General features: G+C 66.1%; 52 protein-coding genes (2 of these 52 only partly in view). 26 read left to right on the forward strand and 26 right to left on the reverse strand.

The annotated features are described in order from the left end of the window. The 3 genes from IP91_RS22890 to IP91_RS22900 all read left to right on the forward strand — a co-directional run. A protein-coding gene (locus IP91_RS22890) for an NADH:flavin oxidoreductase/NADH oxidase (RefSeq protein WP_145652337.1) crosses the window boundary here: on the forward strand, nt 1-621 show its 3' portion. It extends 492 nt beyond the left edge of the window; only the last 621 of its 1113 coding nucleotides appear in the window; its start codon lies off the left edge, out of view; the stop codon is at nt 619-621. Between the two features lie 27 nt (nt 622-648). Beyond that, complete coding sequence (locus tag IP91_RS22895) at nt 649-1290, forward strand: HAD hydrolase-like protein (protein WP_145652339.1); 642 nt, start codon at nt 649-651, stop codon at nt 1288-1290. Nucleotides 1291-1454: 164 nt separating this feature from the next. Next, on the forward strand, nt 1455-2918 hold the full coding sequence (locus IP91_RS22900) for an APC family permease (protein WP_145652341.1): 1464 nt from the start codon (nt 1455-1457) through the stop codon (nt 2916-2918). 200 nt (nt 2919-3118) lie between these two features. Here the strand turns inward: IP91_RS22900 and IP91_RS22905 are convergent, their stop codons facing one another. Both IP91_RS22905 and IP91_RS22910 read right to left on the reverse strand, forming a co-directional pair. Next, nucleotides 3119-3379 (reverse strand): hypothetical protein, encoded by a 261-nt coding sequence (locus IP91_RS22905; RefSeq protein WP_145652343.1) that lies wholly within the window; start codon nt 3377-3379, stop codon nt 3119-3121. 433 nt (nt 3380-3812) lie between these two features. Further along, a complete protein-coding gene (locus IP91_RS22910; protein WP_145652345.1) occupies nt 3813-4157 on the reverse strand; it encodes an energy transducer TonB in 345 nt (114 codons plus the stop codon). Between the two features lie 437 nt (nt 4158-4594). Here IP91_RS22910 and IP91_RS22915 point away from each other — a divergent pair, with 437 nt between their 5' ends. Further along, nucleotides 4595-5572: an IS1595 family transposase gene (locus tag IP91_RS22915; RefSeq protein WP_158643194.1), complete on the forward strand. Its 978-nt coding sequence runs from the start codon at nt 4595-4597 to the stop codon at nt 5570-5572. A gap of 39 nt (nt 5573-5611) precedes the next feature. Here IP91_RS22915 and IP91_RS22920 read toward each other — a convergent pair whose 3' ends face one another. Genes IP91_RS22920 through IP91_RS22930 form a run of 3 tightly spaced genes read right to left on the reverse strand, consistent with a single transcriptional unit; the run spans nt 5612 to nt 10465 of the window. Beyond that, nucleotides 5612-6508, reverse strand: coding sequence for an EamA family transporter (locus tag IP91_RS22920; RefSeq protein ID WP_145652349.1), 897 nt, complete (start codon nt 6506-6508; stop codon nt 5612-5614). A 21-nt stretch (nt 6509-6529) separates the two neighbouring features. Continuing rightward, a complete protein-coding gene (locus IP91_RS22925) occupies nt 6530-8749 on the reverse strand; it encodes an FUSC family protein (protein ID WP_229474863.1) in 2220 nt (739 codons plus the stop codon). A gap of 15 nt (nt 8750-8764) precedes the next feature. Continuing rightward, entirely contained in the window at nt 8765-10465 is a 1701-nt protein-coding gene (locus IP91_RS22930; RefSeq protein ID WP_145652351.1) for a M14 family zinc carboxypeptidase, read from the reverse strand. A gap of 169 nt (nt 10466-10634) precedes the next feature. Between IP91_RS22930 and IP91_RS22935 the strand changes: the two genes are divergently transcribed. Continuing rightward, nucleotides 10635-11558 carry an MBL fold metallo-hydrolase gene (locus IP91_RS22935; protein WP_145652353.1) on the forward strand — a complete coding sequence of 308 codons (924 nt, stop codon included), beginning with the start codon at nt 10635-10637 and terminating at the stop codon, nt 11556-11558. 227 nt (nt 11559-11785) lie between these two features. Beyond that, nucleotides 11786-12490 (forward strand): rhodanese-like domain-containing protein, encoded by a 705-nt coding sequence (locus tag IP91_RS22940; RefSeq protein WP_145652355.1) that lies wholly within the window; start codon nt 11786-11788, stop codon nt 12488-12490. A 163-nt stretch (nt 12491-12653) separates the two neighbouring features. On the opposite strand, the gene IP91_RS22945 is transcribed toward IP91_RS22940, so the two are convergent. From IP91_RS22945 to IP91_RS22955, 3 genes are all read right to left on the reverse strand, one after another. Next, nucleotides 12654-13214, reverse strand: a complete 561-nt coding sequence (locus IP91_RS22945) for an NADPH-dependent FMN reductase (RefSeq protein WP_145652357.1) — start codon at nt 13212-13214, stop codon at nt 12654-12656. Nucleotides 13215-13501: 287 nt separating this feature from the next. After that, nucleotides 13502-15664 carry a S46 family peptidase gene (locus tag IP91_RS22950; protein ID WP_145652359.1) on the reverse strand — a complete coding sequence of 721 codons (2163 nt, stop codon included), beginning with the start codon at nt 15662-15664 and terminating at the stop codon, nt 13502-13504. A gap of 197 nt (nt 15665-15861) precedes the next feature. Then, the gene (locus IP91_RS22955; RefSeq protein WP_145652361.1) at nt 15862-16131 is read right to left on the reverse strand and encodes a GlsB/YeaQ/YmgE family stress response membrane protein; all 270 of its coding nucleotides are present in this window, start codon (nt 16129-16131) and stop codon (nt 15862-15864) included. Nucleotides 16132-16375: 244 nt separating this feature from the next. Here IP91_RS22955 and IP91_RS22960 point away from each other — a divergent pair, with 244 nt between their 5' ends. Beyond that, nucleotides 16376-17509, forward strand: a complete 1134-nt coding sequence (locus IP91_RS22960) for a hypothetical protein (RefSeq protein WP_145652363.1) — start codon at nt 16376-16378, stop codon at nt 17507-17509. Nucleotides 17510-17522: 13 nt separating this feature from the next. On the opposite strand, the gene IP91_RS22965 is transcribed toward IP91_RS22960, so the two are convergent. The 6 genes from IP91_RS22965 to purB all read right to left on the reverse strand — a co-directional run bounded on the left by IP91_RS22965 (nt 17523) and on the right by purB (nt 23271). Continuing rightward, nucleotides 17523-18584: an acyltransferase family protein gene (locus IP91_RS22965; RefSeq protein ID WP_145652365.1), complete on the reverse strand. Its 1062-nt coding sequence runs from the start codon at nt 18582-18584 to the stop codon at nt 17523-17525. 120 nt (nt 18585-18704) lie between these two features. Further along, complete coding sequence (locus tag IP91_RS22970) at nt 18705-19760, reverse strand: acyltransferase family protein (RefSeq protein ID WP_145652367.1); 1056 nt, start codon at nt 19758-19760, stop codon at nt 18705-18707. A gap of 272 nt (nt 19761-20032) precedes the next feature. Then, nucleotides 20033-20614: a YceI family protein gene (locus IP91_RS22975; protein ID WP_145652369.1), complete on the reverse strand. Its 582-nt coding sequence runs from the start codon at nt 20612-20614 to the stop codon at nt 20033-20035. Between the two features lie 33 nt (nt 20615-20647). Further along, a complete protein-coding gene (locus IP91_RS22980; protein ID WP_145652371.1) occupies nt 20648-21190 on the reverse strand; it encodes a YceI family protein in 543 nt (180 codons plus the stop codon). Nucleotides 21191-21217: 27 nt separating this feature from the next. Then, nucleotides 21218-21742: a cytochrome b gene (locus tag IP91_RS22985; RefSeq protein WP_145652373.1), complete on the reverse strand. Its 525-nt coding sequence runs from the start codon at nt 21740-21742 to the stop codon at nt 21218-21220. 155 nt (nt 21743-21897) lie between these two features. Continuing rightward, nucleotides 21898-23271, reverse strand: a complete 1374-nt coding sequence (gene purB / locus IP91_RS22990; protein ID WP_145652375.1) for an adenylosuccinate lyase — start codon at nt 23269-23271, stop codon at nt 21898-21900. 252 nt (nt 23272-23523) lie between these two features. Here purB and IP91_RS22995 point away from each other — a divergent pair, with 252 nt between their 5' ends. Next, on the forward strand, nt 23524-24135 hold the full coding sequence (locus IP91_RS22995) for a glutathione S-transferase family protein (protein ID WP_145652377.1): 612 nt from the start codon (nt 23524-23526) through the stop codon (nt 24133-24135). A gap of 61 nt (nt 24136-24196) precedes the next feature. Beyond that, nucleotides 24197-25135 carry a PfkB family carbohydrate kinase gene (locus IP91_RS23000; protein ID WP_145652379.1) on the forward strand — a complete coding sequence of 313 codons (939 nt, stop codon included), beginning with the start codon at nt 24197-24199 and terminating at the stop codon, nt 25133-25135. 150 nt (nt 25136-25285) lie between these two features. Here the strand turns inward: IP91_RS23000 and bfr are convergent, their stop codons facing one another. Further along, a complete protein-coding gene (bfr, locus tag IP91_RS23005) occupies nt 25286-25774 on the reverse strand; it encodes a bacterioferritin (RefSeq protein ID WP_145652381.1) in 489 nt (162 codons plus the stop codon). Nucleotides 25775-25951: 177 nt separating this feature from the next. On the opposite strand from bfr, the gene IP91_RS23010 reads away from it, so the two are divergent. Then, entirely contained in the window at nt 25952-26632 is a 681-nt protein-coding gene (locus IP91_RS23010) for a Fe2+-dependent dioxygenase (RefSeq protein ID WP_145652383.1), read from the forward strand. A 60-nt stretch (nt 26633-26692) separates the two neighbouring features. On the opposite strand, the gene IP91_RS23015 is transcribed toward IP91_RS23010, so the two are convergent. Next, nucleotides 26693-27463 carry an energy transducer TonB gene (locus IP91_RS23015; protein ID WP_229474865.1) on the reverse strand — a complete coding sequence of 257 codons (771 nt, stop codon included), beginning with the start codon at nt 27461-27463 and terminating at the stop codon, nt 26693-26695. Between the two features lie 68 nt (nt 27464-27531). Further along, a complete protein-coding gene (locus tag IP91_RS23020) occupies nt 27532-27741 on the reverse strand; it encodes a (2Fe-2S)-binding protein (protein ID WP_145652385.1) in 210 nt (69 codons plus the stop codon). A gap of 236 nt (nt 27742-27977) precedes the next feature. Here IP91_RS23020 and IP91_RS23025 point away from each other — a divergent pair, with 236 nt between their 5' ends. Genes IP91_RS23025 through IP91_RS23035 form a run of 3 tightly spaced genes read left to right on the forward strand, consistent with a single transcriptional unit; the run spans nt 27978 to nt 30458 of the window. Further along, nucleotides 27978-28241 carry a FeoA family protein gene (locus IP91_RS23025; protein ID WP_145652387.1) on the forward strand — a complete coding sequence of 88 codons (264 nt, stop codon included), beginning with the start codon at nt 27978-27980 and terminating at the stop codon, nt 28239-28241. A gap of 49 nt (nt 28242-28290) precedes the next feature. Next, nucleotides 28291-30177: a ferrous iron transporter B gene (gene feoB, locus IP91_RS23030; RefSeq protein WP_199754723.1), complete on the forward strand. Its 1887-nt coding sequence runs from the start codon at nt 28291-28293 to the stop codon at nt 30175-30177. An 8-nt stretch (nt 30178-30185) separates the two neighbouring features. Then, nucleotides 30186-30458: a DUF6587 family protein gene (locus IP91_RS23035; RefSeq protein ID WP_145652389.1), complete on the forward strand. Its 273-nt coding sequence runs from the start codon at nt 30186-30188 to the stop codon at nt 30456-30458. 68 nt (nt 30459-30526) lie between these two features. Here IP91_RS23035 and IP91_RS23040 read toward each other — a convergent pair whose 3' ends face one another. Both IP91_RS23040 and IP91_RS23045 read right to left on the reverse strand, forming a co-directional pair. After that, nucleotides 30527-30862: a hypothetical protein gene (locus tag IP91_RS23040; RefSeq protein ID WP_145652390.1), complete on the reverse strand. Its 336-nt coding sequence runs from the start codon at nt 30860-30862 to the stop codon at nt 30527-30529. Nucleotides 30863-31163: 301 nt separating this feature from the next. Further along, on the reverse strand, nt 31164-33485 hold the full coding sequence (locus IP91_RS23045) for a catecholate siderophore receptor Fiu (protein ID WP_145652392.1): 2322 nt from the start codon (nt 33483-33485) through the stop codon (nt 31164-31166). 170 nt (nt 33486-33655) lie between these two features. On the opposite strand from IP91_RS23045, the gene IP91_RS23050 reads away from it, so the two are divergent. Genes IP91_RS23050 through IP91_RS23060 form a run of 3 tightly spaced genes read left to right on the forward strand, consistent with a single transcriptional unit; the run spans nt 33656 to nt 35612 of the window. After that, the gene (locus tag IP91_RS23050) at nt 33656-34333 is read left to right on the forward strand and encodes a glutathione S-transferase family protein (RefSeq protein WP_145652394.1); all 678 of its coding nucleotides are present in this window, start codon (nt 33656-33658) and stop codon (nt 34331-34333) included. A gap of 54 nt (nt 34334-34387) precedes the next feature. Then, the gene (locus tag IP91_RS23055) at nt 34388-35164 is read left to right on the forward strand and encodes a 5'-3' exonuclease (protein ID WP_145652396.1); all 777 of its coding nucleotides are present in this window, start codon (nt 34388-34390) and stop codon (nt 35162-35164) included. 40 nt (nt 35165-35204) lie between these two features. Further along, entirely contained in the window at nt 35205-35612 is a 408-nt protein-coding gene (locus tag IP91_RS23060; protein ID WP_145652398.1) for a response regulator, read from the forward strand. A gap of 85 nt (nt 35613-35697) precedes the next feature. Here the strand turns inward: IP91_RS23060 and mnmA are convergent, their stop codons facing one another. Both mnmA and IP91_RS23070 read right to left on the reverse strand, forming a co-directional pair. Continuing rightward, complete coding sequence (gene mnmA / locus IP91_RS23065) at nt 35698-36810, reverse strand: tRNA 2-thiouridine(34) synthase MnmA (RefSeq protein ID WP_229474878.1); 1113 nt, start codon at nt 36808-36810, stop codon at nt 35698-35700. Nucleotides 36811-36830: 20 nt separating this feature from the next. Continuing rightward, the gene (locus IP91_RS23070) at nt 36831-37313 is read right to left on the reverse strand and encodes an NUDIX hydrolase (RefSeq protein WP_145652402.1); all 483 of its coding nucleotides are present in this window, start codon (nt 37311-37313) and stop codon (nt 36831-36833) included. A gap of 188 nt (nt 37314-37501) precedes the next feature. Between IP91_RS23070 and IP91_RS23075 the strand changes: the two genes are divergently transcribed. The 4 genes from IP91_RS23075 to IP91_RS23090 all read left to right on the forward strand — a co-directional run bounded on the left by IP91_RS23075 (nt 37502) and on the right by IP91_RS23090 (nt 41694). After that, nucleotides 37502-38611 carry a Re/Si-specific NAD(P)(+) transhydrogenase subunit alpha gene (locus tag IP91_RS23075; RefSeq protein WP_145652404.1) on the forward strand — a complete coding sequence of 370 codons (1110 nt, stop codon included), beginning with the start codon at nt 37502-37504 and terminating at the stop codon, nt 38609-38611. 9 nt (nt 38612-38620) lie between these two features. Further along, on the forward strand, nt 38621-38926 hold the full coding sequence (locus tag IP91_RS23080) for a proton-translocating transhydrogenase family protein (RefSeq protein WP_145652406.1): 306 nt from the start codon (nt 38621-38623) through the stop codon (nt 38924-38926). Next, nucleotides 38926-40386 carry an NAD(P)(+) transhydrogenase (Re/Si-specific) subunit beta gene (locus tag IP91_RS23085; RefSeq protein ID WP_145652574.1) on the forward strand — a complete coding sequence of 487 codons (1461 nt, stop codon included), beginning with the start codon at nt 38926-38928 and terminating at the stop codon, nt 40384-40386. Before IP91_RS23080 ends, IP91_RS23085 begins: the two co-directional genes overlap by 1 nt. 285 nt (nt 40387-40671) lie before the next feature. Continuing rightward, nucleotides 40672-41694: a LacI family DNA-binding transcriptional regulator gene (locus tag IP91_RS23090; RefSeq protein WP_145652408.1), complete on the forward strand. Its 1023-nt coding sequence runs from the start codon at nt 40672-40674 to the stop codon at nt 41692-41694. On the opposite strand, the gene IP91_RS23095 is transcribed toward IP91_RS23090, so the two are convergent. Next, nucleotides 41645-42019, reverse strand: coding sequence for a hypothetical protein (locus IP91_RS23095; RefSeq protein WP_145652411.1), 375 nt, complete (start codon nt 42017-42019; stop codon nt 41645-41647). The genes IP91_RS23090 and IP91_RS23095 overlap by 50 nt on opposite strands. On the opposite strand from IP91_RS23095, the gene IP91_RS23100 reads away from it, so the two are divergent. The 3 genes from IP91_RS23100 to IP91_RS23110 are packed head-to-tail and all read left to right on the forward strand — an operon-like array spanning nt 42018 to nt 47154. Continuing rightward, entirely contained in the window at nt 42018-43289 is a 1272-nt protein-coding gene (locus tag IP91_RS23100) for a glycoside hydrolase family 5 protein (protein ID WP_229474880.1), read from the forward strand. The two genes, IP91_RS23095 and IP91_RS23100, sit on opposite strands and share 2 nt — an antisense overlap. Continuing rightward, a complete protein-coding gene (locus IP91_RS23105; RefSeq protein WP_145652415.1) occupies nt 43279-44652 on the forward strand; it encodes a GH1 family beta-glucosidase in 1374 nt (457 codons plus the stop codon). The genes IP91_RS23100 and IP91_RS23105 overlap by 11 nt, the downstream gene beginning before the upstream one ends. Before the next feature lie 21 nt (nt 44653-44673). Beyond that, nucleotides 44674-47154 carry a glycoside hydrolase family 3 protein gene (locus tag IP91_RS23110; protein ID WP_145652417.1) on the forward strand — a complete coding sequence of 827 codons (2481 nt, stop codon included), beginning with the start codon at nt 44674-44676 and terminating at the stop codon, nt 47152-47154. Between the two features lie 182 nt (nt 47155-47336). Here IP91_RS23110 and IP91_RS23115 read toward each other — a convergent pair whose 3' ends face one another. Genes IP91_RS23115 through IP91_RS23130 form a run of 4 tightly spaced genes read right to left on the reverse strand, consistent with a single transcriptional unit; the run spans nt 47337 to nt 51613 of the window. Continuing rightward, nucleotides 47337-48488, reverse strand: coding sequence for an FAD-dependent monooxygenase (locus tag IP91_RS23115; protein WP_145652419.1), 1152 nt, complete (start codon nt 48486-48488; stop codon nt 47337-47339). After that, nucleotides 48485-49831: a Xaa-Pro aminopeptidase gene (gene pepP, locus IP91_RS23120; RefSeq protein ID WP_145652422.1), complete on the reverse strand. Its 1347-nt coding sequence runs from the start codon at nt 49829-49831 to the stop codon at nt 48485-48487. The genes IP91_RS23115 and pepP overlap by 4 nt, the downstream gene beginning before the upstream one ends. After that, complete coding sequence (gene murU / locus IP91_RS23125) at nt 49828-50544, reverse strand: N-acetylmuramate alpha-1-phosphate uridylyltransferase MurU (protein ID WP_145652424.1); 717 nt, start codon at nt 50542-50544, stop codon at nt 49828-49830. The genes pepP and murU overlap by 4 nt, the downstream gene beginning before the upstream one ends. Nucleotides 50545-50551: 7 nt before the next feature. Next, the gene (locus IP91_RS23130; RefSeq protein WP_145652426.1) at nt 50552-51613 is read right to left on the reverse strand and encodes an aminoglycoside phosphotransferase family protein; all 1062 of its coding nucleotides are present in this window, start codon (nt 51611-51613) and stop codon (nt 50552-50554) included. A 116-nt stretch (nt 51614-51729) separates the two neighbouring features. Here IP91_RS23130 and IP91_RS23135 point away from each other — a divergent pair, with 116 nt between their 5' ends. The 3 genes from IP91_RS23135 to pdxA form a co-directional block, all read left to right on the forward strand. Continuing rightward, the gene (locus IP91_RS23135; RefSeq protein WP_145652428.1) at nt 51730-53949 is read left to right on the forward strand and encodes an LPS-assembly protein LptD; all 2220 of its coding nucleotides are present in this window, start codon (nt 51730-51732) and stop codon (nt 53947-53949) included. A gap of 83 nt (nt 53950-54032) precedes the next feature. Then, entirely contained in the window at nt 54033-55463 is a 1431-nt protein-coding gene (locus IP91_RS23140; protein ID WP_145652430.1) for a peptidylprolyl isomerase, read from the forward strand. A gap of 31 nt (nt 55464-55494) precedes the next feature. Further along, nucleotides 55495-56076 carry the 5' portion of a 4-hydroxythreonine-4-phosphate dehydrogenase PdxA gene (gene pdxA, locus IP91_RS23145; RefSeq protein ID WP_145652432.1) on the forward strand. It continues 528 nt past the right edge of the window, so the window shows 582 of its 1110 coding nt (coding positions 1-582); it begins with the start codon at nt 55495-55497; its stop codon lies beyond the right edge, outside the window.

Below are 56076 nucleotides of genomic sequence, written 5' to 3' on the forward strand. Positions count from 1 at the left end.
CGCGTGCATGCGCTGGGCATCGAAGGCATCGAGCTGCATGGCGCGCATGGCTACCTGCTGCACCAGTTCCTGTCGCCGCTGGCCAACCAGCGCACCGACCAGTACGGCGGCTCGCTGGAGAACCGCATGCGCTTCCCGCTCGAGGTGTTCGACGCGGTGCGCGCCGCCGTGCCGCCGGAGGTGGCGGTGGGCATGCGCATCTCGGCCAGCGACTGGGTCGAGGGCGGCTGGGATATCGAACAGAGCGTCGCGTTCTCCCACGCTCTCAAAGAACGCGGCACCAGCTTCGTGCACGTCTCCAGCGGCGGCGTGTCGCCGAAGCAGAAGATCCCCGTCGGCCCCGGCTACCAGATCCAGTTCGCCGAACGCATCCGGCGCGAGACGGGCGTGCCGACGATCGGCGTGGGCCTCATCACGGAGCCCGAGCACGCCGAGTCGATCGTGCTGCAGGGCCAGGCCGATGTGGTCGCGCTGGCACGCGGCATCCTGTACGATCCGCGCTGGCCATGGCATGCCGCCGCCAAGCTGGGCGCGGCCGTCGATGCGCCGCCGCAGTACTGGCGTTCGCAGCCGCACGACCTGAAGAAGCTGTTCGGCGACACCAGCCTGGGCCAGCGCTGACGCCGACCCACAAGGAACAGGGAAACGATGCGCCGCTATGACCTGCTGATTTTCGACTTCGACGGCACGCTGGCCGACAGCTTCCCCTTCTTCCTCGAAGCGTTCGACACGGTGGCGGACACGCATCGCCTGCGCCGTCTCGACCGCAGCCGGGTGGACGAGCTGCGCGGCTGCGAGCTGCCGCAGCTGATGCGCCATGTCGGCATGCCGCGCTGGAAGCTGCTGCCGGTGGCGATGCAGTTCCGTGCGCTGATGGCGCAGGACATCGCCCGCATCCGCCTGTTCGACGGCGTGCGCGAGCTGCTGCGCGCCGAGGCTGCCCGGGGCACGGTGCTGGCGCTCGTCACCTCCAATTCCGAGGCCAATGTGCGTGCCGTGCTGGGCGACGAGGCGCGCCTGTTCGCCCACGTGGAATGCGGCGCCGCGCTGTTCGGCAAACGCCGCCGGCTGCGCCGCGTGGTGCAGGCCAGCGGCGTGCCGTCCGACCGCGTGCTGTGCCTGGGCGACGAGACGCGCGACCTGAACGCGGCCCAGGCCGAGCAGCTCGATTTCGCCGCCGTCGGCTGGGGCTATGCGAAGCCGGAAACGCTGCGGGCACGCGGTCCGCAGCTGATGTTCAACAGCGTCTCCGAGATGGCCACCCGGCTGGCGGGGCGCAGCGCGGCGTGAACCGACACGGGAAGGCAGCGCGGAAGAATCTTTGTTTCCGTGGGTGTTTTGACCACAAAATTCCTTTAGGGAAGTCGCGAATACTGGCCCTATAATTCCCGACTTGTCTTTGCGGGGGCGCCACGAGTGCCGCCGCAACCGAATCCCCCTGAGAAGGAACACCCGTGAGCCAAACGCTGGTCCAGAAACTCACTCGCACCAAGCCCGTCGAATCCCATGCCTCTCCTGCCGCCGGCGGCCTGTCCCGCTCGATCGGCCTGTTCCCGCTGACGATGATCGGCGTCGGCGCCACGATCGGCACCGGCATCTTCTTCACGATGGTCGAAGCCGTGCCGAAGGCCGGACCGGCGGTGATCCTGTCGTTCCTGCTGGCGGCATTGACGGCGGGCCTGACCGCGCTGTGCTACGCCGAACTGTCGTTCCGCATTCCGGCGGCCGGATCCTCGTACTCGTTCGCGTATGCGACGGTGGGGGAGTTCATGGCCTTCGTGATGGCGGCCTGCCTGCTGCTCGAATACGGGCTGGCGGCCAGCGCGGTGGCGATCGGCTGGTCCGATTATTTGAACAGCTTCCTGAACAATGCGTTCGGCTGGCATATTCCCACGGCGCTGCGCACGCCGATGATCGTCTCCACGCCGAACGGCATCGCCTTCCATATGGGGCACATCAACCTGCCGCCCATCATCCTGGTGGCGCTGTGCTGCTTCCTGCTGGTGCGTGGCGCGAAGGAATCGGCCACCACCAATGCGATCATGGTGCTGATCAAGCTCGCCGTGCTGATCTTCTTCGTCGTGATCGCCTTCACGGGCTTCGACATCAACAACTTCCACCCGTTCTTCAAGGAGGCCGGCGACAAGGGCCTGCTGGGCATGCAGGGCGTGGCCGCGGCGGCCGGCACCGTGTTCTTCTCGTTCATCGGCCTGGACACCGTGGCCACGGCGGGCGAGGAAGTGCACAACCCGAAGCGCAACGTGCCGCTGGGGATCCTGGCCGCGCTGGGCGTCGTCACCGTGTTCTACCTGCTGGTGGCCGTGGCTGCCATGGGCGCGCAGCCGGCCCACCTGTTCGAAGGGCAGGAGGCCGGCCTGGCCGTGATCCTGCAGAACGTCACGGGCAAGGCCTGGCCCGCGCTGGTGCTGGCGGCCGGCGCCGTGATCTCCGTGTTCTCGGTGACGCTGGTGACGATCTATGGCCAGACGCGCATCCTGTACGCGATCTCGCGCGACGGCCTGATCTCGAAGAGCTTCCACAAGGTCAGCGAGCGCACCTCCACGCCGGTGATCAACACGCTGATCGTCAGCGTCGTGGTGGCGCTGGTGGCCGGCTTCGTCGACGCCACCTTCCTGTGGGACATGGTGAGCATGGGCACGCTGACGGCGTTCATCGTGGTGGCCGTGGCCGTGCCGGTGATGCGCCGCAAGGAGCGCGCACTGGGCAAGTACGAGAAGGGCGGCTTCCGCGTGCCGTTCGGCGCCTACCTGGTGCCGGGCCTGTCGATCTGCGCCTGCGCCTACCTGATGATCGGCCTGTCGAACACGACCCGGCTGATCTTCGCGATCTGGATGGGCGCCACCGTGCTCACGTACTTCACGTACAGCGTGCGCAATTCGCGGCTGAACAAGGCGTAAGCGGTCAGCGGCAGCCCAGCCAGTCGATGATGTCCTGGTGCCAGGCACCGGGACACGGGCTCGACTATGTCCCGGTGCCTGGCACCGTGACAAGGGCAAGACGCAAAAAAGCCGGCATTGCCGGCTAAGGTAAAGCATGAAGCACAGACGCAAAAAAGCCGGCATTGCCGGCTTTTTTCACAACGACGTTCGGTGAATGCTCAGGCGGCGCGGGCCAGCTTGCGCAGTTCGGCGGCCTGGGCCGGCGCTTCGGCTTCCACTTCGTTGGCGCGGCGCAGCAGCGCCATGCGGTAGCCCACCTTGTAGTACGAAGCGACGCTCTCGTGCGAGGCGCTGCCGTGCGAGGCGGCCAGGGCAGCTGGCGTGACGCTCAGCAGGGCGCGGATCCAGTTCATGACGCTGCGGCCGGCGTTATCCAGAAAACCTTCAGCGGTGTTGTTGGTAGCGATGGCGGTGGACATGAGACTGACTCCTGAAATGAATTGAACGTTGATGCATTGCAGTATAGGACGCACTCAGTCATACAAAAACTTTTCATTTGTGATGTGCCCCATGCGTGAAACGTATACTTGAAGTTTCCATAACGCAACTGTTCATAAGCGAACGGTATATCTGTCCATCAGTGTGCGTGATAAGAAGGGCATGGCCCCGCGACAGAGTTATCTCGTCTGAAACGCTTGGAGCGATACCGCCGGAAAGCATGTTTTTTCGCTCCCTGCGGCGCGGATGAAACAATCACGGGATTGAGCGATTCAGCGCGTGCGTGGAAGCTGGAACGTGCTGTCACCGCCGGCGATGGAACTCCACGGCCCAGACGCAGCCATTCGGACCGGGTGAGCGCGTCAACAAAAAAGCCGGCAATGCCGGCTTTTCATTGGTGACAACTGGAAAGGATCAGTCGATCTTCCAGGCGTAGTCCACGCGCGTCCAGGCTTCGGCCGGCGTGCCGTTCTTCGAACCCGGCTTGAACTTGCAGGCGGTCAGCGATTTCACGGCTGCCTTGTCGAGGCTCTTGAAGCCGCTCGACTTGTCGATCCTGGAATCCTTCACTTCGCCACCGGCGGACACCAGCAGGCGCATCGACACGGTGCCCTGTTCTTCGTTGGCCAGCGACATGCGCGGGTAGTCGGTCTTGCATTCGTCGGCATCGACCGGCACGGGCGCGGCGGCGTGCGCTGCACCAGCGAACAGGACGGTTGCGATCAGGCTCAGGACACCCTGGTTCAGTTTGATAGACATTGTAGTTCCCCTATTAGTTAATGACAGTTAGCCCGGCACCGGCACGTATTGCTCGGTTCGCCGTGGCGCCACGTGATGACCGTGGCTGTCTCCTGAATTAACGTTGTTGCGTTGCAGTGTAGGGTGGCCAAAGTCATATGAAAACTTTTCGTTTGTGATGTTATCCATACAGGAAATCGATAACTGGACGACGCCAAACAAACTGCTTTCATGAGTGCCGCGCATAACGGCCTGTTGCTGGACGTTATGTGAGAGGCGTCAGGCGGGTGCGGGAAGGAGATTTGCGGGATCGTCCGGCGGCCGCAGCCATGATGGAACCGGCAACGATACCGCCAAGGCAAGCCACAAAATTTAGGCGCTGTCACCCGAGCCTGTGGAATGAACTGAACCATTCGCCGGAAAAGCTGTCTCAACCGATGTTGACGAAGGAGGTTCCGATGAACGATGGTGGATTCATGCAGTTTCTCTCTCATGTGAAGGGGCAGCTGGAACGGCTGACCAGCGCTCAACTTGCAACGCTACAGGCGGCCATCGTGCCTGCGTCGATGCTGTCGGTCTGTCTGCACCTGATCGAGCAGTACGGCCACGACTGCCGCACTTGCCCGCATTGCGCGCATCCCCGCACTTATCGCCACGGATTCGCTTATGGCCTGCAACGCTACCGATGCTGCGCGTGCCGGCGCACCTTCAACAAGCTCACCAACACACCAATGGCGTCTCTGCGCCTGCGAGGCAAGTGGCTGCCCTTTCTGCAGTGCCTGCTCGATTCGCTGCCGGTCCGGGCCGCGGCGAAGCAGGTCGGCATCCACCGCAACACCAGCTTCCGGTGGCGCCACCGCTTTCTCCAGGACGGCAAGCACGACCGGCCAGCCAAGCTGCAAGGCATCGTCGAGGCCGACGAAACCTATCTGCTCGAATCGCAGAAGGGCAGTCGTCATCTGACCCGTCCCGCCAGGCACCGCGGCGGGCGGGCAAAACGACGGGGCGTTTCCCACGAACTCGATTGCCTCCTCGTGGCCCGGGACCGGGGCGGCCACACGCGCGACTTCGTCTGCGGTCGGGGACCGGCCACGGCAACGCAGCTGCGGGAGCATTTGCAACCGGTTCTATCGCGCGATGTGATGCTGATTTCGGACAGTGCGGCGGCCTACCGGGCCTTTGCGGAGGCGGCAGGCATCCTGCACGAGACGGTCAACCTGCGTGCCGGCATCCGGGCCCGCGGCACCATCCACCTGCAAAACGTGAACGCCTATCACGGCCGCTTCCATGGCTGGCTGGCCCGCTTCAACGGCGTGGCCAGCCGCTATCTGTCCAACTATCTGGGCTGGCGCCATGGGCTCGAAGCCCGGCGCTGGCGCACGCCGGCCCGCTGTCTGATCGCGGCATTGGGCCACAATACGGTCGAGTCGGGTTAGTACGGGAAACTTCCACAGGCTTGAGTGACAGCGCCAAATTTATGCAGCGGGCCGGAACAGCCTGCCGCCAAACAGCACGCACATCAGCGCGAGCACGGTCAGGGCAATGCCGCCCCATTGCCATGCGGTGATCGATTCGTCCAGGATGAGCACCCCGGCGGTGATGCCGACCACGGGGACGCCGAGGCTGAACGGCGCCACCTTGTTGGCCGGATGGCGCTTGAGCAGCAGCGTCCACAGGCCGTAGCCGACCAAGGTGGCCATCCAGCCCAGGTAGGCCAGCGCAACCCAGGCCGACAGCGGCGCGGCCGTCCACTGCCAGCGCGTGGCGGCGGGATCGAAGGCGAGCGACAGCAGCGCGAACGGCACGATCGGCGCCAGGCAGCTCCACACCAGGAAGGCCAGCGGATCGAAGCCGGGACTGCTCTGCTGGGCGCGCCGCACGACGATGTTCGACGCGGCCCACATCGCCGCGCCGGCCAGGCACAGCACGAAACCGGCGACGGTGGTGTCGCCCGCGCCGGCGGCACCGGCATAGTTCATGCCGAAGCACAGCAGGCCGAGTGCCGCGATGCCCAGGCCCAGCAGCAGCTGGCGGGTGGGCTTCTCGCCCAGCAGCGCGTAGCCATAGACGGCCGTGAAGAAGATCTGCGTCTGCAGCAGCACGGAGGCCAGCGAGGCGCTCATGCCCACCTTCAGCGACATGAACACGAAGCCGAACTGCCCCAGCCCCTGCGTCAGGCCATACAGCACCATCCATCGCGGCGCCACGGGCGGGCGGCGCAGGAACAGCACCAGCGGCAGCGTGGCGAACAGGAAGCGGCCCACGCCCAGCTGGAACGGCGTGAAGTAGCGCAGCCCGACTTTCATCGCCACGAAGTTGGTACCCCAGATGATCACGACCACGAGTGCCGCCAGCAGGTCCCTGCCTTTCATGTGCCGCCCTTCATGCGCCGGTCATGCCGCGGTCTCGCGCCGCACCACGTTCTTCTCGATCGCGGCCCGGTGCACGATGATCTGCTCGGCGTCGGCCTGCAGCAGCCGGATGCGGCGCTGCACGACGGCGAAGCCCGGCCACGAGGCGGGGCCGCCGGCGCCCGAGCTGTGCGTGGCGGCCGGATCGAGCACGCCTTCCACCACCGTGGTGCACGACGCGGGCAGGCCGGGCTGCGCCAGCGCGGCGGACAGCGCGCCGCATACATGGTCATGGCTGGTCGCCAGCATGGCGTTGACCTGGTCGGCCGGAATGTCGGCCACGTGGCGGCGCAGGATCGCGCGCAGCGCCGCCACGTGCGCCACCAGCAGGTAGTTCTGCACGATGAACAGGTTGATGTCCTCCACTGCGCGGCGCTTGCTGGCCGGTTCGTCGAGCATGCGCATCAGGGCGGCGGACAGCGTGGCCAGCGCATCCATCAGGCCCTTCCTCTGCACGCGGTAGGGGAAGTCGTTGCGCTCCTTGCCCTGCAACAGCTCGAAGCTGGCCTGCATGTAGCGCAGGTTGGCCGCCAGCACCTGGTCCATCAGCTTCGGCAGCGACTGGTATTCCCAGCTGGCCAGCACGAAGCTGAACAGCGTGGCCACGGCCGCGCCGATGAAGGTATCCACCAGCCGTTCCGTGATCATGCCCACGCTGCCGCCCATGGCCAGGTTCATCTGCAGCAGGATCATGATCGACACGGCGATCGCCGTGTACCGGTAGCGCAGCACCACGAAGGTGGGCGTGGCGATGGTGGCCAGCACCAGCACCGTCAGGATCACGGCCGGGTGGTTGAAGAACAGCAGGATGACGGCGGCCACCACGCAGCCGATCACCGTGCCCGTGATGCGGTCGCTGCGGCGCTGCTTCGTCATCGAGAAGCTGGGCCGCAGGATGATCACGATGGTGAGGATGATCCAGTAGCTGTGCGCCGAGTAGGAGGGAAACAGCGACGGCAGCGAGGTGCCGATCGCCACGCCGCACACCACCGCCATCGCCACCCGCAGCGAGTAGCGGAAGATCGGCGAATCGAAGCGGAAGTGCGACAGCATCACGGCGATCTCGTACTTCTGCTGCGACAGGAAAGGCTGCATGTCCTGGTCCAGCCAGAACGGCGTGCTGTCGTAGGCCTTCTGGCTGGCCACGTGCAGCTCGCCCACCATGCCCACGATGGCGCGCACCTTGTTGCGCTGGGCGCGCAGCACGGCCAGCGCTTCGGCCACCGGTTCGCCGGCATCCACGCGGCGCTGCAGGACCGCCACCTCGGCATCGAGCGCGGCGAGTTCCGGCGCGTAGCTGATGGCCTGGAACGAAGCCTTCTTGCGCGTGACCGCATAGCCGACGGCCTCGATGTCGCGCGCGCACTTGTAGGCCAGATCGTGCAGCGCCTTCAGGGCCGGCGACTCGGCCAGGTGCAGGCGCAGCTGGGCGTAGTCCGTGTGGGTGGCGAGGATCTGTTCGTACAGGTCCAGCATCGTCACGTGGATCTGCACCACGATCGCATCCTTGCGGTTCTGGTGGGCGCGCAGGATCAGGTCGCGCGAGGCCTGCTGCCGGTCCGCCAGCAGCGCCTGGTGGCGCACCAGCTTGTTGAACTGCTCGGTGATGCCGAAGCGCGGGTCGTAGAAGTCGGCCTTGATGTCGATGTAGGCGGCCAGCTCGAACAGCGCCTCGGCCAGCACCTGCTGCTTGATACGGTGGCGCAGCAGCCAGGAGATCGCCATCGCATAGGCCAGGTAGGCGATGCCGCCCAGCGTGAACAGGCCGGCATGGGACAGCGCCTGCAGCGGCGTCAGGTGGTGTTCCATCGACATCGTCATGATGAACAGGGTTGCCAGCTGCAGCGGCATCGACTTCTTGCCGTACACGACCATCATGCTGGCGAAGAAGGACAGCAGCACGAGGGCCGCCATCAGCAGCCAGAAGTAGGGCGCGCACAGGCTCACGCCCAGGGTGACGAGGCTGCACAGCAGCACCGAGGCCAGCATCTCGTTGAACTTGTGGCGCAGGGGGCTGGGCATGTCCATCAGCGCCGTGCACAGCGCGCCGATGCCGACCGACAGGGCGGTGGTCATGTCGGACACGGCCAGCGTCGCCAGGATGATGCCAATCAGCCCCGCGCCGAAGCGCAGGCCCAGGTGGAAGTAGTGGCTGTAGAAGAAGGTGCGCGTGCTCAGGGCGTAATGCAGGGGCTGAGCCATCGTCCGGCGCATGGCTTACAGCAGCCCCAGGACGGGATAGCGGCGCCATTCCGGCTCGGCGTGGCGCGCGCAGTTGTGCAGGATGAAGTGCAGCACCGCGTCCTGGTTCGACAGCTTCTCCGGATTGGCCGCCTTCCATGCCTCGAACTTCGCGTTCAGTTCCGGCTCGGTGGCCAGCAGCTCCACGGCGAGATCCTCGAACACGTAGTCGGAAATGGCTTCCTTCTTTTCCAGGATCGAATTGAAGAAGCCCCAGCGGAAGAAGCTGTCGTGGGCCTGCGGTTCCAGCGTCTCCACGGCGTAGCGGGCGTTGTCCTGGTCCAGCGGCACGATCCAGTCGCCCGGGTTCAGCGTGAAGGTGCCGGTGCGCGCTTCGACATCGACCGTGTCGTGGAACATATGGCCTTCGTAGGCATGCGCGCGGGTCGACAGGTCACCGATCTGGTAATAGCGCGCCTGTACTTCGGTCGGCGCCGTCACGCGCGTCATCTGCACGCCGTTCCACTGCAGGCGCTCGACCACTTCGCGCCACTGCTGCGGCACCACGTAGGCCTTTGGCGCCTGCACCACGGTGTCGGCCACGAAGTTGCTGTAGTACGGGATGTCCTTCTCGTACGGCTTGCTGCGGTCGTACGACAGGCGCGTGTAGTTGCCCAGCACGCTGGGGTGGCGGCGCGCCTCGTAGCCCTTGAAGCGGAAAGTGGTGGGGTGGGCTTCGTCCATGCGCCAGGTGACGGGCCAGGTCTTCTGCTGGCGCTGGGCCGCTTTCGCTGCGGCGCGCAGGCGCCGGATCTCGTCGCCATGCTGCACGGTGAAGTCGCGCGTCACGTCCAGCAGCGCGCGCATCGATTCGTAGCGGTCCGCGAAGGGTTTCAGCATGTGCGTCTCGGGCATGAAGCCGATGATGTTGTGCAGCGCCGTGAAGCCGGTCGAGAAGCGCGGCACTTCGAGGAATTCGGCGATGCCGTCGTCCGGCGTCTCCTGCACCGGGTTCACGTACGGGCAGGTGGGCCAGCCGCGCTGCGCCATCTTCGCGAAGACATGGGGCAGCATCGTCGTGCGCAGGAACGGGCCGAGGCCGGAGCCGAGCTTGTCGGCCTGCGTGTGGATCAGCGTCATCGTGTACGAATAGTCCGCACCGTTGGAGGTGTGGGTGTCGACCATCACGTCCGGATCCCACTGCGTGATGAGTTCGTTGAAGAAGCGCGCGTTCAGCGTGTCGCACTTGATGAAGTCGCGGTTCAGGTCCAGGTGGCGGCTGTTGCCGCGGAAGCCGAACAGCTCCGGGCCGTCCTGGTTCGGGCGCGACGTATTGGCGCGGTTGGCGCAGCCGTCCACGTTATACACGGGCACGAACAGCAGCACCGTCCGGCCGAGCGTGGCCAGCAGCGCCGGATCGACACAGAAGTCGCGCACGATGGCCATGCAGGCATCGATGCCTTCCGGCTCGCCCGGGTGGATGCCGTTGTTGTTGAAGAAGACCGGGCGGCCGGCACGCTGGATCTCCTCCCGGTCGAACACGCCATCCGCGCTCACCACGCCCACGTGCAGCGGAATGCCGCCGTCGGACACGCCTGCCTGTTCGAACCGCAGCACGTTCGGGAAGCGCCGCGCCAGCTCTTCATAAAAGGCGATGCAGTCGGTCCACAGCGTGGTCTGGTTCTGGTTGCCCTGCTCGTAAGGCGTCGGCAGGGAATGGGGCGCGGTTGGGTGCATGGTTCTGGATCTCAGGAGCATAGTGGGAGGCGGTGCGCCGGGTAGGCGGCCGGGTGTGAAATTGTAGCACCGCATCATTTGTGGTCCGGATGCCGCAGCGGCAGGGAAACGTGCGGAGGGCGGCGCAGCCGTCGTGCTATCAACGTTGTTCCAATAGAGGAGACTTCCGATGAAACGCTTTGCTTTCCTGATCCAGATGGCGCTGTTGTTCGCGCTGGGCATGCCTGCCATGGCCCAGCACACGGCGCCGCGCTACACGCTGAACCTGCCGGTTACCGCCACGGCCGCGCCGGCCGAGCAGTCCGTGCAGTTCATCGGCACGGCCACGGTGCTGATCCGCTATGCGGGCCTGACGATCCTGACCGATCCGAACTTCCTGCACAAGGGCGATCACGTGCACCTGGGCTACGGGCTGACCTCGGAACGGCTGACCGACCCGGCCATCGCGTTCGACCAGCTGCCGCCTGTCGACTTCGTGCTGCTGTCGCACCTGCACGACGACCATTTCGACAAGCTGGTGCGCGAGAAGCTGAACCGCGCCACGCCCATCGTCACCACCGATGCCGCGGACGACGAGCTGCGCAAGCTGGGCTTCCAGAGCGTGTTCGGGCTGGGCACCTGGCAGGACATGCTGGTGACCAAGGGCGACGCCAGCGTGCGCGTCACATCGCTGCCGGGGCGCCATGGGCCGGCTGCCGCGGCGGCGCTGCTGCCGAGCGTGATGGGGTCGATGCTGGACTTTGCCGCGCCGGCCGGCCGCTACCGCATCTATGTCAGCGGCGACACGATGGTCTATGACGACATCGCCGAGATCCCGAAACGCTTCCCCGGCGTGGACCTGGCGCTGCTGCACCTGGGTGGCACGCGCATCCTGGGCCTGGTGACGGTCACGATGGATGCTGAAGAGGGCGTCAAGATGCTCAAGCTGATCGCCCCCGACCACGCCATCCCCATCCACTACAACGACTACACGGTGTTCAAGTCGCCGCTGTCGGACTTCCAGAAGGCCGTGCAGGAGGCCGGGCTGGCGGAAAAGGTAACGTACCTGAAGCACGGCGAGTCGTACCGCTTCACGCCGGCAGCGAAGCGCTAACCGCGGACCCGCGAATCCGATGTCCTGGTGCCTGGCACCAGGACACGACCTCGGCAATGTCCCGGTGCCACGCACCAGGACACAGGCTCGGCAATGCTCCGGGCCGGAATGCATGCCGAAAGCGTCGCGTTATCGCGACGGGCGCCGGGCAGTCGGGCACGCCTTGCGAAAGCGCGCATCCGGCCGTGGCCGCCATGCTATCTGTGGAGCTTTCCATGGAGGCCCGGATGAAGAAGCCGACTGCTGCCCTGCTACCCGCCTTGCTGTCCGTGCTGCTGGCCTGCATGCTGGCAGGCAGCCTCCGGGCGGCGGACGTGCCCCGCCTGCGCATCACGATCCCGGCCGGCGCGGCGCACCAGGAAGCGGGCGGCAGCATCCATTTCCTGGGCACGGCCACGGCGCTGGTGCGCGTGCGCGGGCTGGCGGTCCTGATCGATCCGGGCGAGGATGGCGGCAGCGGTGTCCTGCCGCAGGCGGATGTGGTGCTGCTGTCGCAGCCTGCCGCGCTGGTGGCCGGCCTGTCGCCATGGAGCGGCACGCCGGTGGTGACGATGGCCGCCATGGCGCAGCACCTGCGCGCGCAGGGCTACCGTAGCGTGTATCCGCTGGAGACGTGGGAAGGGATCACGATCCGCAAGGGCGATACGCGCCTGCGGCTGACCTCGATGCCCGATGCGCGCGGCATGCGGCCCGCGGCAATGGCGGTGATGCTGGACTTCGGCCCGAGCTGCCGGGTGTTCGTGCACAACGGGGCATTGACGCGCGACGAGATCGGCCTGATCCCGCAGCGCTTTCCCGGCGCGCGGCTGGCACTGCTGCGGCAGGACGGCACGCCGCTGCTGCTGTCGATGGACGGTGACCGTGAAGCCACGGCCCGGCGGCCTGTCGCGCGCGGCGAACCCTATCGCTTCGGTTCGGCCACGTGCAACTGAAGGCCCGGCATGGACTTGCACCCGAAGCCGGTACCTGAAGTCCGGTCCCGAGGCCGCGCCTGGAGTTTGTACCCGGCTCCGAACTTGAAATGCGCTCCCGGGGCAGGTTCCGAAGCGGGCCAATGACGCCAGCCGTCCCGTGCACCCGGCGCAGAGCGAACGCTTATGCCTTGGCGTTCGACTCGACCCACTTGCCGAATGCCTCGGCGAACTGGGTGAATACCTGCTTCGACTGTTCATTCGCTATCGAGCCATCCTCGGCCAGCAGGTTGGCCGAGTTGCCGATGTAGAGCTCCGGCGCCGGCATCACCGGCACGTTCAGGAATACCACGGCCTGGCGTACATTGTGGTTGGCACCGAAGCCGCCGATCGCGCCCGGCGACTGCGACACGACGGCGGCCGGCTTGCCGTTCCAGATGCTCTTGCCATACGGGCGCGAACCCACGTCGATGGCGTTCTTCAGCGCGCCGGGAATCGTGCGGTTGTACTCGGGCGTGAAGAACAGCACGGCATCGGCCGCGCCCAGTTTCTCGCGGAAGGCCGTCCAGGCGGCCGGCGGCGTGCCTTCGTCGTCCAGGTCCTGGTTGTACAGCGGCAGGTCGCCCAGCTCGATGAATTCCGCCTCCAGCGTTGCCGGCAGCAGCTTTGCCACGGCGTGCGCGTACTTGCGGGTGAGCGAATCCTTGCGCAGGCTGCCGATGAGGACAGCAACTTTCTTGGCCATGCTGGTGCTCCTTGATAAGTTTGGAAAGTCAGGTAAAAAGAACAATGTACCTGAAGCTGGCTGGGCATGCCTGCCCCGGAAGTTCAGTTGCTATTTCACTTGCAATGGAAAAAAGCCACACCCCTTGCAGGACGTGGCCTTGAAGCTTGAAAACCAGCGGCGTACCGGGACCTCGAGAAACCGTAATGAGCGACGCCAGACCTGGTCTCCGGTACTCATCGTACTTTCGTACAATGAGTACGGGAGACCAGCGTATGGCGTTGCGTAACAGGTTTATCGTGGTTCCCTCATTGCACGCCCATTTCCTTCAGCAGGTTGTCGGCCTTGTCCACATGCTGCATGTTCCACAGGATGTAGCGCAGGTCCACCTGGATGTCGCGCGTGTTGGCCTTGTTGAAGTCCCAGTCCGAGATGATCGAATCGAGCGTGCCGTCGAAGGCCAGGCCCACCAGCTCGCCCTTCGCGTTCAGCGCCGCCGAACCCGAGTTGCCGCCGGTGATGTCCAGCGTGGCCAGGAAGTTCACGGGCACCGTCTTCAGCTTCGGATCGACGTACTTGCCGAATTGCTTCGCCTTGATCGCGTCCAGCTGCGGCTTCGGTGCGTTGAACTCGCCCTTGCCGGTGGCTTTCGCGACCACGCCGTTGACGGTGGTGAAGGCCGTCCAGGTGGTGCCGTCGGCGCCATGGTCACGCGCGGCGATATTGCCGTAGGTGACGCGCAAGGTGCTGTTGGCATCCGGGTACACGGCCTGGCCCTTCGTCTTCATGTAGGCGATCTTGGCCTTCATGTAGCTGCCGTAGGCTTGCTGGAGCTTGCCGGCCAGTTCCTCTTCCTGGGCTTCTTCCTTCAGGTCCGCGTCGTACAGGGCCACGGCGGCCTTGATGACGGCATCATTGCTGGACTGGAAGTCGGCCGGCTTCTTGCCCAGCCAGGCATCGCGCGCCGCAGCATCGGTCAGCTTGCTGCTGGCATACAGCTTGTCCAGCGCGGCGGACAGTTCCGCATCGCTCATGCCGGCGCGGATGCCCAGCGCCGCGTTGAACGCCGGCTTCTGCTCGGCGGCCGGCTGCGCCAGGTAGGCCTTCAGGTGGTGCATGGCGATGGCCTTGTCCACTTTCGGATCGAAGGTGCGCACCAGGGCGGTCACGCCGGACTTGATGCGCGGCAGGTCGCGCTCCTGGTAGCCCAGCTTGCGCTCGGCATCCGGCTTCTGCGCTTCGTTCGACAGGCGGTACAGCATGCGCGCCGTCGTCAGCAGACGCGGCTGCGCGTAGCTGTAGTGGAAGTCGCGCTTCACGCCGGCATCGCGCTCGGCGATCAGGTGCTCGACATTCGCCACGTCCTGCGCGTATTCGGCCTTGCGCTTCGCATCGGCGTTGATCCAGTTCTTCAGCTGCTCGTGCTCGGCCGTTTTACGCTGCAGGAAGTCGCTGTTGGCATACGAGTCGATCATGCCCTGGCGGTTCTTGTAGTAGTTGTTGATGCCGGCCACCTGGCCCGCGTACTTCAGCGACAGGTCCTTGTTGTCCTTCGTCTCGCGGTCGATGATGGCAAGGTTGTCCGCCGAGGCCTTCACGAAGGCCGGGTAGAACCAGTCGAACGTGAACTGCACTTCGGACGGCAGGCGGTGGCGGTTGGTGCGGCCCGGGTAGCCCATGGCCATCACGAAGTCGCCTTCCTTCACGCCTTCCTTCGCCAGTTTCAGCACGTGCTGCGGCTGGTAGGGCACGTTATCCTTGCTGAAGTCGGCAGCCTTGCCGTCCTTGCTCACGTAGGCGCGGTAGAAGCCGTAGTCGCCCGTGTGGCGTGGCCACATCCAGTTGTCGGTGTCGCCACCGAACTTGCCCACGCCGGCCGGCGGCGCATGCACCAGGCGCACGTCGCGGATTTCCAGCTGCTTGATCTGGTAGAACTCCAGGCCGCCGTAGAACGACGACACGGTGCAGCGGTGGCCGGGATCCTTTTCGCAGGCGGCCTGCAGGGCCTTGCCGTTGTTCTCGATCGCATCGCTGCGCGCCTTGCCGGACAGCTTCGCCACCGCCGGCGTGACGACCTTGTCCGTCACGTTCAGCACTTCCTTCGTGACGAACACGCGGGTGCCTGGCGCGGCCGGCAGTTCCTCGGCCAGCGAGTGGGCGACGAAACCGTTGGCCAGCAGGTCGCGCTCCGGCGTGGAGTTCTGCGCCACGCTGTTGTACACGCAGTGGTGGTTGGTGATTACGAGGCCCTGCGGCGACACGAAGGACGCCGAACAGCCGCCCAGGCTGACGATGGCGCCGGCCGGGAATTCGGTCAGCTTCGTCAGGCTGTTCGGATCGAGCTTCAGGCCGGCGGCCTTCAGCTGCTTGGCGATCTGCGGCAGCTGCTGGGGCATCCACATGCCTTCGTCGGCGTACGCCACGTTGATGCTGGCGCTCAGGATGGCGAGCGCGAAGAGAGATTTTTTCATTCGAGTGTCGGAATAGTTGTCGGCGTCCCTGATGTGCCGCGACAGCAATGACGCCCCGCGGCGCGTGCCAGTATCCGCACCGCGTCCCCATCCGTCAATCTTGAATTTCGTTCAGTTTGCCGAACGAAATTCCGGCGCCCATGAAAAAGGCCGGCGCAATGGCCGGCCTTTTACTGTGGCGCTGAAACTTTCTCAGCTTAGCGCGCCCTGCCGCGGAACACCAGGTTCACGATGGCCAGCAGGATCACGGCACCGAGGAACGACACGAGCAGCGACAGCGGGCTGAAGTCATCGCCATTGATGGTGCCCGTGCCGAACAGTGGCGACAGCAGCCAGCCACCCAGCAGTGCGCCGACGATGCCGACCACCACGTTCAGGAACAGCCCTTGCTGGGCGTCCGTTTTCATCACGAGGCTGGCCAGCCAGCCGATAATGCCGCCGATAACGATCCAGATAATAAAGTTCATGCTCATTCCCCTTGTGTATTCACAGACCTGTCGTTGACGAAGAGCGGGGCCGGAGCCCTGCCGTGAGAAAAAGTGTAGGCGCGCCCGATACGGTGGTCCGTGCGCCAGCGAACGCAGTCAGGCCCTTGTGTTCGCCTTTCGTGGCGCGGGCTGTCCGTGCGCGCGACCGTGCGTGAGCGTACAGAGAGGAGAGACCCGGGCGCTTATCGTGGGTTCATTCCGACTCCCATGAAAGGACATTGTTATGAGCCAAGACAAGAATACCCGCCTCGTTACCGGCCTGTTCGCCGACCGTGCCAGCGCCGAGCGCGCCTATCACCACGCCACCGAGCGCGGCTATACGAAGGACGACATCAACGTGCTGATGTCCGACGATACCCGCAAGCGCTACTTCACCGGTGACGACACGATCGAAACGGAACTGGGCACGAAAGCGGCCGAAGGCGCCGGCATCGGTGCCGGCGTGGGCGGTGCGATCGGTGCGGCACTGGCCGCAGTGGCTGCCGTCGGTACCTCGCTGGTGCTGCCGGGCCTGGGCATCGTCATTGCCGGTCCGCTGGCCGCTGCCGTGGCCGGTGCCGGCGCGGGCGGCATCACGGGTGGCCTGCTGGGCGCGCTGATCGGTGCCGGTATTCCGGAAGAGCGCGTCAAGCACTATGAGGAAGGCCTGAAGCAGGGCGGCATCGTGATGGGCGTGAACGCCCGTTCGGATGAAGATGCGGCGCACCTGGAATCGGGCTGGAAGGACAATGCCGGCCAGCACGTGATCGGTACCGGCGTCGGCGCAGCCGGTGGTGCGGCGGCTGGCCTGGCGGCAGGTTCGCCGGCCGGCCCGATCGGCATGGCAGCCGGTGCCATCGTGGGCGGCATCGCCGGCGGCCTGGCAGGCAAGGGCGCGGCCGAAGTCGTCAACCCGAAGTCGGGTGACGATCTGAGCGATCACCACATGGCCACCGGCGTGGGTGCCGGCGGCGGTGCGATGGCCGGCATGGCCATCGGCGCGGCAGGCGGTCCGATCGGCATGGCAGCGGGCGGCGCGATCGGTGCGATTGCCGGCGGCATTGCCGGCAAGGGTGTCGGCGGCCTGGTCAACCCGGCCGACGAGCAGCGCTACTGGCAGGACCAGTACCGCAACGAGTCGTACTTCAACCCGGCGTACCAGTACGACGACTACGATCCGGCCTATTCGCTGGGCTACAACAGCCGCGGCAACTACCGTGGCTCGTGGGACCAGAACGAAACGCACCTGCGTGGCGACTGGGAACGCGTGAAAGGCCGTTCGCGCCTGTCGTGGGAAGAAGCCAAGGGCGCCAGCCGCGCCGCCTGGGACAAGGTGGAACGCGCGCTGCCGGGCGACTGGGACAAGGACGGTAAATAAGCGCAGTAATTAATCAAGTGTAGGAACCGGCCGGATGCGCCTTGCGGGGTGCGCCCGGCTTCAGCCGCAGGAGCGGCTGTTCGACGAGATACCAGCTGAGCAGGGCCAGCGGCAGCACGGCCGCGCCGGCCAGCAGGAACATGTGCCACGGCGACAACGGTGGCAGGTACCACACCAGCAGCGTCTGCACGGGCCAGCCGTACAGATACACCCCATACGATATATCCGGCAGCCGGTTGAAGCCCGCCAGCACTGGCAGCGGCGTGAGTGCCGCGTAGAACAGCAGGTAGCCGCCGCAGGTTGCCAGCGCCAGTTCCGCCCAGCGCGGCGAGAACATCGCTACACCCAGTACGCATCCCGCCAGCACGGCGCCAACCGGCGTGAAGCGGCACCGTTCCCGATACAGGTAGAAACAGCCGCCGGCCAGGAACAGGCTCGCGAGGCGGACGATGGGATCGCCCAGCAGCAGCCGCAACGGCGTCCACGTGATCGGCAGGCCATAGCGCGTGGCCAGGTGCGTCAGCAGGGCCGCGACCGTCAGTGCCAGCCAGACGCGGCGCCGGCGGATGCCGCCCGCCAGTCCCATGCCCAGCACCCCCAGGTAGCAGGCGAACTCCCGCATGATCGTCCACATCGCGCCATTGACCTGCGGGTAGGGCAGGCCGTCGAACACGGGCGGGAGGATGGGACCGTGCAGCACGGCCATTGCCAGCAGCACCTTGAGGCCGGAGAGCTCGGCAAAATAGCGCACGGGATCGGACCCCAGCGGCGCGACGAGGAATACGCATACGAGACTGGCCACGAGGAAGCCGGGATAGATGCGCAGCACGCGCTTGCGCAGGAAGGTCCATGCGGCCGGCGCGCTGTCCCAGCTCTGCACGATCAGGTAGCCGCTCAGCAGGAAGAAGCCGTCCACCGCCAGTTCACCAAACGACAGTGTGTGGAACAGCCGGGTAAGGGGCTCGCGCTGGCGGGTGCCGTCCTGCAGTTCCGCCGCGTGGGACAGCAGCACGAGGAGCGCCAGCACCAGGCGCAGCAGGTTGAAGTTGTTGCGCCTTGCGGTGGGCAGGTCCATGGCGATCCCGTGGTGGGTGGCTGGACCTTCGAGTCTGGGATGCTCTGCACGCGGCGAGGCTGGCGCAACGCAAGCGATGCGTGCGCGCTGGCGCGCGACGCGCCGGCAGTTGGCGGCGGATCAAGACGTGGTGAGCATCGCCGGCGCCCCGCCGCTGCCGCGCGGCTTCAGGCGCAACAGCGGCCACTCGACGCAGTACCAGCTGAGTGCGCCGAGGGGCAGCACCAGCAGCGTGGCCAGTGCCGCCAGCAGCCACGGCGATTGCGGTGGCAGGTACCACAGCAGCAGGATCTGCACGGGCCAGCCGTACAGGTAGACGCCGTACGAGATGTCCGGCAGGCGGTTGAACCGGGCCAGCAGCGGCCGTGGCGTCAGGGCGAAATACAGCAGCAGGTAGGCGCCTGCGGTGGCCAGCGCCGGCTCGGCCCAGCGCGCCGACCACATCGCCGGCAGCAGTATCCCTGTGGCGACGAGTGCGCCGCGCGGCGTGTAGCGGATGCGCTCGCGGTACAGGTAGAAGCAGCCGCCGGCGCCGAACAGCATCGCCAGGCGGATGATGTGGTCGGCCAGCAGCGTGCGCAGGGTCCACGAAGCGACCGGCAGGCGCAGGGAGGCGAACAGGTAGACGAGCAGGCAGGCCAGCGTCAACCCCAGCCATACGCGCCGCCTGCGGATGCCGCCCGCCAGCCCGACAGTCAACACCGCCAGGTAGCAGGCGAACTCGCGAATGATCGACCACAGCGCGCCGTTGACGACGGGGTAGGGCAGGCCCTTGAACACGGGCGGCGTGACGGGACCGTACAGCGTGGCGATGCCGAGCGCGACCCGGCCGCCATCGAGCGCGGCGAAATAGCGCGCCGGCTCGCTGCCTAGCGGACCCACGATGACCACGCACACCAGGCAGGCCACCACGAAGCCGGGATAGATGCGCAGCACGCGCTTGCGCAGGAAGGCGAGCGCCTGCGGGGCGTTGTCCCAGCTCTGCACGATGAGGTAGCCGCTCAGGAGGAAGAAGCCATCGACGGCCAGCTCGCCGAACGAGAGGGTGTGGAAGAGCCGGGTCAGCAGCTCGCGGTGGCGGTCGCCATCCTGCATCTCCGGCGCATGGGACAGCAGCACCAGCAGCGCCAGCACCAGCCGCAACAGATTGAAGTTGTTCCGCCGCTCGGCCGCCATGGCATCCGCCCCTGTGGTGACGAAATGGTTATTGGTTCAGTGGGAAATGTACGACGGGCCCGAGGATTCGGGCAAGCATTCGATGAAGCCCCCGGTCGAGCTCGTGTCACCCCATGGGGTCAGGCGCAGTGACACGAGCTGTGCTGTACCGAAGACTTGATCTCCAACGTGTTGTTTGGCCTCGTATTTTTTTTGGCACTTACACTAGTGCAGAGTTCGTGTCACTACGCCTGACCCCAAAAAGTGACACGAGCTCGGCAGTAAGGGCGGGCTTACTCGGTGGCGATGGCTTCGACCTGGATGGCCAGCTTCACTTCGGGGGCGAAGGCGGGCAGGCCGAAGGTGATGCCGAAGTCGGCACGGTTGAAGTCGGCGGTGGCGTTGGCGCCGCACACTTCGCGCTTCAGGCGGGCGTTCTGCTCGCACTTGAAGCGGTCCACTTTGAGCTGCACGGGTTTCGTGACGCCATGCAGCGTCAGCTCGCCGTCGACGCCCACCAGCCTGTCGCCCTCGAACCTGAACGACTTGCTCTTGTAGGTCGCGGTGGGGAATTTCTCGGCGTCGAAGATGTCCGCCTTTTTCGCGTGGCCGTTCATGCCGTCATGGCCGAAGTCGATCGAGTTGATGTCGATCTCGATGTCCAGGCTGCCCGTCTTGGCCGCGCGGTCCAGCGTGATCGTGCCCTTGCTGCTGTTGAACTTGCCGCGCCACAGCGACATGCCCTTGTGATCGGCCTCGAAGCTGGGGTAGGTGTGGCTCGGGTCGATGTTGTAGGTGGTGGCGCTGGCAAGGCCGGCGGCGGCCAGCAGGGTGGTGATCAGGGCGGTGGTCAGGGCGGTGCGTTTCATCTTCATCGGTCTCCGAAGTTTTTGGTTTCTTGACAGTGCTTACTGGCTGACGACGTGGAACTTGATCGTCACGTCGTCGCCGACGATGCTGGTGTCCTTCCATTCGCCTTCGCCGATGCCGTAGGCCAGGCGCTTGATGGGGACGGCGCCGTCGAATACCTGCTTGCCGCCTTCCGTCTTGACGGTGACGGGGAAGGTCACGTCCGTGGCCTTGCCCTTGATCGTGAGCTTGCCGGTAACGGTCAGCTTGCCGGCGCCGGCCGGCTTGATGGCGCTGGAGATGAAGGTCGCCTTCGGGAACTGGGCGGCGTTGAACCACTCCTTCTTGGCCACTTCCTTGTTGTAGTCGGCATCGCCCAGGTCGAGGCTGGCCGTTTCCACTTCCACGGTGGCTTTCGAGGTTTCCGGCTTGGCGGCGTCGTAGTCGATCGCCACCTTGTGCTTGGTGAATTTGGCATCGACCGGCACGTTCATCTGCTTGAACGTGGCCGTGACGCTGGTCTTGGCGGGATCGGTCTTCAGCGCGGCGGCGCCGGCGGTCAGCGACAGGCCGATCAGGGAGGCGAGCAGGATTTTCTTCATGGGTTCTCCAGGGAAGTCGGAAAGCGGTCAGGGAAGCATGCGTTTGAGCACGTCGTCGCGGTCGACGAAATGGTGTTTCAGTGCGGCGGCCACGTGCATGAACACGAGCGCGGCCAGGCCCATGTTCAGCCAGTAGTGAACGGGCTTGAGCGTGGCCTTCAGGTCCGGGTCGGCGGCAAAGGCAGCAGGGATCTGCCAGACGCCCAGGTACACGACGGGCACGCCGGCCGCCGTCGTGTACAGGTAGCCGGACAGCGGCACGGCAAACATCAGCACGTACAGCAGCACATGGGTGAAGTCGGCAGCCCTGACCTGCCACTGCGGCATGCTGGCCGGATGCGGCGGCGGGCGGTTGGCGCGGCGCCACAGCAGGCGCAGGGCCGCCAGGGCCAGCACCGTCACGCCCATCCACTTGTGCCAGGAAAAGTACTTCAGCTTGGTCGGCGTGAAGCCGGGAATATCGACCATCACCAGCCCCATCGTGAAGGCGGCGACGATCAGCACGGCGATCAGCCAGTGCAGCAGCATGGCGGGTTTCGTGTAGCGCAGCATTTGTCGTTGGGCGAACTGTTGAGACTTTGGCACTGTAGCAGAGAAACTTTTCTTCTGCTCATCACCAATCGATCGCCCATCTTACTGGCAAAAAAGAACGGCAGCCTCCCGCCCCGGAGGGAGGAGGCTGCCGTCGGCAGGTGTTACGGCAGGGCTCAGATGGCCTTGGCCAGCGGCGCCGCGATACCGGTGTAGTTCGCCGGCGTCATCGCCAGCATCAGGTCCTTCGCTTCCTGCGGCACGGCCAGCTTGCCGATGAATTCCTGCAGCGCTTCCTTCGTGATGCCCTTGCCGCGCGTGAGTTCCTTCAGCTGCTCGTACGGGTTCTCGATGCCGTAGCGGCGCATCACCGTCTGCACCGGCTCGGCCAGCACTTCCCAGCTGGCGTCCAGGTCGGCCGCCAGGCGCGCCGGGTTCACTTCCAGCTTGTTCAGGCCGCGCAGGCAGCTGTCGTATGCCAGCAGCGTGTAGCCCAGGCCCACGCCGATATTGCGCAGCACGGTCGAATCCGTCAGGTCGCGCTGCATGCGCGACACGGGCAGTTTCTCGGACAGGTGCTTCAGCACGGCGTTTGCCAGCCCCAGGTTGCCTTCCGAATTTTCGAAGTCGATCGGGTTGACCTTGTGCGGCATCGTCGACGAGCCGATCTCGCCGGCCTTCAGCTTCTGCTTGAAGTAGCCCAGCGACACGTAGGTCCAGATATCGCGGTTCAGGTCCAGCAGGATCGTGTTCACGCGGGCGAACGCGTCGAACAGTTCGGCCATGTAGTCGTGCGGCTCGATCTGGATGGTGTACGGATTGAACACCAGGCCCAGGCGCTGTTCGATGACGTTCTTCGAGAACGCCGGCCAGTCGAACGACGGATACGCGGACAGGTGCGCGTTGTAGTTGCCCACGGCGCCATTCATCTTGCCCAGGATTTCCACCGCGCCGATGCGCTCGACGGCCCGCTGCAGGCGCGCCACGACGTTGGCGAATTCCTTGCCCAGCGTGGTCGGGCTGGCCGTCTGGCCGTGCGTGCGCGACAGCATCGGCACCTCGGCGTTCACGTGGGCGATCTCCTTCAGGCGGGCGATCACGCCGTTCAGTGCCGGCACCATCACTGCGTCGCGCGCGGCCTTGAGCATCATGCCGTGCGAGGTGTTGTTGATGTCTTCGGAAGTACAGGCGAAGTGGATGAACTCGGAGGCGGCCACCAGTTCCGGCACGTCCGCCACTTTCTCCTTCAGCCAGTACTCGACGGCCTTGACGTCGTGGTTGGTAACGGCCTCGATCTCCTTGATGCGCGCCGCATCGGCTTCGGTGAAGTTGGCAGCCAGGCCGTCCAGCAGGGCGGTGGCGGAGGCCGGGAACGGCGCGATCTCGGCAAAGCCGGCCTGCGACAGCGCCTGCAGCCACGCGATTTCAACCTTCACGCGGTGGTGCATGAAGCCCGCTTCGGACAGGATCGGGCGCAGCTTGTCGGTCTTGGTGGCGTAACGGCCGTCCAGCGGGGACAGGGCCGACAAGGTGGAGTAGGGAGTCGTCATGGGATAGAAGGAGCCAGGGAAAAGAAGGATTTTACCATCGTGCGTGCGGCCTTTTTCATGGCGCTGCCAGCGTTAAGCGGGGGAGCTTGCTGTCCAGCCACTGACCGGCAGGGCGCGGAAAAGTTCCCGGCATGATCGGCGCGTCGACGCGTGTCTACGTAAGGCGAACAGCGCCTTTTTCATGGCCGATGGGCGCCGGATGGCCGCCGGCCCGGTGCTATACTGGGCTTCACTCCCTCTCCCGACCTCCCCATGAAACTCATCGGTTCGCTGGCCAGTCCCTATGTGCGCAAGGTGCGCGTGGTGCTGGCGGAAAAAAAGCTCGATTACCAGCTGGTGCTGGACAATGTATGGGCGGACGATACCGCGGTCCATGAGGTCAACCCGCTTGGCAAGGTGCCCTGCCTGGTGCTGGAGGATGGCGACGTGATCTACGATTCGCGCGTGATCGCCGAATACCTCGACACCCTCACCCCCGTCTGCAAGCTGCTGCCGCCGAATGGCCGCGAGCGCGTGGAAATCAGGAACTGGGAAGCGCTGGCGGACGGCACCACCGATGCCGCCATCGTGGTGCGCCTCGAGCACACGCTGCGCCCGCCGGAACTGCGCAGCGATGCCGTGATCGAACGCCATCACCTCAAGGTGCGGCGCGCCCTGGCGTCGATGGCGGAGCGGCTGGGCGAGCGGCAATGGTGCGTGGGCACCCACTACTCGCTGGCCGATGTGGCGGTGGGCTGCACGCTCGGCTGGCTGGCCTTCCGCTTCCCGGACATCGACTGGCGCGGCACGCACCCGAACCTGGCGCGCCTGCTGGACCGCCTGCACGAACGGCCGTCGTTCCGCGACACCGTGCCGCAGGCGTAAGCGCGCGGGTCCACCACGCGGTTCGGCGCTACACTGCCACCACACTTCACCTGGAGCGGTCATGGCACAGTCAGTAGCGGTATTCGGCGAAGCGCTGGTGGACGATTTCAGCAGCGCGCGCGTGGTGGGCGGCGCGCCGTTCAACCTGGCGCGGCACCTGGCCGGCTTCGGCCTGCCCGTCACCATGGTCACGCGCATCGGCGATGACGACAACGGCGCCTTGATCCGCAACGAGTTCGCCCGCTACGGCATGTCCGAGGCGGGCCTGCAGACGGGCACCGGCGAGGCCACCGGCAGCGTGCACGTGGAAGTGGGCGCGGACGGCAGCCACCGCTTCACCATCGTGCCCGACCAGGCCTACGACCATATCGACAGCGCCGCGGCCACGGCCGCCGTGGCGGCAGCCGATCCCGGCATCTTCTGCTTCGGCACGCTGGCCCAGCGCGATCCGGTCTCCCGCGCGGCCCTGCACGCGCTGCTGGAACGCACGCAGGCCGTGCGCTTCCTGGACCTGAACCTGCGGCCCGGCCATGTCACCGAGAGCATCGTCTTCGACTCGCTGCAGCAGGCGGACATCGTGAAGGTCAACGAGGAGGAGCTGCAGCAGCTGTTCAAGTGGTACTGCCACACCTGCCCGGACACGGTGAACATCGAGTGCATTTCGGTCGATACGGAGTGCCGCGCGATGATGCACAACTTCTCGCTCTCGACGCTGATCGTCACGCTGGGCGCGCGCGGCGCCCTGTACCTGTCGGCCGATGGGGCGCACGTGTCCGACCATGGCGCAGCCACGGGGGAATGTTTCGTCGATGCGGTGGGAGCGGGAGATGCGTTCGATGCCGTCTTCCTGCTGGGACGGCTGCGCGGCTGGACGACCGGGCGCACATTGGCACGGGCGAATGCGTTTGCCCATGCTTCCTGCGGCCACGCGGGCGCGGTGCCGCCGGAGCTGGCGACCTACGCGCGCTGGCTGGAAGCCTGGGCGCGCGAGGACGAATAAAGCCTGGTTCCTGCTGCTGCCGACCAGGCTTGCCGCCTGATGCTTGCTGCTTCGTGCGGCTGCTTGGATCGGCTGTTTTGTTCGACTATTCAGTTCGCTTGGTGCGGCTGCTTAGTGCAACTGCTTAGTGCAACTGCTTAGTGCAATTGCTTAATGCGGCTGCTCGTCGGCGGCGGCCATCTGCGTCTGCAGGTAGTTCTGGATGCCCACCTTGCCGATCAGGTCCAGCTGGGTTTCCAGGAAGTCGATGTGCTCTTCGGTGTCTTCCAGGATTTCCAGCAGCAGGTCGCGCGACACGTAGTCGCCCACGCGTTCGGCCTGTGCAATGCCTTCCTTGACCGTCACGTGCGCGCCGCGTTCCAGCTTCAGGTCCGCTTCCAGCATCTCCTGGGTGGATTCGCCGATCAGCAGCTTGTGCAGCGCCTGCAGGTTCGGCAGGCCGTCCAGCATCAGGATGCGGTCGATCAGCTTGTCGGCATGCTTCATCTCGCCGATCGATTCCTCGTATTCCTTCTTCGCCAGCTTCGTGAAGCCCCAGTGGCGGTACATGCGCGCATGCAGGAAGTACTGGTTGATCGCGGTCAGTTCGTTCGTCAGCTGTGCGTTCAGCAGACGGATGACGTCTTTGTCGCCCTTCATGGGAGTGCCTTGTTCTTGGTGAGTGAATCCCCGCATTGTGACAGATGCACGCCCCGTTCGTAAGGGAACGTCGGGCATCTGTGGCCAAAACCCGGGGAATGGCGTTGCTAAGGCAAATGAAAACGATTATCATTTTCGTTTGATTTGCGCTGGCGGCCGGCGCCAGGAGGATCACCGATGATGCTGCATATTCCCGGGGTACTGACCCCCGAACAGGTGCGCCAGCTGCGCGCCCGCCTGGCCGAAGCGCCGTGGGTGGACGGCCGCGCCAGCGTCGGCGCCCAGGGTGCCCAGGTGAAGCGCAACCGGCAGCTGGCCGAAGGCTCGCCACTGGCCGTGGAACTGGGCAGCATCATCGCGCGGGCACTGACGGCCAACCCGCTGTTCTTCGCCGCCGCGCTGCCGCTGCGCATCCTGCCGCCTTACTTCAATGGCTATGCGGGCGGTGAAACCTACGGCGACCATATCGATGGCGCGATCCGCGTGGCAGCGCCGGGCGCCGCACCGCTGCGGGCGGACGTGTCGACGACCGTCTTCCTCACCGATCCGGAAGAATACGAAGGGGGCGAGCTGATCGTCTCCGATGCCTATGGCAGCCATGAGGTGAAACTGCCGGCCGGGGATGCGATCGTGTATCCGTCGACGACGGTGCACCGCGTCGCGCCCGTGACGTCGGGCGAACGCCTGGCGTCCTTCCTGTGGACCCAGAGCATGGTGCGGGACGACTGGCAGCGCTCGATGCTGTTCGAGCTGGACCAGAACATCCAGCGCCTGCGCGGCGCGCACGGCGACAGCGAGGCCACCGTGGGCCTGACCGGCCACTATCACAACCTGCTGCGGATGTGGGCCGAAACCTGAAAATAGGGACAGACCCCATTTTCCAGGAAATTTCCTGAAAAATGGGGTCTGTCCCTATTTTTATGACAACTTGAAGTTGATGGGCACCAGTACATAGACCGGCACGGCCTTGCCGTCTTCCATGTAGGGCTTGAACAGGCTGCGCAGCGCGGCCTGGCGGCCCGCTTCGTCCAGGTTGGCGGAACCGGAGGACTGCTGCACCGTCGCCTGTTCCGGCGTGCCCTTGTCGCTCACCAGCACGCGCAAGGTGACGACGCCCGTTTCGCCCAGGCGGCGCGAGATGGTTGGATATTGCGGGCGCGGCGGACGGACATATTCGACGCCACTCACCAGCTGCGGCGCGCTGGGCCGGGCCGGCGGCGCGGGAGCCAAGGCGGCGGGGGCCGGCGCAGCAGCCACGACGGCCGGCGCCGCTTCCACCGGCTTCGGCGGCGATGGGGGCACGGTGATCGTGTTCTCGATGACGATCGGCAGCTGCGGGATCGGCGGCGTGATGACGGGCGGCGCCTGCAGCGCCACTTCCACCGTCTTCGGCGGCGCCGGCTTCGTTTCCGGCTCCGGCGTGGCGACGAACGTGACGTTCACCACCTGCGGCAACTGCTTGACGACGTCGCGCACCATGCCGTTCTGCATGGCCCAGAAACCGGCGAGGTGCAGCGCGACGATGACGGCGATCTTGCCTGTCCGGTTGCGGCTGCTGCCAAGGGTGAATTCGGGAACGGGGTCGCTGTCGGCGACGTCGGGGCGGGGAGCGGTGACCTGCGGGGGGCTGAAACGGAACAGCCCCAGCAGCGCCAGACCAGGCCGGGAGAGGCCGGGCATCGGTTGCATGATGGTCCTTCGTCAGTGGGCCCGGCCGGTGGAATACCGCGGGCCCGGCAGTGGGATTCGGTAGAGCGTCAGGTCGTGAGCGTAGGGCGCTTCAGCACGGTTTCCTGTAGCGGCACGGCCACGTGTTCGTTCATCACTTCCACGGCATAGTCCAGGCAGTTGCCGCAGCACGTGGCGACGCCGAGGGTTTCACGCAGCCCGTCCATGGTATTGATGCCCAGGTCGATGGCTTGACGGATTTCTCGATCGGAGATGTTGTTGCAGACGCAAACGATCATTGAAACACCTTCTGGCTGTAGAGACTAAGAAGTGGAAGACGACGCTGAAAAACGGTTCTCGGAACACCAACACCGGCTTGCTGCGACTAGTTGAGTGTTTGTCTACTAATGAGAATCATTATCATTACCGTTCCTATTCTGCCGCAAGAAGGAAGCGAGTGCAAGCGTTACCTGCAAATACAACTCATTCGCAATTGCATCTATAATGAGGGGATCGCCTGCCTTCCGAACCCGCCATGACCCACGCTTCCCCCCCTCTCAAGCTCGACGCGCTGGCGGTCGGCCAAAGCGCCACCGTGGTGCAGGTTGTCAAAGGTGAAGACCGGGAAACGCAGGACCTGGCACGGCGCCTGATGGAGCTCGGCTTCGTGCCGGGCGAGCGGATCCGCCTGCTGAAGCGGGGCATGCCGGGCGGCGAGCCGCTCGCCATCAAGGTAGGCAACTCCACCTTCGCGTTGCGCCGCTTCGAAGCGGCGCTCGTCGCCATCCAGCCGGAATGAGCGGCGCATACGTACTGCATGAATACCGCTACAACAAAGGTACCTGGTAATGGGTGTGACTGAAAAAGTGATGCAGGCCGTGGGCCGGGCACCGATGATCGCCCTGCTGGGCAACCCGAATTGCGGCAAGACGGCGCTGTTCAACCGCCTCACCGGCGCGCGCCAGAAGGTGGCCAACTATGCGGGCGTGACGATCGAGCGCAAGGAAGGCCAGTTCACGTCGCCGGCCGGCCACGCCTACCGCGTGCTGGACCTGCCGGGCGCCTACAGCCTGACGGCCCATACCCCGGATGAGGAAATCACCCGCGACGTGGTGGCCGGCCTGCGCGCCGGCGAGACGTCGCCGGACCTCGTCGTCTGCGTGGTCGATGCCACCAACCTGCGCCTGAACCTGCGCCTGGTGCTGGAAGTGCAGCGCCTCGGCCTGCCGATGATCCTGTGCCTGAACATGGTCGATGTGGCCAAGAAGCGGGGCATCGAGATCGATGCGGACAAGCTGGCCCGGGAGCTGCGCATGACCGTCGTGGAGACGGTGGCCGTGCAGGGCGGCGGCGAGAAGTCGCTGCTGCGCGCGCTGGACGAAGCGTGGCCGGTAGCGCCCGCCGCGGCCAATCCCCTTGCGGCAATCGACGCCGTGTCGGTCGAGGACACGCAGCGCGAAGTGCGCCGCATCCTGGCCATCGTGGCCAACGACAACCAGGCCAGCGACTCGCTGTCCGAGAAGATCGACAACGTGGTGCTGCATCCGTTTGCCGGCCCCGTGATCCTGGCCGTGCTGATGTTCCTGATCTTCCAGGCCGTGTTCAGCTGGGCCGAGGCGCCGATGGACTTCATCACCGGCACCGTGGAAGGCTTCGGCGCCATCGTGAAGGAGCACATGGCGGACGGCATCCTGCGCAGCCTGCTGGTGGACGGCATCATCGCCGGCGTGGGCGGCGTGCTGGTGTTCCTGCCGCAGATCCTGATCCTGTTCTTCTTCATCCTGATCCTGGAAGACTGCGGCTACCTGCCGCGCGCCGCCTTCCTGCTGGACCGGCTGATGGGCGGCGTGGGGCTGTCCGGCCGCGCCTTCATTCCCCTGCTGTCCAGTTTTGCCTGTGCGATCCCCGGCGTGATGGCGGCGCGCACCATCCAGAACCCGCGCGACCGCATCGTCACGATCATGATCGCGCCGCTGATGACGTGCTCGGCGCGCCTGCCTGTCTATGCGCTGGTGATCGCCGCCTTCATTCCGGAGCGCGAGGTGTACGGCATGAACCTGCAGGGCCTGGTGCTGTTCTGCCTGTACTTCGCCGGCATCTTCTCGGCGATGGGCGTGGCCTGGTTCATGAAGCGCTCCCTCGGCGGCAAGCGCCAGCAGCCACTGATGCTGGAGCTGCCCAGCTACCACTGGCCGCACCTGCGCAACCTGGCCATCGGCCTGTGGGAGCGCGCCAAGATCTTCGTCACGCGCGTCGGTACCGTGATCCTGTCGCTGATGATCCTGCTGTGGGCGCTGTCGAGCTTCCCCGGCGCGCCGGAAGGGGCCACGCAGCCGGCCATCTGGTACAGCATCGCCGGCATGATCGGCCGCGCGCTGGAATACGTGTTCGCGCCGATCGGCTTCAACTGGCAGATCTGCATCGCGCTGGTACCGGGCATGGCCGCGCGCGAAGTGGCCGTGGGGGCGCTGGGCACCGTGTATGCGCTGTCCCAGTCCGGCGACGAGCTGGCCACGTCGCTGGCGCCGGTGATCGCCAGCACCTGGTCGCTGGCCACCGCGCTGTCGCTGCTGGCGTGGTACGTCTACGCGCCGCAGTGCCTCGCCACGCTGTCCGTGGTGCGCCGCGAGACCGGCAGCATCCGCTACCCGCTGATGATGGCCGGCTACATGTTCGCGCTGGCCTACGTTGCCTCGTTCATCACCTACCATGCTGCCCGCCTGCTGGGCGCCTAGGAGCCACCATGCTGCAAGAGCTGATCGTTGCCCTGATCGTCGTCGTCGCACTGCTGCAGGTGTGCCGCCGCTACCTGCCGGCCACGCTGCGCCAGCGCATCGTCTACGCACTGGCCCGCAAGGGCTTCGACCAGGAACGCATGGCCAAGCTGTTCAAGACGCAGTCCAGCTGCGGCGACGGCTGCGGTTCCTGCGGGTCGTGCGAGACCAAGACGGCCGCCGATGCGCCGCAGGATACGAAGGCGGTGCGCCGCGTGATCACGCTGCACGTGCAGCGCTGAGCGGCACCCCGGTCGAAACGAAGCCCGCTGCGTGCGGGCTTTTTTGTGTCTGCGGCGATGGCAACGGATCAGGTGACCAGTACTTCCAGCGCGGCCGCGGCAAAGAACACGCCGGCCAGGTACAGCGGCGTCGATCCGTGCAGCACCCAGGCCGCCATCAGCGCCAGGCCGGCCGTCATCACGAACAGGAATACCAGGCGGTGCGGAATGCCGAACATCTGGGACATGTCCGATCCGCTGGCACGCCACTGGAACGGCAGCATGCCCAGGCTGGTGGTCAGGTGCAGGAACAGGCCGATCGCCGTGAGCGCCGGCAGGTCATGGCGCACCGGCAGCAAGGCGAGCCCGACCGCCAGCGCCGCCTCGGCGAAATACAGCACGGCACGGTTGCGGTACTTGGTCATCCGCGCTCCTTTCGGTTTCGGTTCAAACGAAACCGGTATTGTAGAAGCGAAATATCCCCGCAAATCTCGCCAATAGTCACCGACGCCGCATTTAGCGCCGTTCCACTGCCGAGTCCGTGTCACATGGGGTCGGGCACCCTGACACGAACTCGGCAGCAAGACGCCAAGCGAAATACCGGGGAATCGTCATGGCTGGGCTCGTGTCACAGTGCCTGGCCCCATGTGACACGAGCTGGACCGTGGAGGAAAGAAAAACGCCACCCGAAGGTGGCGCAAGGTCTGAAGAGAAAGCGAAAACGGATCAGAAGCGGAAGTTGGCCGTCAGGCTGGCCGAGCGGGGGGCGCCCGGCGTGTAGCGGTAGCCGCTCTTGTTGATGGCGGCGACGTATTCCTCGTCCGTCACGTTGAACACGTTCAGGCGCAGGTCCACGTTCTTCGTCAGCTGGTAGGCGGCGAACAGGTCGCCGACCCAGTAGCTTTTCGCATAGGCCGGGGTGCCGACGGCGCCGTCGGTACCGCGCAGCAGTTCGCCTGAGTAGCGCACGCCGCCGCCCACCTGCAGGCCGAACGGCAGCTGGTACGAGGTCCAGCTGGTGAACGCATCCTTCGGCGTGTAGGTCAGGCCGTTCTCGCCGTTGGCGGTGGTCAGGCGGCCCGCTTCGATGCTGGTCTTCATGTGCGTGTAGCCCGCGTTGACCAGCCAGCCCGGCAGGATTTCGCCCTGCACGCCCAGCTCCAGGCCTTCGACGCGCTTCTTGCCGTTCTGGTAGTAGCGGGTGGCGTCGGTCGGATCCTGTTCGAGCTCGTTCTTCACGTCCGTGCGGTAGTAGGCGGCCGTGACGGTCAGCTTCTGGCCGGCCAGGTCCCACTTGGTGCCGATTTCCTTCGTGGTCGTTTCCTGCGGATCCAGGTTCGGGTTCGACGCGCTGTTCGCGGCCGACGACAGGCTGAAGTTGGCGCCGCCCGGTGGCTGCTTCGAATTGGCGATGGTGGCGTACACGCTGCTGTTCGGGGTCGGCTTGTACAGCACCGACAGCTTGCCGGTGGTCAGCGTGTCATTGGCGTTCAGCGTGGTGGCCGTCAGCGTCGTGCCGGTCAGCGTGGTGGACAGGTAGTCCGTGTCATAGTGGTCGGCCCGCACGCCGCCGCTGACGATCCACTGCTCGCCGATCTTGACGGTGTCGAACAGGTAGAACGCCTGCGTGTCGGTGGTGCCGCGCGTGCCGGCGCCGGTGCGAGTGTCGTTCCAGCCGGTCAGCAGGGCGCGCGGGTTCGGCGCGTACAGGGGCGTGTCGGCCAGCGTGCCGCCGCCCGCATGCAGGTAGGTGTTCTGCTTTTCCGAGATGACGTCGATGCCGCCCACGATGGTGTGCTGCACCGCGCCGGTCGTCACGTCCCAGGTCATGACGGTCTGGTTGGCGAGGATCTTGTTTTCCGCGTCGCGGAACGTGCGCGTGGTCCGGCGCAGCAGCCAGGTCGACGGATCGTTCGGGTTCGGCGTGATCAGGTTCGATGGCGTCACGACGCCGGTGGTGGCGTTGGTGCTGGCGCCGCCCATCATGAAGGCCGTCAGCAGGTAGTTCTGGTCCGTCTTGCCGTAGCGCGAAGTGTTCTGCAGGCGCAGGTTCGGCGCGAAGTCGTGGTCGATGCGCACCGTGGTCTGGTCGCCCTTGACATCGTCATGGTCCGTCACATGGCCATAGAAGCCCTGCGGATCGACGGCGGGCGCCGAGTTCAGGAACGGCCGGCGCAGGACCGGGTTGGCGTTGTTGCTGTCCGGGCTCGTGTAGCCGGGCAGGCCGATCGTCGGCACGCCGCCGTCGGGGATATTGTCCTGCTTGACGTGCAGGTGCGACAGGTGCACGCGGGTCGGCGTACCCAGGCCGAAGGCCAGCGTGGGCGCCACGCCCCAGCGCTTGCTCTCCACCACGTCGCGCGCCGGGTTGCCGGAGTCCTGCACCATCAGGTTCAGGCGGAAAGCGATGCCGCGGTCGGCATTGAGCACGCGGTTGATGTCGGCGGTGGCGCGCTTCTGCTTGCCGCTGCCGCCCATGATGCTGCCACTCGTCGCATCTTCCAGGCTGGCCTGCTTCGAGCTCAGGTTGATCGAGCCGGTCGGCGAGCCGCGGCCGTTGTCGGTGCCGGCGGGCCCCTTCAGCACTTCGATCTGCTCCGTGTTGAACACGTCGCGCGACACCGAGCCGATGTCGCGCACGCCGTCGACGAAGATGGCGGACGAGGAATCGAAGCCGCGCAGGAAGATCGCGTCGCCCGTGTTGGTGTTGCCGTTCTCGCCCAGGAAGAAGGCACCCACGCCAGGCGTGTTGCGCAGCGCATCGGTCAGCGTGGTGGCATTCTGCTGTTCGAACAGTTCCTTCTTGATGACCGTGATGGTCTGCGGCGTGTCGACCAGTTTTTCCGTGTACTTCGGCGAGGAGGCGCGCTCCGCCTTGAAGTCATTTTCCTGGGCGCCTTCGACCACGACCTCCGTCATCTTCTTTTCCGACTGCGGCTCCGCGGCGTGGGCGCCGGCATGGATGGCGGCAGCAGGCAGCAGCAGCGTGGCGAGCACGGTGCTCATGGGCAGGCGGGCGGGGTGTTTGCGACTCTTGATGTGGGCCATTGCTTGGACGTTCCCTGTAAGTTTTTGTAAAGGTTGTCCATCGTAGCAACTAAGCCACAGTAAGTAAACGAGAATTGTTATCATTCGCGTTACCGTGTGGCCCGGTTGCAACCTTCCGGCCGCCGGGTGGCCGCATGCTAAGCTGGCGCTTTGCCACTGCCGGGAATGCCATGATCGTCGTCCACCACCTGAACAACTCCCGTTCGCAGCGCGTGCTGTGGCTGCTGGAAGAGCTGGGCCTCGCCTACCGCGTCGAACGCTACCAGCGCGATGCGAAGACGATGCTGGCCCCGCCGGAGCTGAAGGCCGTCCACCCGCTGGGCAAGTCGCCCGTGATCGTCGACGGCGAATGCACGGTGGCCGAATCGGGCGCCATCATCGAATACCTGCTGGACCACTACGACGAGGCCGACCGCCTGCGCCCGCCCGCGCGCTCGTCGGACAAGCGCCGCTGGACCTATTTCCTGCACTACGCGGAAGGCTCGATGATGCCGCCGCTGCTGATGAAGCTGATCTTCGACCGCGTGGAGACGGCGCCCGGCCCGTTCTTCGTGCGCCCGATCGCGCGCGGCATCGCGCAGAAGGTGAAGGGCGGCTACATCCTGCCGCAGATCCGCCAGCACCTGCAGTACCTGGAGGGCGAGCTGGCCGGCCGCGAATGGTTTGCCGGCGACACGTTCAGCGCGGCCGATATCCAGATGAGCTTCCCGCTGGAAGCGGCGGCCGTGCGCGGCGGCCTCGATGCGGCCACGTATCCGCGGCTGACGGCGTTCCTGGCCCGCATCCACGCGCGGCCCGCCTACCAGCGCGCGCTGGAGCAGGGCGGCCCGTACGAACTGCTGCGCTGAAGGCGGCCGGCGGCGGTGCAGTAGAATGTCGTCCTCGCATTTTACTGACACCGCATGGGACGCCTGCTCGCCATCGACGGCCTGAACATCGTACGCCGCGTGTACGAGGCCAGCCCGGAACCGGATTCGGACCTGAAGGCCGAGATCGCGCTGCGTCACGCGCTCAATTCCTTCCGCACGCTGATCAACGGCCACGAGCCCACCCACGTGCTGGCCGCGTTCGACTACGGCGGCCCCACCTGGCGGCACACGCTCTACAGCGGCTACCGGCTGTCCCGCGCGCCCATGCCGGCACCGCTGCGCGCCGCGCTGCCCGGCTTCTACGCCACGCTCACGAAGCTGGGCATGCATCCCGTCTCGCTGCCGAACGTGGAGGCCGACGACGTGATCGGCACCGTGGTCATGCGCTGGCTGCAGCAGGGCCGCGGCGAAGCGGTGGTGGCCACCACGGACAAGGACCTGCACTGCCTGATCGCGCACGGCGCGCTGGTGTGGGACCACTTCGGCAGCGAATGGCACGACCACGCCTGGGTCGAGAAGAAATGGGGCGTGCCGCCCGAGCAGTTGCCGGACCTGCTGGCGCTGATGGGCGACGCGACCGACAGCGTGCCCGGTGTCTCGAAGGTGGGCCTGAAGACGGCGGCGAAGCTGCTGCGCACCTACGGCACGCTGGACGCCATCATGGCCGGCGCCGGCATCCTGAAGGACGCCGTGGGCGAGGCCCTACGAAAGGAGCGCGAGATGCTGTATCTTTCTCGTGAGCTCGTACAACTGAAAACGGATGTCGCCGTGGGCGTCAGCTGGAACATGCTGGCGTGGGAGCAGCAGTAGCGCATCGCAGGCCCGTGACCGGGCGGGAGAATCGGAAAGAATGCTGAAAGCAGTGATCATCGACAGCAGCGCCGTGGCGCGCGGCCTGCTCAACACGGTGCTGGAGAACGGCGGCTACGAAGTGGCCGGCCAGGCCCATACCTGCGCGGCCGGCACGGCGCTGCTCATCAAGTTCAACCCGCAGCTGGTGTGCATCAACCGCGAGCAGATCGAGCAGGACGTGGCCGGCGCCGAGGCGATGCGCAAGCAGTGGCCGAAGGCGCTGATCTTCATGGTGTCCAGCGAGTTCGATGCCGGCACGGTGCAGCGCGCCCACGCAATGGGCATCAACGGCTTCATCGTCAAGCCCTTCAATGCCGATACGGTGCTCAAAACCATCCGCAATACCGTCATCGCCATGGTCAAGCGCCAGCAGAAGGCGCAGGCGGAGCAGGGCGGCGAAAAATAGGACAGAAAATAGGGACAGACCCCATTTTCCAGGAAACTTTCCTCAAAAATGAGGTCTGTCCCCATTTTCGGGGAAACTTTTTGACTCAGCCGGCCGGAGACGAGCCGGCGATGATGCCGCCACCCAGGCACACATCACCGTCATACAGCACGGCCGACTGCCCCGGCGTCACGGCCCATTGCGGGTCCAGGAAGGACAGCGCGAAGTCGCTGTTGCCCTGCGGCGAAATATCGCAGGCGACATCCGCCTGGCGGTAGCGGGTCTTGGCGGACAGGCTGCCCGCTTCGGGCGGCACGCCGGCGATCCAGGAAGCCTGGTCGGCCGTCAGCGCCGGCGACAGCAGCCACGGATGGTCATGGCCCTGCACCACCCACAGCGTGTTCGTCGCCACGTCCTTGCGCGCCACGTACCACGCGTCGCTGCTGCCGTCGGCATTCTGGTAGGTCTTCACGCCGCCGATGCCGATGCCCTTGCGCTGGCCCAGCGTGTAGAACGACAGGCCCACGTGCTCGCCGACGGTCTTGCCGTCCGGCGTCTTCATCGGGCCCGGTTTGTATGACAGATAGCGGTTCAGGAACTCGCGGAACGGCCGCTCGCCGATGAAGCAGATGCCCGTCGAATCCTTCTTGGCCGCGTTCGGCAGCTTCAGCTTCTCGGCGATCTGGCGCACTTCCGTCTTGGGGATCTCGCCCAGCGGGAACAGCGTCTTCGACAGCTGCGCCTGGTTCAGGCGATGCAGGAAGTAGCTCTGGTCCTTGGTGTGGTCGAAGGCCTTCAGGAGCTGGCTGGTGCCGGTGGCCGCATCGTGGCGCACGCGCGCGTAATGGCCGGTGGCGATCATGTCGGCACCGAGCAGCATGGCATGGTCGAGGAAGGCCTTGAACTTGATCTCGGCGTTGCACAGCACATCGGGATTCGGCGTGCGGCCGGCCTGGTATTCGCGCAGGAATTCGGCGAACACGCGGTCCTTGTATTCGGCGGCGAAGTTGACGGCCTCGATGTCCACGCCCACCACGTCGGCCACGCTGGCCGCGTCGATCCAGTCCTGGCGGGTGGAGCAGTATTCGGAATCGTCGTCGTCTTCCCAGTTCTTCATGAACAGGCCCACCACTTCATAGCCCTGTTCCTTCAGCAGCCATGCCGACACGGAGGAATCCACGCCGCCGGACATGCCGATCACGACTTTTTTCTTGCTCATTTCTTTATCCAGCTTTTGCTTCAGACTTCTTCATAAACGGAGACGTGCGTGTGCAGCAGCTCCAGCGGCGCGCGCTTGCCCGCCAGGTATTCGTCCACGCAGGTCAGCAGCAGGGGGCTGCGGTGGCGCTCGCGGCAGGCGGCGATCTCGTCGCGCGTGAGCCACATCGTGCGCAGGATGCCGTCGTCCAGCGGGCGTTCCGGGTAGTACTGGCCGGGCGTGCCGCAGAAGGCGAAGCGCAGGTACGTGACCAGCTCGCCCGTGCGCGCCGATCGGTAGCGCGACATGTACATGCCCACCAGCGCCGTGGGCGTGAAATCGTAGCCCGTCTCTTCCAGCGTTTCGCGCACCACGGCCTGTTCCAGCGACTCGAGCGGGTCCAGGTGGCCGGCCGGCTGGTTCAGGCGGATGCCGTCGCTGGTTTCTTCTTCGATCAGCAGGAATTTGCCGTCACGTTCGACGACGGCAGCAACGGTCACATTCGGTTTCCAGGTACGCGGCATGAGGGTCATCCTTGAAAGAGCCGGTATTGTAGCCTGTTACGGATTGCAGCATGCGGCCACGCCGGACGCCGTTGTTGCCACGCCAACACATTGCCGGGTGCGTGGCGGACTTGCAAAACTAAAAATCAAAAATGGCAAGGTTTCCGTGTTAGATTTCGATCAACCCATCGACGATCCGGAGGCGGTTCATGAAGATTGGCGTACCGGCCGAGACACGGCCAGCGGAAACCCGGGTGGCGGCAACGCCCGAAACGGTGAAGAAGCTGGCGGCCCGGCACCAGGTGCTGGTGCAGTCCGGCGCCGGTGCCGCCGCCTCGATTCCCGACGATGCCTTCGCCGCTGCCGGCGCCACCCTCGTCGGCGCGGCCGAGGCGCTGGGTGCCGAGATCGTGCTGAAAGTGCGCTCCCCCGATGCCGCCGAACTGGCGCAAGTAAGACCCGGCGCCGTCGTGATCGGCATGCTCAATCCCTTCGATACCGCCAACATCGCTGCGCTGGCCGCCGCCAATGTCTCCGCCTTCGCGCTGGAAGCCGTGCCCCGCATCACGCGCGCCCAGTCGATGGACGTGCTGTCGTCCCAGGCCAATATCGCCGGCTACAAGGCCGTGCTGGTGGCCGCCAACACCTATCAACGCTTCATGCCGATGCTGATGACGGCCGCCGGCACCGTGAAGGCCGCGCGCGTGCTGATCATGGGTGTCGGTGTCGCCGGCCTGCAGGCGATTGCCACGGCCAAGCGGCTCGGCGCCGTCATCGAAGCGTCCGACGTGCGCCCGCCGGTCAAGGAGCAGGTGGAATCGCTGGGCGCCAAGTTCATCGACGTGCCTTTTCTCACCGACGAGGAAAAGGAGATCGCCCAGGGCAGCGGCGGCTACGCGCGGCCCATGCCGGCAGACTGGATGCGGCGCCAGGCGGAACTCGTGCATGAACGGGCCAGGCTGGCCGACATCATCATCACCACCGCGCTGATCCCGGGCCGCAAGGCACCCGTGCTGATCTCCGAGGACACCGTGCGCGCCATGAAGCCCGGTGCCGTGATCGTCGACCTGGCCGTCGAGCAGGGCGGCAACTGCCCGCTGTCGGTGCTGGGCGAGACGGTGGTGCGGCACGGCGTGCACATCGTGGGCGAGCCGAACCTGGCCTGCCTGGTGGCGGCCGACGCCTCCGCGCTGTATGCCCGCAACGTGCTCGATTTCCTGAAGCTGGTGCTCGACAAGGACGACCGGCTGGCGATCGACCGCGAGGACGAGATCATCAAGGCCACGCTGGTCGCCCATGCCGGCGCCGCATTGAAATAGGGAGGCGTCATGGAAGTGTCCCACACCATCATCAACCTGATCATCTTCGTGCTGGCCATCTATGTGGGCTACCACGTCGTGTGGAACGTGACGCCGGCGCTGCACACGCCGCTGATGGCCGTCACCAATGCGATCTCCGCGATCGTGATCGTCGGCGCCATGCTGGCCGCCGCGCTGACCGATGGCCTGACCGGGCAGGTCGCCGGCACCATCGCCGTGGCGCTGGCGGCCGTGAATGTCTTCGGCGGCTTCCTCGTCACGCGCCGCATGCTGGAGATGTTCCGCAAGAAGGATAAAAAAGACGGAGGCAAATGATGGGCTTCATCTCCATGAACCTGGTGACCTTGCTCTACCTGGTGGCGTCCGTGTGCTTCATCCAGGCCCTGAAGGGATTGTCATCACCGGCCACGGCACGGCGCGGCAATGCCTTCGGCATGGCGGGCATGGCGATTGCGGCGCTGACGACGCTGGCGCTGATCGCCAAGCTGCAGGCGCAGGCGGCGCATGGCGGCTTCGGCTTGGCGCTGGTGGCGCTGGGTATCGTGGTTGGCGGGGCGATCGGCGCGTACCTGGCGAAGACCGTGGAGATGACGAAGATGCCGGAGCTGGTGGCGGCGATGCACTCGCTGATCGGCCTGGCCGCCGTCTGCATCGCCGTGGCCGCCGTGTCGGAGCCGCATGCGTTCGGCATCGCGGCGCCCGGCGAGCCGCTGCCGCTGGGGAACCGCATCGAGCTGTTCATCGGCACCTTCGTGGGCGCCATCACCTTCTCCGGTTCCGTCATCGCCTTCGGCAAGCTGGCCGGCAAGTACAAGTTCCGGCTGTTCCAGGGCGCGCCCGTGGTGTTCGCCGGCCAGCACGTGCTGAACCTGGTGCTGGCCGTGCTGATGGTCGGGCTGGGACTGGCGTTCGTCTTCGCCGGCGGCGTGGAACCGGCCTGGCCGCCGTTCATCGCGATGGCCGCGCTGGCGTTCGTGCTGGGCGTGCTGATCATCATCCCGATCGGCGGGGCGGACATGCCGGTGGTCGTCTCGATGCTGAACAGTTATTCGGGCTGGGCCGCGGCGGGCATCGGCTTCTCGCTGAACAACGCGATGCTGATCATCGCCGGCTCGCTGGTGGGCTCGTCCGGCGCGATCCTGTCGTACATCATGTGCAAGGCGATGAACCGCTCGTTCTTCAACGTGATCCTGGGCGGCTTCGGAGGCGATGCTTCCGCTGCGGCGGCCGGCGGCGCGGCCGCTGCGCAGCGTCCCGTCAAGTCCGGCTCGGCGGACGATGCCGCTTTCCTGATGAGCAATGCGGAAAGCGTCATCATCGTGCCCGGCTACGGCCTGGCCGTGGCGCGCGCCCAGCATGCGCTGAAGGAGCTGGTGACCAAGCTCACGGAGCACGGCGTGAACGTGCGCTACGCGATCCACCCGGTGGCCGGCCGCATGCCGGGCCACATGAACGTGCTGCTGGCCGAGGCCGAGGTGCCGTACGACCAGGTGTTCGAGATGGAAGACATCAACGGCGACTTCGGCCAGGCCGACGTTGCGCTGATCCTGGGCGCCAACGACGTCGTCAACCCGGCCGCGAAGGACCCGAAATCGCCGATTGCCGGCATGCCGATCCTGGAAGCGTTCAAGGCCAAAACGGTGATCGTCAACAAGCGCTCGATGGCCTCCGGCTACGCCGGCCTCGACAACGAGCTCTTCTACATGGACAAGACCATGATGGTCTTCGGCGACGCCAAGAAGATCATCGAGGACATGGTCAAGGCCGCCGAGTAGCACTTCTACCGCCGAGTTCGTGTCCACTCCGGGGTCAGTCACCGAACGAGACACGAACACAGCAGTTGGCAACGTTATCAGGCGCCTTAAGGCCGAGCTCGTGTCAACTTTTGTGACTGACCCCGAAGTGGACACGGGCTCGGCCGCGGCGCGCGGTGCCGGCCAAATATTCTTGTTCGCCGGCGGGGGAATCCTGTATCATTTCGGCAAATGGGAACGTTTCCAATCGGGCGTTCCGGGGCATGCAGTATGCTGGCGGGATTATTTCCACGATAGGACAACGCAGTGGCAACGATCAAGGATGTCGCCCGGCTGGCGGGCGTGGGGCTGGGCACGGCCTCGCGCGTCGTCAGCGGCAAGGGCGCCGTGGCGCCGGCCACGCAGGACAAGGTGCGCAAGGCGATCGAGGAGCTGGGCTTCCGGCCGTCGCACGCGGCCCGTTCGCTGCTGTCCGGCTTCTCGCGCATGGTGGGCGTCTACATTCCCGTCCTGAAGGGCACGTTCTACACGCCGCTGCTCCAGCTGATCGATACCCAGCTGCGCGCCAACGGCCTGCACATGGTGGTGGCGTTCGGCGTGGGCGATGCGGATGCGCGGCGCCAGGCCGTCGAGGGCATCGAATTCCTCATCGAGCGGGGCTGCGACGGCATCATCTCGCTCAGTAATATCCTGCAGGACGACGACGTCGCGGCGCTGGGCGAACGGGGTGCCAATATCGTTGTCGTCAACAACGCCGTCAGCGGGCTGGGCGAGCAGGCCTTCCAGGTGGACCACCGGCAGGGCGGCGCGCTGGCCGCCGCTGCGCTGCTGGAGCAGGGCCACCGCCGCATCGCCGTGATCTCGGGGCCGTCCGCCGCGCCGGACAACGTCGAGCGCATCGAAGGCTTCGTGGGCGAGCTGCAGCGCCGCGGCGTGGACACGCAGGGCATGTGGATCGCCGAAAGCGACTTCTCGCCGGAGGGCGGCTTCGCCGGCGCGAAGGAGCTGCTGGCCTCGGACTACCCGTTCACGGCGCTGTTCTGCGCCAACGACGAGATGGCCGTCGGCGCGCTGTCGCATTTCCAGGAGGCGGGCGTGGCGGTGCCGCAGCAGGTGTCCGTGCTGGGCTATGACGACACGCCGAGCGCCGAATTCTCCGCGCCGCGGCTGACCTCCGTGCATGTGCCCTGGCGCGACGTGGTGCTGGCCGGGATGAACGCGCTGCTGAACCGCTGCTATGGCGGCGAGCGTCCGGTGGTGCGGCGCTACCCGATCGGCATCACGCACCGTGCCTCGCTGGGACCGGCACGCAAGGAAGAGACGATTTAAGGGGAAGGCGCGCCGGGGTGGCGCGCTTTTTTTGAAGTACCTGTGGAAAGCTTTCCATGGAGGAGACGATGCAGAAACGACTGAAGGCGACAATGAGCGCTACAGCAAACAGTGGATGGGCCAAGCCGGCGGTGACGCACGCCACTGCGATGCAGAAACGACTGAAGGCGACAATGATCGCTACAGCAAACAGTGGATGGGCCGAGCCAGCGGTGACGCACGCCACCGCGATGCAGAAACGACTGAAAGCGACAACGATCGCCGCGGCGCTGCAAAAAAAACTGATGGCGACAATGATCGCCGCGGCAAGCAGCATGTTGACCATGCAGTCCACAGCGCAGGCGGCCACGCCGCCAGCGGCAGCAGCCCCGCTGCCCATGCTGCACGCCGAAGGCACCCGCTGGGTCGATGCGCAAGGCCGCCCGGCCACCCTGCGCGGCACCAACCTGGGCAACTGGCTGATCAACGAGTTCTGGATGATGGAGCTGGACAAGGCCGGCCCCGTCGACGACCAGTGCAAGCTCGAAGCCACGTTCGACCAGCGCTTCGGCTACGCGGAGCGCGAGCGCCTGTTCGGCGTCCTGCGCGACAACTGGATCACCCAGCGCGACTGGGACCTGATGCGCCGCCACGGCCTGAACGTGGTGCGCCTGCCGTTCATCTACAGCGTGATCGAGGACGAGAAGAAGCCCCGCACCCTGCGCGCCGACGCATGGCGCTACCTGGACGACGCGATCGCCCAGGCCGAGCGCCGCGGCATGTACGTGGTGCTGGACCTGCATGGCGCCGTGGGCAGCCAGGGCCATGAACACCACAGCGGCTGCGCCAACCGCAACCGGTTCTGGAGCGTGCCGGACTACCAGGCCCGCACCGAGTGGCTGTGGCAGCAGATCGCCACCCGCTACCGGGACCGGAGCGCGGTGGCCGGCTACAGCGTGCTCAATGAACCGTGGGGCACCACGCCGGAGAACATGGCCGCCGTCGTGCGCAGGCTGTACACGGCCATCCGCGCCGTCGATCCGAACCACGTGATCATCCTGCCCGGCCATGTGAAGAACGGCATCGAGTCGTACGGCAGGCCAGCCGAGCAGGGCCTGCGCAACGTGGCCTTCGAGATCCATCCCTATCCGGGCCACTTCGGCTGGGGCATGCCGGGCCTGAAGGTACACAAGGACTGGCTTACCTGCGCGCCCGGCGAGGGCGACACCGTCTGCAAATGGGACGAGCGCATGCGCCGCCTCGACGCGCCGCTGTTCCTGGGCGAGGTCCAGCCCTGGGCGCTGATGGGCCAGCGGCTGGGCGGCCAGGTGGCGCGTGCCTCGTTCGACACGTATGCGAAGTATGGCTGGGCCGCCACCGCGTGGTCCTGGAAGGTCGTCACGCAGGCGGGCGGGCAGGGCGACGGCAAGTGGGGCTTCGTCACCAACGCGCCGGGTGCGAAGGTGCCCGCCATCGACTTCGCCACGGCACCCAAGGCCGACATCGAAAACCTGTTCCGCTCGTTCGGCACGCAGCCCTACGAACTTCATCAACCGCTGCTGGACGCGCTCACCACCGCCAGCCCACGAGACATCCGCGACATCCATGGCAATTGATCAGAAAGCAGCGCAGAACGCAGCGCACAGCGCACTCACCCGCGGCGATTTTCCCGCCCGCTTCGCGTGGGGCACGTCCACGTCTTCCTACCAGATCGAAGGGGCGCGCCGCGCCGACGGCCGCGTCGATTCGATCTGGGACGTGTTCACCGGACAGCCGGGCCGCATCCGCGACGGTTCGAGCGGCGCCGTCGCCTGCGACCATTACCACCGCTGGCCGCAGGACCTGGACATCGCGCGCGACCTGGGCACCAACGCCTACCGCTTCTCGATCGCCTGGCCGCGCATCTTCGGCGACGGCTCCGCGCCGAACCAGAAGGGCCTGGACTTCTACGACCGCCTGGTCGACGGCATGCTGGAACGGGGCCTGCAGCCCTGGCCCACGCTGTACCACTGGGACCTGCCGCAGACCCTGCAGGATCGCGGCGGCTGGGTGGCGCGCAGCACCGTCTACGCGTTCGCGAACTTCGTGGATGCCGTTACGCGCCGCCTCGGCGACCGCGTGCCGCAATGGATCACGCACAACGAGCCGTGGTGCACGGCGATGCACGGCTACATGGACGGCATGCATGCGCCGGGCATCCGCGACCTGCCGTCCGCCCTGCAGGCCAGCCACCACGTGCTGCTGTCGCACGGCCTGGCGGTGCCCATCATCCGCGCCAACGTGAAGGACGCGCGCGCCGGCATCGCCCTCAGCCTGCACCCGATCCGCAGCGCCTCCGGCAGCGCCGAGGACATGGCCGCCGCGCACCGCCATGACGGCCTGCGCAACCGCTGGTTCCTCGATCCCCTGTTCGGCAAGGGCTATCCGCAGGACGTGCTGGCGGAACTGGAGCGCTTCGCGCCACGCATCGAGCCGGGCGACCTGGAGGCGATCGCCGTGCCCACCGATTTCACCGGCGTGAACTACTACTTCCCCGAAGTGATCGCGCATGCGCCGGGCGAGGGGCCGCTCGATGGCCGCGTGGTACACAAGGCGGGTGTCGAGCGCACCGCGTTCGGCTGGGAAGTAGCACCGGAGGGCATGCTGCAGCTGCTGCGCCGCATCCATGCCGAGTACGGCCCGCGCGTGCTGTACGTGACGGAAAATGGCTCGACCTACGACGACGTGGTGCAGGATGGCGCCGTCCACGATGCGCAGCGCACCTCGTATTTGCAGCGGCATCTGGCGGCGCTGAAGGAGGCGATCGACGTGGGCGTGCCGGTGGAGGGCTACTTCGCCTGGAGCCTGCTGGACAACTTCGAATGGGCCGAAGGCTACACGCGCCGCTTCGGCCTCACGCATGTGGATTTCGATACGCAGCAGCGGCTGCTGAAGGACAGCGGCAAGTGGTACCGTGGCTTCCTGCGCGGCCAGTCATAAAACAACAAGGAGACGAATCCAATGAAGCAAAGCCTCACCCTCTTCGCCGTCGCGGCCCAGCTGCTCGCCGCCGGCGCCATTGCCGCCGCGCCCGCACGACCACTGGCCGCCTGGCCGAAAGCGGCCAGCGCCATCGCGCCCGACGCGAAGCTGGAAGCGCGCGTCAGGCAGATCGTGGCCGGCATGACGCTGGAGCAGAAGATCGGCCAGATGACGCAGCCGGAGATCAAGACGGCCACGCCGGACGATGTGCGCAAGTACTATCTGGGCTCGGTCCTGAACGGCGGCGGCAGCTGGCCGAACGGGAACAAGCGCGCCACGCCGGCGGACTGGGTGAAGCTGGCGGATGCTTATTACGACGCGTCGATGGCCACCGATGCACGGTACAAGATCCCCGTCATCTGGGGCATCGACGCCATGCATGGCAACAGCAATGTGTTCGGTGCCACGCTGTTCCCGCATAACATCGGCCTGGGTGCCGCGCGCGATGCGAAGCGCGTCGGCGAGATGGCGCAGGCCACCGCGCAGGCCGTGCGCGCCACCGGCATCGACTGGGTGTTCGCGCCCACGCTGGCGGTGGTGCGGGACGACCGCTGGGGCCGCACCTACGAGAGCTTCTCGGAAGATCCGCAACTGGTGGCCGACTACGCCGGCGCCTACGTGAAGGGCCTGCAGGGCGCGTTCACCGATGCGAACGTGGTCGCCACCGCCAAGCACTTCATGGGCGACGGCGGCACGCATGAAGGGAAGGACCGCGGCGTGAACCAGTCCACCCAGGCCGAAATGATGAACATCCATGGCGCCGGCTACTATCCGGCGCTGGCGGCCGGCGCGCAGACGGTGATGGCCTCGTTCAACAGCTGGAACGACAAGGCGGCCGGCAAGGACTACGGCAAGATGCACGGCAGCCGCGAGCTGCTCACCGGCGTGCTGAAGGAGAAGATGGGCTTCGACGGCTTCGTCGTCACGGACTGGAACGGCATCGGCGAAGTGCCGGGCTGCCGCAACGACAGCTGCCCGCAGGCGATCAACGCCGGCGTGGACATGGTGATGGTGCCGGAAGACTGGAAGGCCTTCATCGCCAACACGATCGCGCAGGTGAAGGATGGCACGATCCCCATGGCGCGCATCGACGATGCCGTCACGCGCATCCTGCGCGTCAAGCTGCGCGCGGACCTGAAGAAGCCTTCGTCGTCGCGCCATGCCGGCAGGATGGCGTCGATGCAGTCGCGCGAGCTGGCCCGCACGCTGGTGCAGGAATCGCTGGTGCTGCTGAAGAACGATGGTGGCGTGCTGCCGCTGGCGCGCGACAAGAAGATCCTCGTCGTGGGCAAGAGTGCCGACAACCTGTCGAACCAGGCGGGCGGCTGGTCGCTCACCTGGCAGGGCACGGACAACCAGAACGCGGACTTCCCGAACGCCGACACGATCCTGGCCGGTCTGCGCGACGCGGCACCGAACGTCATGTACAGCCTCGATGCGGCCGGCGTGAACGTGGCCGACTACGATGCGGTGATCGCCGTGATCGGCGAGACGCCATATGCGGAAGGCGATGGCGACATCGGCCCGGCCGCCAACCTGCGCCACAGCGCGCGCTATCCGGAAGACCTGGCGCTGCTGAAGGCCGTGTCGGGCAAGGGCAAGCCGGTGGTGACCGTGTTCGTCGCCGGCCGTCCCCTGTATGCGAACGACCTGCTCAACCTGTCGGACAGTTTCGTGGCCGCCTGGCTGCCGGGCTCCGAAGGCAAGGGCGTGGCCGACGTGCTGCTGCGCGGCGCGGATGGCAAGGTCCATGCACCGTTCTCCGGCAAGCTGTCGTTCTCCTGGCCGAAGACGGTATGCCAGACGCCGCTGAACGTGGGCGACAGGAACTATGCGCCGCAGTTCGCGTACGGCTATGGCCTCACGTATGACAAGGCCGCGAAAGTCGGTCGCCTCGCCGAAGACGGCAACACGGCCGGCTGCGGCAAGACGAATGCCTTCCCCGTCTTCAACCAGTCCGACCGCGGCACGTTCCCCCTGTACGTGCAGAGCGGCGGCGAACGCAAGGCGCTGGGCGCGGACCTGAACACGGTGCACACGCTGCCGACGCTGAAGGTCGTCACGGCGCAGGTCACCACGCAGCAGGATGCCAAGCAGGTCACGTGGACGGGCCCGGGCGCCATCGAAGCCCGCGCCGCCGCGCCGCGCGCATTGCCGGCCTGGGCGAGCAAGGATGGTGCGCTGACATTCGACACGATCGTCACCACCGCGCCGCAAGGGCCGGTGCAGGTGGGCTTCGGCAACGGCACGGTGGATGTCGCCAGCGAGTTCACGCGGCTGGTCGGCAAGGGCAAATCGACGGTGAAGATTCCGCTGTCGTGCTTCAAGGCTGCCGGTGCTGAGAAGCTCGACATGCCGTTCCGCGTCACCGCGCAGGGCGGGCTGGTGGCGGCGTTTGCCAATATCCAGGTGGTGGGCGGCGCGGCGAAGGATGCCGATGTCGTCAGCTGCCCGAAGTAAGCCGGGCAACATGCACAGTCGAGCTCGTGTCACATAGGGTCAGTGTCACCTGGGGTCAGTGTCACCTGGGGTCAGGCACCCTGACACGAGCTCGACTGTAACCTGCCCCAGAGCAGATCGGCTTTTTTAAGGATGAGTTCGTGTCACAGTGCCTGGCCCCATGTGACACGGGCTGAGCTGTACTAGCGCCGCCCGTACATCATCAACTCCGCCAGCACCGACCGTGCCGGCGACACGAGGTCGATGGCGGCCAGCGAAAGCCCCAGCGCCGGTTGCAGCGGCGAGTCGTTGGCGAAGATGCGCGCCATCGTGTCCGTCAGGCGCACCGTGAGGTCGCGGTCCTGGCGGCGCAGCGTGGCGAATTCGGACAGGTGTGCAGGTGTCGCGCCGCCCGCCAGCAGGCGCGCCAGCACGCTGGCATCGCGCAGGCTCAGGTTCAGCCCCTGGCCGGCCACCGGATGCAGCGTCTGCGCCGCGTTGCCGATGGCCGTGGTGCGCGCGCTGCCTGTCACGCCCGCGTTCAGGCCGAGCGGGAAGGCCAGGCGGCGCGAGGCCTGCGTGAAGCGGCCGACCCGTTCGCCGAACGTGCTGCCGAGGCGGGCCAGGAAGGCCGCATCGTCCAGTGCAAGCAGCGCCTGCGCCGTGTCCGGCCGCACGCACCACACCATCGAATACGCCGCCCCATGCTCGTCATCCTGCGGCAGCAGCGCCAGCGGGCCTTCGCCGGTAAAGCGTTCGTAGGCGCGGTGCGCCACCGGCTCGCTGCTGCGCACCTGGGCGATGATGGCCGTCTGGCCGTAGTCGCGCGTGCGTGCCTTGGCCGGCTGGTCGCCGAACAGTCCACCCTCGGCCTGCACGGCGATCGCGGCGCTGATCGTGCGGCCATCCTCCAGGCGCAGGTTGACGGCATCGGCCGTCTCGTCCAGCCCCGTCACGCGGGCCGGCCGCAGTGCCGGAATGCCGAGCCGCTCGATGACGCCCCCCAGCACCGTGACGATATCACCATAGCGCGTGACATAGCCCAGCGCCGGCACCTTGTGCTCGTCGCGCGTGATCATGCTGCGGCCGAACTGGCCCTTGCGCGACACGTGGATCTCGTGGATCGGCGTGGCCGGCACGGGCCAGGCGCCGACTCGTTCCAGGATCTGGCGGCTGCCCCAGGACAGGGCCAGCGAACGGGGATCGGCACTGGCCGCGGCCAGCGGCCTGGCATCGACCAGCACGATGCGGGCAGGGGAAACGCCCCGTCCCGCCAGCAGCGCGGCCAGCGCCATGCCGGCCGGGCCGGCGCCGCAGATGGCGATGTCGTAATCGGTGTGCGCTGCCGTCGTCATCGGGTCTCTCCCATCAGGTGTTCGATCTCCGCGACCGTCTTCGGTGCCGCGCCGGTCAGCACGGTCGGGCCGCCGGCCGCCACCACCACGTCGTCCTCGATGCGGATGCCGATGTTCCAGTACCGTTCCGGCACATCCGGCGCGGGGCGCACGTAGATGCCCGGCTCCACCGTCATTACCATGCCTTCCACGAGCGGCCGCGACGGCTTGTCGGCATGGGCCGTGTCGCGATAGGCGCCCACGTCGTGCACGTCCATGCCCAGCCAGTGGCTGGTGCCGTGCATGTAGAACGCCGTGTAGGCCTTGTTGGCGATGACGTCATCGAGGCTGCCCGCCGTGTTCCGGTCCAGCAGGCCACAATCGAGCATGCCCTGCGCCAGCACCTTCACGGCCGCATCGTGCGCCGCGTGGAAGGCGTTACCGGGACGGATCGCGTCGAACGCCGCCGCCTGCGCCGCCAGCACCAGTTCATACAGCTCGCGCTGCGGCGCGCTGAAGCGGCCGTTGACGGGCCAGGTGCGCGTGATGTCGGCGGCATAGCCATCCAGTTCGCAGCCGGCATCGATCAGCACCAGGTCGCCATCCTGCGTGCGGCGGTCGTTGCTGCTGTAGTGCAGGATGCAGCTGTTCGCGCCGGAGGCCACGATGGACGTGTAGGCGGGGAACTGCGCGCCGTTGCGGCGGAACTCGTACAGCAGTTCCGCTTCCAGTTCGTATTCGAACATGCCGGGCCGGGCGGCCCGCATCGCGCGGACATGGGCCGCGCCGGAGATCTGGCCGGCGCGCAGCATGAGCGCCTGTTCGCCGGCATCCTTCACCACGCGCATCTCGTCCACCAGCGGCACCAGGTCGCGTAGCACGGGCGGCGCCACGATGCCGCTGCGGCTCCTGGCACGCACGGCATCGAACCAGCGGCGCACCTGCGCATCGCCGCCCTCGTCGCGTGCCAGGCGGCAGTACAGGGCCGGTGCATCGGCCAGCAGCTCGGCCAGCTTCTCGTCCAGCGCGGCGGCGGGATGGGCGGCATCGAAGCCGAACGCCTCGCGGGCCGCTTCGGGGCCGTGGCGCAGGCCCTCCCAGATCTCGCGTTCCGGATTCTTCTCGCGGCAGAACAGGATCGATTGCGCCGGCCTGTCACCCCGCGCGGCAACCAGCACCAGGGTCGCTTCCGGCTCCGTGAAGCCGGTCAGATAGTAGAAGCTGCTGTCATGCCGGTACGGATATTCCGCATCGCCATTGCGCACCGCTTCCCGCGCCGTGGCCAGTACCGCCACGCTTCCCGGCGCCAATTGCGCCAGCAGGGCAGCTCGCCGGGTGGAGAACGAACCGGCCGGCGTGCTCATGCCGACCTGGCCCTGAAGCTCGCATTCAATGCTTCGAGCTGCTGCGCCGTGCCGACGTTTTCCCAGTCGCCGTCATACACCTCGCCCCCCAGCTGGCCGCGCTCCGCCACTTCGCGCAGCAGCTTGCCCAGGCCCGCATGCTGGCCCGGCGCGATCCCGTCGAACATCTCCGGGCGGTACACGCCGATGTTCGCGAAGGTCCACATCGGCTCGCCGGTATTCGTCACCGTGAACAGGTCCAGGCCGAAGTCGCCCTTCGGATGGAATGGCGGATTCTTTACGAGCCAGATCCACGCTATGTCGCGCACCTCGGCCGGGTAGGGATTGCCGCGCACGTCGGCATCGTGCAGCACGTCCAGCACTTCCCTGAAATCGAAGTGGGGGCAGTAGATGTCGCCGGAGATGGCCAGGAACGGTTCCTCGCCCAGCAGGTGGCGCGCATTGGCGATGCCGCCCGCCGTCTCCAGCGCCGTCGTCTCGGCCGAATAGCGGATCGTGGCGCCGAAGCGGCTGCCGTCGCCCAGGTACTCCTCGATCATGTGGCCTAGATGCGCGTGGTTGATGACGATCTCCGTGATCCCGGCGCGCACCAGGTTCAGCACATGCCATTCGATCAGGGGCCGGCCGCGCACCTTCAGCAGCGGCTTCGGGCAGGTGTCCGTCAGGGGGCGCATCCGTTCGCCGCGGCCGGCGGCAAAGATCATGGCTTTCATGGCGTCCTCAGAACGTGTAGCGCACGTCGGGCTGGTGGTTTTCCAGCACGTCCAGCAGTTTCAGGAGCGGCTTCAGTTCGCGGTAGCGGCCCGCCGTGGTGCGCACATAGGCCATCACGGTGGGCAGGTCGCCTAGATAAAGCGACTTGCCGTCGCGGTAGTTCAGGCGGCAGAAGATGCCGAGGATCTTCAGGTGGCGCTGCAGCGCCATGTATTCGAAGTCCTGGTAGAACGCGTCGAAGTTCTTGTTCACGGGCAGGCCGACGGCGCGGGCCTGCTGCCAGTAGCGGATCAGCCAGTCCAGCACCATCTCCTCGTCCCACGACACATAGGCATCGCGCAGCAGCGAGGCCGCGTCGTACGTGATCGGGCCGTACACGGCATCCTGGAAATCGAGCACGCCGGGATTGTGCTCGTCCATCCACATCAGGTTACGGGAATGGAAGTCGCGGTGCATGAAGACCTGCGGCTGCGCCAGGCAGTTCGCCACGATGTGGTCGAACACCTTCTTCAGGTCGGCGGCCTGGGCGTCCGTCAGCGTCACGTTCAGGTGCTTGCCGATGTACCACTCGGGGAAGATGGCCAGTTCCCGCTCCATGAAGGCGCGGTCGAACGGCGGCAGCACGCCGGCCTGGCTGTGCTGCTGGAAGCGCACCAGCGCGCCCAGCGCCTCGGCATACAGGGTGGCCGCGTTGTCGTGGTCCAGCGCCTGCAGGTAGGTGGTGGTGCCCAGGTCGGAGATCAGCAGAAAGCCCTGGTCGAGGTCCTGGGCGTGGATGGCGGGAACGCTCACGCCGGCCTCCAGCAGCAGTGCGTCGACCTTCAGCCAGGCCGCGGTATTCTCCCGCTCGGGCGGCGCATCCATCGCCACCAGCGTGGTGCCGAAGCGGGCCTGCGCGGCCGGCAGCACGTCCAGCCGGAAGTAGCGGCGGAAGCTGGCATCGGCGGAGGCGGGACGCAACGAAGCCGTGTCCACGATGTCCAGGCCCTGCAGCCACGTCGTCAGTTGGAGCAGGCGCGCGTCGGCGGAGGATGGCAAACCGGGGGAGGAGGATTCGAGTAAAGACATGTAATACGGTCGGGTGAAACCGGCTGAGGACGAAGGAATCCCATATAATAAGGGATTCACATCAAAAAATCGCCGTTGAACTGGATCAGTCTAGTGCTTCACGTACCGTTTCCTTCATGAGCCTGGCCCCTCCCTTCAAGAAACGCTGGGCATATGCCATCTCAGCCCTGATCGCCGCCTGTGCGGCGCCCTCCCATGCGCAGACCGCTCCGGCGGCCGGCAAGGCCGCGCCGCGCGTGGAAGATCCGAATGCGCCCGTCACCATCCGTGCCGAGGAGATCAGCGGCCGCCCGGAGCGGGAGCTGAACCTGGCGCGCGACGTGGAAGTGGTGCAGGACAAGATGCGCGTGACGGCCGATGCGGCCTGCTACCGCCAGGTGGAATCCGAGCTCGAGGCGAAGAGCAATGTGCGGATCTGGCGCTTCGGCGACTACTACACGGCCGACGAGTTCAAGATCAATACCGAAACGGGCGTGGGTTACATGCTGCAGCCCACCTACAAGCTGGAGATGAACAATGCGCAGGGCAATGCCCGGCGCATCGATTTCCTCAGCGAGGACCGGGCCACGATCGTCGAAGGCACCTACAGCACCTGCGCCGGCCCGAACCCGGACTGGTACGTGAAATCGAGTGTGCTGAACCTGGACCAGGGGCGCGACGTGGGCGTGGGCGGCGCCACGGTCGTCTACTTCAAGGACGTGCCCATCATCGGCACGCCGGCCATGTCGTTCTCGCTGTCCGGCGCGCGCCGCTCCGGCTGGCTGCCGGCTACGCCCGGCTTCAGCTCGCGCGGCGGTGCGGAACTGACGGTGCCGTACTACCTGAACATCGCGCCGAACCGCGACCTCACGCTGTACCCGCACTACATCTCGCGCCGCGGCCTGCAGATGGGCGCCGTGGCACGCTACATCGGCGAGACGGATGCCGGGTCCTATGAAGGCCGCACGTTCATCGAGTACCTGCCGAACGACAAGGAAGCGGACCGCAACCGCTGGCAGGTCACGTCCACGCACTCGCAGGCGATCTCGAAGGACTGGTCGTACGGCTGGAACGTGCGCGCCGCGTCCGACGACAACTACCCGAACGATTTCTCGCACACGGTGGCCGGCAGCGCCGAGCGCCAGCTGCTGCGCGAGCTGCGCACCGACTACCGCGGTGAAATCTGGAGCCTGACGGCGCGCGTGCAGAAATACCAGGTGCTGCAGGATCCGGATACCACGACGGAAACGCCGCGCCCGTACGACCGCCTGCCGGCGATCAATTTCCACGCCGCGCAGTACGACGTGGGCGGCTTCGACTGGCAGGTGGACAGCGAGGTGACGAACTTCTACCACCCGTCCCTGATCAACGGCAACCGCTTCGTCATGCAGCCGCAGGTGAGCTATCCGATCATCAGCCCCAGCTATTTCATCACGCCGAAGCTGATGCTCAACGCCAGCGCCTACCAGCTGGACAAGTTCGGCACCGATGGCAACCGCTCGGTCACCAAGGCAATTCCCACGTTCTCGCTCGATTCCGGGCTGGAGTTCGAGCGCAGCACGAAGCTGTTCGGTCGCGCCGTGACGCAGACGCTGGAGCCGCGCCTGTTCTACGTGTACACGCCGTACAAGGACCAGTCCGACGTGCCCGTGTTCGACACGGCGGCATCCACGTTCAACTTCTCGCAGCTGTTCTCCGAGAACCGCTTCGTGGGGTCGGACCGCATCGGCGACGCCAACCAGGTGACGGCGGCCGTGGTGTCGCGCTTCCTGGAAGATTCCGGCGCCGAGCGCCTGCGCCTAGCGTTCGGCCAGCGCTTCTACTTCAACGACCAGCGGGTGCAGCTGACGGACGCGGCACCCGTGAGCACGGGCCGTTCCGACCTGCTGCTGGCCGGCGCCGGCCGCATCTCCGATACCTGGGGCATGGACAGCGCCGTGCAGTACAACCAGGGCGAGAGCCGCGTGGTCAGCTCGAACTTCAACGTGCAGTACCAGCCGGGCGCGAAGAAGGTGTTCAATGCCGGCTACCGCTTCCTGCGCGACAGCTTCAAGAACGTGGACTTCTCCAGCCAGTGGCCGATCTCGCAGCGCTGGTTCGGCGTGGGCCGCATGAGCTATTCGCTGCAGGACCACCGCATCCTCGAAAGCCTGATCGGCCTCGAGTACAACTGCGAGTGCTGGGTGTTCCGCATGGGCGCGCAGCGTTTCGTGACGACGACGAACAAGACGTCGACGCAGATGTTCTTCCAGCTGGAGCTCAACGGCCTGTCCAAGTTCGGCATCGGCAATCCGCTCGAAGTGCTGAAGAACAGCATCCCTGGCTACCAGCGCCTGAACGAAGGCTACCGCCGCTGACCGGGTGGCAGATGCTGCTACACTGTGCGGTGCTGGTATCCTTGATCCCTTGATTTTTCCCCGACCTGAAAAGCGTTTGCATTATGCGTAAGTCCAGTAAGCACCCGATCACCCTTGCAGCCCTGCTGCTGTGCGCCATCGCCGGTGGCGCTGCCTCCGCGCAGGATGCGAAACCCGCCGCCGCCGCTTCGCCTGCTGCAGCACCTGCCGCGGCCGCACCGGCTGCCGCCCAGACCAAAGGCTTCACGCCGCCGGGACAATCGAAGAACACGGAAATCGACTCGATCGCCGTCGTCGTCAACGACGATGTGATCACGCGCCGCGAACTGGCCGAACGCGTGACCGTCACGCTGGCGCGCATGAAGGCGCAGAACATCCAGCCGCCGTCGGTGGCCGACCTGCAGCGCCAGATCCTGGAGCGCATGATCGTCGAACGCGCCCAGCTGCAGATGGCCCAGGAAATGGGCGTGCGGGTGGACGACACGATGCTGGACCGCGCCATCGGCCGTATCGCCGAGCAGCAGAAGCTCAGCGTGCAGCAGCTGCGCGACCAGATCGAGAAAGAGGGCACGCCGTTCGCCAGCTTCCGCGAGGAGATCCGCGAGGAGATCATCAGCTCGCGCCTGAAGGAGCACGAGGTCGATGCCAAGATCCAGATCTCGGAAGCGGAAGTGGACAGCTTCCTGGCCGCCCAGCAGGCCGCCGCCGCCGAGCAGCACGAGATGAACATTGCGCAGATCCTGGTGCGCATCCCGGAAAACGCCACGCCGGACGTGATCGCCCAGCGCCAGAAGCGCGCCGAGGAAGTGATGCGCCAGCTGCGCACCGGGGCCGACTTCGCGAAAGTCGCCGCCACCTATTCGGACGCCACCGACGCGCTGCAGGGCGGCGCCGTGGGCTGGCGCCAGGCCGACCGCATTCCGCCGCTGTTCGCCGAGGCACTGGAAAAGATCCAGCCGGGCCAGGTCACGCCCGTGATGAAGAGCGTTTCCGGCTTCCACATCCTGAAGCTGGTGGAGAAGCGCACGCTGGCGCAGGCGCAGGCCGAAGCGGCCGTCGAGCAGACGCATGCCCGCCACATCCTGCTGAAGGTCACGCCAACCACGACGGCGGCCGATGCCAAGCGCAAGCTGGCCGAACTGAAGGAGCGCCTGGACAACAAGAGCGCCACCTTCGAGGAACTGGCGCGCCTGTACTCGACCGACGAATCGTCGAAAAAGGGCGGCGACCTGGGCTGGCTGTACCCGGGCGACACGCTGCCGGAATTCGAGAAGGCGATGAACGACCTGAAGCCGGGCGACGTCAGCGGCGTGGTCGAGACGAGCTTCGGCTACCACCTGATCCAGGTGGTGGAGCGCAAGTCGGAAGACATGTCGCGTGACAAGAAGCGCAACGAGGCACGTCTGGCGCTGCGCGAGCGCAAGAGCGCCGAAGCGGGCGAGGACTTCCTGCGCGAGGTGCGCGACCGCGCCTATGTCGAGTACCGCGGCGACGACCTGAAGGCCAGCAACTGAGCCGGTCATTGACGTAACCCTGGAGGCATCGATGAGCGCCAATCAGCAAGGGGGGCGCCCGGCGGTGCCCCCATCTTCCCGGCCGCATGCGCGCCCGGCCATCGCCGTCACCACGGGCGAGCCGGCCGGCATCGGTCCTGAAATCTCGATCCGCGCCGCCTGGGCGATGCGCACGCGCGTCAACGCCGTGCTGCTGGGCGATGCCGCGTATCTCGCCATGATCGCCGGCGAGATCGATCCCGCCATCCGCATCAGCGCGCTGTCGCTGCAGGCCGTGCGCAACGGCGGGCTGCCGCATTTCGGGCCGGACCGGCTGTGCGCGATCGACATTCCCCTCGATGCCCATGTGGTGGCGGGCCGGCTCGACAGCGCCAATGGCCGGGCCGTGCTGGCCACGCTCGATGCGGCGATCGAAGGCGTCACGGCGGGCTGGTTTGCCGCCGTCGCCACCGCGCCGCTGCAGAAAAGCACGATCAACGATGCCGGCGTGCCGTTCTCCGGCCACACGGAATACTTTGCCGACCGCACCGGCACCGCGCAGGTGGTGATGATGCTGGCCGGCGCGCCGGCTGCGCTGCCGAACGTGCCCCAGCTCCGCGTGGCGCTGGCCACC

Source organism: Pseudoduganella lurida (assembly GCF_007830455.1).
Classification (GTDB): Bacteria; Pseudomonadota; Gammaproteobacteria; order Burkholderiales; family Burkholderiaceae_D; genus Rugamonas; species Rugamonas lurida.

Bases quoted from the DNA above. Each gene is read 5' to 3' on its own strand.
- IP91_RS22950 (WP_145652359.1), bottom strand. From the start codon at position 15,664: ATGAAAAAATCTCTCTTCGCGCTCGCCATCCTGAGCGCCAGCATCAAC.
- IP91_RS22985 (WP_145652373.1), bottom strand. From the start codon at position 21,742: ATGCTGCGCTACACGAAACCCGCCATGCTGCTGCACTGGCTGATCGCC.
- IP91_RS23130 (WP_145652426.1), bottom strand. From the start codon at position 51,613: ATGTCTTTACTCGAATCCTCCTCCCCCGGTTTGCCATCCTCCGCCGAC.
- IP91_RS22940 (WP_145652355.1), top strand. From the start codon at position 11,786: ATGAAGAAGCCGACTGCTGCCCTGCTACCCGCCTTGCTGTCCGTGCTG.
- purB (WP_145652375.1), bottom strand. From the start codon at position 23,271: ATGACGACTCCCTACTCCACCTTGTCGGCCCTGTCCCCGCTGGACGGC.
- feoB (WP_199754723.1), top strand. From the start codon at position 28,291: ATGGGTGTGACTGAAAAAGTGATGCAGGCCGTGGGCCGGGCACCGATG.
- IP91_RS23140 (WP_145652430.1), top strand. From the start codon at position 54,033: ATGCGTAAGTCCAGTAAGCACCCGATCACCCTTGCAGCCCTGCTGCTG.
- IP91_RS23035 (WP_145652389.1), top strand. From the start codon at position 30,186: ATGCTGCAAGAGCTGATCGTTGCCCTGATCGTCGTCGTCGCACTGCTG.
- IP91_RS23075 (WP_145652404.1), top strand. From the start codon at position 37,502: ATGAAGATTGGCGTACCGGCCGAGACACGGCCAGCGGAAACCCGGGTG.
- IP91_RS22995 (WP_145652377.1), top strand. From the start codon at position 23,524: ATGAAACTCATCGGTTCGCTGGCCAGTCCCTATGTGCGCAAGGTGCGC.
- IP91_RS22920 (WP_145652349.1), bottom strand. From the start codon at position 6,508: ATGAAAGGCAGGGACCTGCTGGCGGCACTCGTGGTCGTGATCATCTGG.
- IP91_RS23000 (WP_145652379.1), top strand. From the start codon at position 24,197: ATGGCACAGTCAGTAGCGGTATTCGGCGAAGCGCTGGTGGACGATTTC.
- IP91_RS23055 (WP_145652396.1), top strand. From the start codon at position 34,388: ATGGGACGCCTGCTCGCCATCGACGGCCTGAACATCGTACGCCGCGTG.
- IP91_RS23015 (WP_229474865.1), bottom strand. From the start codon at position 27,463: ATGCAACCGATGCCCGGCCTCTCCCGGCCTGGTCTGGCGCTGCTGGGG.
- IP91_RS23095 (WP_145652411.1), bottom strand. From the start codon at position 42,019: ATGGTCAACATGCTGCTTGCCGCGGCGATCATTGTCGCCATCAGTTTT.
- IP91_RS22980 (WP_145652371.1), bottom strand. From the start codon at position 21,190: ATGAAGAAAATCCTGCTCGCCTCCCTGATCGGCCTGTCGCTGACCGCC.
- IP91_RS23020 (WP_145652385.1), bottom strand. From the start codon at position 27,741: ATGATCGTTTGCGTCTGCAACAACATCTCCGATCGAGAAATCCGTCAA.
- IP91_RS22910 (WP_145652345.1), bottom strand. From the start codon at position 4,157: ATGTCTATCAAACTGAACCAGGGTGTCCTGAGCCTGATCGCAACCGTC.
- IP91_RS23135 (WP_145652428.1), top strand. From the start codon at position 51,730: ATGAGCCTGGCCCCTCCCTTCAAGAAACGCTGGGCATATGCCATCTCA.
- IP91_RS22930 (WP_145652351.1), bottom strand. From the start codon at position 10,465: ATGCACCCAACCGCGCCCCATTCCCTGCCGACGCCTTACGAGCAGGGC.
- IP91_RS22895 (WP_145652339.1), top strand. From the start codon at position 649: ATGCGCCGCTATGACCTGCTGATTTTCGACTTCGACGGCACGCTGGCC.
- IP91_RS22965 (WP_145652365.1), bottom strand. From the start codon at position 18,584: ATGGACCTGCCCACCGCAAGGCGCAACAACTTCAACCTGCTGCGCCTG.
- IP91_RS22975 (WP_145652369.1), bottom strand. From the start codon at position 20,614: ATGAAGATGAAACGCACCGCCCTGACCACCGCCCTGATCACCACCCTG.
- IP91_RS22945 (WP_145652357.1), bottom strand. From the start codon at position 13,214: ATGGCCAAGAAAGTTGCTGTCCTCATCGGCAGCCTGCGCAAGGATTCG.
- mnmA (WP_229474878.1), bottom strand. From the start codon at position 36,810: ATGAGCAAGAAAAAAGTCGTGATCGGCATGTCCGGCGGCGTGGATTCC.
- IP91_RS22905 (WP_145652343.1), bottom strand. From the start codon at position 3,379: ATGTCCACCGCCATCGCTACCAACAACACCGCTGAAGGTTTTCTGGAT.
- IP91_RS23060 (WP_145652398.1), top strand. From the start codon at position 35,205: ATGCTGAAAGCAGTGATCATCGACAGCAGCGCCGTGGCGCGCGGCCTG.
- IP91_RS23070 (WP_145652402.1), bottom strand. From the start codon at position 37,313: ATGCCGCGTACCTGGAAACCGAATGTGACCGTTGCTGCCGTCGTCGAA.
- IP91_RS23105 (WP_145652415.1), top strand. From the start codon at position 43,279: ATGGCAATTGATCAGAAAGCAGCGCAGAACGCAGCGCACAGCGCACTC.
- IP91_RS23115 (WP_145652419.1), bottom strand. From the start codon at position 48,488: ATGACGACGGCAGCGCACACCGATTACGACATCGCCATCTGCGGCGCC.
- IP91_RS22925 (WP_229474863.1), bottom strand. From the start codon at position 8,749: ATGGCTCAGCCCCTGCATTACGCCCTGAGCACGCGCACCTTCTTCTAC.
- IP91_RS23010 (WP_145652383.1), top strand. From the start codon at position 25,952: ATGATGCTGCATATTCCCGGGGTACTGACCCCCGAACAGGTGCGCCAG.
- IP91_RS23050 (WP_145652394.1), top strand. From the start codon at position 33,656: ATGATCGTCGTCCACCACCTGAACAACTCCCGTTCGCAGCGCGTGCTG.
- IP91_RS23025 (WP_145652387.1), top strand. From the start codon at position 27,978: ATGACCCACGCTTCCCCCCCTCTCAAGCTCGACGCGCTGGCGGTCGGC.
- IP91_RS23040 (WP_145652390.1), bottom strand. From the start codon at position 30,862: ATGACCAAGTACCGCAACCGTGCCGTGCTGTATTTCGCCGAGGCGGCG.
- murU (WP_145652424.1), bottom strand. From the start codon at position 50,544: ATGAAAGCCATGATCTTTGCCGCCGGCCGCGGCGAACGGATGCGCCCC.
- bfr (WP_145652381.1), bottom strand. From the start codon at position 25,774: ATGAAGGGCGACAAAGACGTCATCCGTCTGCTGAACGCACAGCTGACG.
- IP91_RS23045 (WP_145652392.1), bottom strand. From the start codon at position 33,485: ATGGCCCACATCAAGAGTCGCAAACACCCCGCCCGCCTGCCCATGAGC.
- IP91_RS23080 (WP_145652406.1), top strand. From the start codon at position 38,621: ATGGAAGTGTCCCACACCATCATCAACCTGATCATCTTCGTGCTGGCC.
- IP91_RS22935 (WP_145652353.1), top strand. From the start codon at position 10,635: ATGAAACGCTTTGCTTTCCTGATCCAGATGGCGCTGTTGTTCGCGCTG.
- IP91_RS23110 (WP_145652417.1), top strand. From the start codon at position 44,674: ATGAAGCAAAGCCTCACCCTCTTCGCCGTCGCGGCCCAGCTGCTCGCC.
- IP91_RS23100 (WP_229474880.1), top strand. From the start codon at position 42,018: ATGCAGTCCACAGCGCAGGCGGCCACGCCGCCAGCGGCAGCAGCCCCG.
- pepP (WP_145652422.1), bottom strand. From the start codon at position 49,831: ATGAGCACGCCGGCCGGTTCGTTCTCCACCCGGCGAGCTGCCCTGCTG.
- IP91_RS22955 (WP_145652361.1), bottom strand. From the start codon at position 16,131: ATGAACTTTATTATCTGGATCGTTATCGGCGGCATTATCGGCTGGCTG.
- IP91_RS22960 (WP_145652363.1), top strand. From the start codon at position 16,376: ATGAGCCAAGACAAGAATACCCGCCTCGTTACCGGCCTGTTCGCCGAC.
- IP91_RS23085 (WP_145652574.1), top strand. From the start codon at position 38,926: ATGGGCTTCATCTCCATGAACCTGGTGACCTTGCTCTACCTGGTGGCG.
- IP91_RS22970 (WP_145652367.1), bottom strand. From the start codon at position 19,760: ATGGCGGCCGAGCGGCGGAACAACTTCAATCTGTTGCGGCTGGTGCTG.
- IP91_RS22915 (WP_158643194.1), top strand. From the start codon at position 4,595: ATGAACGATGGTGGATTCATGCAGTTTCTCTCTCATGTGAAGGGGCAG.